A 45,691-nucleotide genomic window follows, 5' to 3' on the forward strand; every position below is an offset into this window, starting at 1 on the left:
AGTTCATTGGCAGTTTTTCCTGCTTCATACTCCTTGAGTATGGTCAGAATTTGTGTTTCGTTGAATCGTGTTTTGTTCATCGGTTTAAAATTAGACCCAAAAGTCTAATTTTAAACTGTACTAATTCAGGGGAAGCTTACAACAGACATCGGACATTCGATAATAAACTTGCTTACCAATCTGGCTAAAGCGAATCAATCCTTTGTCTCGGTAATTTTGTGCTGTTCTTTTTGAGATTTTCAGCATACCAACAAACTCTGTATTGCTAACCCATTTGTCGCTAAATGATTGATGCTCCACCTCTATTAATCGATCCTGTATTGCATCCAACTTTTGCATGAGTCTTTTGAAAACCTCAGATTCAATTGTTATAACATTCATTATTTCGAGTTGTATATTATATCTGTAATAATATTTCCATATAATACCACTATGCTCGAAATCAAACTTTGTTGCATAAAAAATTTTACTTTCGTTAAATTATTTTATGAAACAAAAGAGTAAATTTGTATATACTAAGGTTGGATTATCTGAGTTGAGATCGTAGAATGTGATAGGGAGAGGGTGTTTTGTACCCTTATTTGTACCAAAAACAAAAACGCCTCCATAATCTATTGATTATGAAAGCGTGATGTTTGTAGGACGTGATCCCGCTGGGATTTGAACCCAGGACCCCTACATTAAAAGTGTAATGCTCTACCAGCTGAGCTACGGGATCAATTTCGTTTTTAAAAAGGAGCGCAAAGATATAAGCATTTTGGAATTACGGAAAAACTAATTTTGCATTGAATGAAGATATTTCTTACAGGATACATGGGCAGCGGAAAATCAACCGTTGGAAAACGGCTTGCTGAAAAACTCAATCTTGATTTCATTGACTTTGACAGGCATATTGAGCAGGAAAAGGGAAAAACCATTGCAGAAATTTTTGATGCTGAAGGAGAAGAAAAGTTCCGCCTGCTGGAGCGCGAACACCTGATAAAGCTTCTTGCAAAAGACAATGCCGTGATTTCTCTTGGCGGAGGAAGTCCCTGCTTTCACAACAATATGGAGATCATCAACAAAAACGGAACTTCCGTTTATATTGAAATGGATGCGGAAGCGCTCGTGAAGCGTTTGGCTGATTCAAGAAACAAACGCCCGCTTATCCGCGGAATGAACGAAGTGGATTTAAAATTTTTCATTGAAACGAATCTGAAAAAGCGCCAGTCAATATACAGGCAAGCTCACCACACAATAAAAGTTGATAAGCAAAATAGTGATGATTTGGCTGCGCAAATCATAAAACTTATTTCATGAAAGAGATTTTCATTACATCTGACTTCTTTCTTACTTACTTGCCCATGCAACCTTCTTCTCTTCTTTTACGTCTGCATTATCAGCCATCTCTTTGAAACAAAGCAATTAACAATAGCATACTGACAACTAATCTTTGAGCTGATTTTCGTTATCTAAAACATACTGCTATCTTTGTTTCGCTTAATCTTAGTGTATTGACTCCTCATTACGCAAATAACTTATCGTCTGATTTTCTACTCAAAAAACTGGGGAGTTATTTTTTTTTACTTCTTACTTCTTACTTCTTACTTCTTACTTCTGCTTCGGCTCAAAACGCCAACTTTTCCGCTTCGCCTGTTACCGGCTGCGCCCCGTTGCAGGTGTACTTCACTGACCTTTCTACCGGTAATCCAACAGCATGGAACTGGAATTTCGGCAATAGCGTTACTTCTACTTTTCAAAATCCTACCGCCTTTTATTTTAATCCCGGAGTTTATACCGTAACACTGACTGTTACCGGAGCCAATACCGACACAGAAATTAAAACCAATTACATTGTTGTTTACGACAAGCCGCAAGCCAATTTCACGATGAGTACTGATACCGCTTGCGTAGGTCAAGTAGTAACGTTCACTGATGCAAGTGTGATTGCAACCAATCCCAATGGCGCTCCCATCGGAAGCTGGATATGGGATTTTGGCGATGGCAATACACAGGCAGCAACTTCTTCTCCTGTAACCCATGCTTATTCTCTTCCCGGAAACTATCAGGTGAATGTAATTGTTACCGATGTGAACGGATGCGGTGGCGGCTCTATGGTTCATAACATTGTGATTGTGCCATCTCCTACTCCCGCGTTCACTGCCGATACTTTATTTGCCTGCACTCCTCCGCTCACCGTTACATTCACAAACAATTCTATTTCCAGCGGGCAAACTACTTACACATGGAATTTTGGTGACGGAAATACATCAACAGTGCCAAACCTAAATCCTACAGTACACACTTACACCACCTCAGGGTCATTTAACGTAACGCTCATCATCAATCAGAGCGGGTGCATTGATTCTCTGCTGATACCAAGCTATATTATCATTCAAAACATTACGGCAAGTTTTGTGGCAACGCCTACTGTGGTTTGTTCCGGACAATCCATATCATTCAACAATACATCTGCTCCTGCTGCAACAAGTGCAAGCTGGACTTTTGGCGATGGAAACTCTTCCACAACCATCAGCCCCGCCAACACCTACAACACAGCCGGAACTTATACGGTCACTCTTATTGCTGGCGAGAATGGATGCTTTGACACTACCACCGGAACTGTTCTCGTTAATCAAACACCTGTTGCAAGTTTCACTGCCGACACCATGGTTGCCTGCAATGTTCCGTTCACTGTAACTTTTACCAGTACAGGATCGGGAGGAACAAATTATTCGTGGAACTTCGGAGACGGTGGAACTTCTGCTCTGCAAAATCCTGTTCACACCTATACGGCTTCGGGAGTTTATTCCGTTACGCTCACCGTTACAAACTCAAGCGGTCCTTGTGTAACTACCATCGTGATGCCGAACTATATTACTATTTCTCCCCCAATAGCATCCTTCGTTCACGCGCCCGACAGCGGATGCGTTCCGCTCACAGTAAATTTTCTGAGCACGAGTACAAGTTTAATTGATCCGATTGCCACTTACAGCTGGAGTTTTGGCGATGGAAGTAATTCCACTACCGCTGCTACGGGGATTTCTCATACATACACTGCCACCGGTATTTACACTGTAACGCTCATCATTCAAACCGCAAACGGATGCTCTGATACCATTGTTTGTCCAGGTTGCATACATGTAGGAACTCCTCCCTTTGCCAATTTTGGAATTGTAGAGGACACCGTTTGCTACGGATTGCCGGTAAATTTTCTTGATTCATCCACCGGAAATGTAACCGGCTGGTACTGGAGTTTTGGCGATGGGGGCTCAAGCACTCAGCAAAATCCGACCTACACATATGGCGATACCGGAACCTATCAGGTTTATCTCATCGCTTACAACAACGGATGCGCGGACACTTCGGTTATTAAAAACGTAGTGATACTTCCGCCCAAAGCAGTTTTCACTTATTCGCTTAGCTGCACCAATTATTATATTGTTCAGTTTTCCGATGCATCAGAAGGAGCTGATTCATTGTTCTGGGATTTCGGTGACGGCTCGCAGGATTCATCCAACATTCTCAATCCTGTTCATACGTATCCTGTTCGAGGTCCGTTCACGGTTACGCTCACCGCGTATAATTATTCCACTGGCTGTTTCAATTCAGCTTCTGCCTCATTCACCATTGCGGAACCGATAGCGAGTTACACGGTAAATCCGGATGGATGCTATCCGTTCACCGCCAACTTCACCAGCACATCGCAGGATGCAAATACCTATTGGTGGAACTTTGGCGACCCTTCAACAATTCTTGACACTTCGCTCATTTCAAATCCTTCTTACACGTATAACAATCCTGCCGCCTACACCGTCACCTTCATCATCACCGATGTGAACGGATGCAAAGACACGCTGCAGGATACCGTGAAATCACTGGGACCCCTGCCCTACTTTTTTGCCGACACGCTCACAGGTTGCCGCCCGCTTCCGGTCACTTTCATTGATACTTCTATTTCTGATTCCGTGCTCGTGCAATGGATATGGGATTTCGGTGACGGCACAATTGATACTACAAACAATGATTCCATCATTCACATTTATACTACTCCGGGCAATTATGCTGTAACCATGACAGTAAAAGACACAAACGGGTGCATGAAAATAATCACCATCAACAATTACATTCAGCCCACTTTCCCCTATCCTGCTTTCACAGTGGATACCTTTGCCTGCAAAGGCGATTTGCTCACCTATACTTATACAGGAACCGCTGTGGTACCCAATACTTATCTATGGGATTTTGGTGATGCCAATACTTCCACATTACAAAATCCCACGCACGCTTATACGAATGATGGCTTATACATTGTCTCGCTCACCGTAACTGACATTAACGGATGCGACAGCACTCTCACCGATACGGTTCGCATTCTCAAACCCACTGCCAACTTCAGCTGGGCGATTGATACCATGTTATGCAATAATCTGGTAATTGATTTCACAGATTTATCCACCGGGTTTGTAAATGCATGGTCATGGAATTTCGGCAACGGAGGAACATCCACCGGGCAGAATCCTTCTGCCATTTATTCTTCGGGAGGAATTTACAGCGTTACGCTGATCGTCACCAATGCAGGTGGCTGCATAGACACCATTGTGATGGACAGTATTATCAATGTGCCGTTTCCTACCGGAAGTTTTTCTCTTACACCTACATCAGGATGCAATCCGCTCACCGTATGTTTTAACTCCATCAGCATTAACACCATTAATTATTTCTGGGATTTTGGAGATGGGGGAACAGCCAGCATTCAGAATCCCTGCCACTTATATACGAATGCAGGACAATGGATTCCGCATCTTATACTTGAAGATACTTTGGCAGACGGCTCACCATGTCAAACGGTTGTGTACCCACCCGATACTGTATTAGTAACAAACATCATTAACGTTTCTCTCAGCGGTCCTTCTGTTATTACCGTTCCTGCCGACAGCATCATTGCTGTTACTGCCACCTACAGCGGAGGTGTTCCTCCTTATACATATTACTGGACACCGGCAACAGGATTAAACTGCGACACCTGCACCAGCGTTTTGATCATCGGAACCGGAGACACAATTGTGTACACTTTTATCATTTATGATTCATCGGGCTGCATTGGTAAGGATTCCATTTTTATTTTATCCGAGCCCTGCTTGCAGGAAAAATTAATTCCGAACGTGTTCACTCCTAATGGCGATGGATATAACGATATCTTTTACATTCCGGGAGTTTGTCCGGGCGATAAATATTCCCTTCAGATTTATGACCGGTGGGGCGTGCTCCTGTTCACAACCACCCTGCGCAACAACGGATGGGATGGCAGAACCAACGCGGGCATTCAGGCGAAAGACGGCACTTATTATTATGTGGTGAGCATGCATGTTAAACAGCCAACTGAAGAAGACAGAATTTACAAGGGATTTGTGGAGTTGATAAGGTAATTTTTTTGAATGTACCCTTTTTGAGATAAAGTGTGTCTTTGCATTAATTGGAATTACTGACTTCCTCGCGCATTAATAATTTAATTTTGTCTTGTCTTTTTGAAACCTTTCCAAACTTTCTCACGTTAGAAGCAACAATATCTTTCACCCATGAATCCGCTCCCAATCATCTGCCTTTCTTCCGCTCATTTATTTCTTTTGCATTCAACCACTAATCCATTATAAACAACTATCATGAAAAAATTAATTACACAAGTATCGGTTCTTCTGACGATTGGCTGCGCTTTTACATTTAATGCAAAGGCACAGCACAGCGATACATTATATCCGGCTGCCGATGCATATGCGGTAACATTCGGAGGAGGGCAAGGCAAGAACTCGTTTATGAAATTTGATATTTCATCCCTGCCTGCCAATAGCGTAGTAGGAAATGTTACGCTGCAGGTGAATGTTACCCAGGTAGGCATAAGCTGGGATGGCGATGTTAAGTTCATGAATGTAAATAATCAGGCATGGACAGAAAGTGATTTGCAAGCAACGCTGATGGGATTTACCCGCACGGATACCGTTCTGCAGTTGCTGGGTTTCGGAATGGCACCGGGGCTTGCTTCCTCAGCAGATATAAAGCAAATTCTTTTAAAGGATTATAATCTTTCCAACAATTTCTGCACGGTGATGCTGAAAGATTTCGATGACCCGACCTGCTGCACCGGAGGCGGAAATGCCGTGAACTCGCCCGATAGTTTAATGACCGGAAATATTTTTAATGATTACATCGTTTACACTCCGCGCGAAACACCGGCTTCAAAACCAAGGTTAGTGGTAACCTATACGGTTGCACCCACTATTACCACACAGCCGGTTAACGCAACAGCATGTGTTGGAACCTCTGCCACTTTCAGCGTTACCGCTTCAGGCGATGCGCCACTTTCTTACCAATGGCAAAAAAACGGTGTTGATATTGGCGGTGCTACTTCTGATATTTATTCTATTGGTTCTGTTGTAGTAACTGATGCCGGAAATTACAGATGCTACGTTACCAATGCAGTTGGTTCAGATACCAGCAATGCGGCTTCTTTAACTGTAAATACAAACCCTGTTGTTACTCTGAGCGGCAACCCTGACATTTGCACAGGAGGAAGCACTATCCTCACTGGCTCTTCTGGCGGAACACGTCAATGGTACAAGAACGGGCAAATTATTGTTGGAGAAGTCAACACTACTTATACAGCCACCACGGCAGGAATATACAATATGATAAAGACCAATGTCACTGGCTGCAGCGATTCCGCTTCAACAGGGATTACTGTTATTGTACATCCACTTCCGGTAGTTAACTTAGGCGCGGATGTAACTCAATGTGGCGGCACTGTTATTCTCAATGCAGGAAATCCGGGTTCCACTTATGCATGGACTCCTGCAGCTACAACACAAACGATTAGTGTTTCTTCTATAGGAAATTATTCTGTAATCGTTACGGATGCAAACGGATGTACGGGTTCTGATGCAGCTACCGTAACCATTAATCCTCTTCCTTCCATAACGCTTGACAGCACATTTGATGTAAACTGCAACGGAGGAGCGGATGGAGAAATTTATACTACCTCTTCTGGCGGAACTGCGCCTTACACGTATTTGTGGATGCCCGGTGCCGGATTGACCGGAGATTATATTGGAGTAAGTGCGGGAGCCTACACGCTCACCACTACCGATGCCAATGGATGCACCAAAACAAAGAATGCAACTGTTAATGAACCTACTGCTATTTCTGTTACGGTTGACAGCGTTTTTGATGCAACAAGTTGTAATTCTTCTAACGGAAAAATTTATACCACTTTATCAGGAGGAACAAGCGCCTTCACCTATGTGTGGGCGCCTTCAGGAGGAACAACGGGTGATGCCACCGGACTTGCCATCGGAACCTATACCCTCAATGTGATTGATGCCAACGGATGCGCCTCTTCTGCAACGTCAGCAATAATCAATGCAGGGCTCATTACGCTCGCTTTTGATTCCTCGTTCAACGTAACCTGCAACGGAGGCAGCGATGGAGAAATTTATACCACCGCAACAGGCGGTGCAGGCGCACTCACTTACAACTGGAATCCCGGAAACGGAAATGCAGATGACACTACGGGCATTCCTGCAGGAACTTATACGCTCCTTGTCACCGATGCAAGCGGATGCACTCAGTCAGTAACCGCCTCTTTAACCCAGCCGGCAGTTCTTTCATCCTCCGTAACCGGAACATTTCCTTCCTGCGCGGGAGATAACAACGCCACTGCCAACCTCACCGTTAATGGCGGCAGCGGAAATTTTTCTTACCTCTGGTCGAATGGAGCCACCACGCAGGATCTTACAGGGATTGTTGCCGGTCAATACATTGTTACGGTAGTGGATTTATCCTGTGCAGATACGGTGAAAGATACCATCCTGATTATTGACCCGGACCCGCTGGCAGCTTTCGGAAGCATTACAAATGTTTCCTGCAATGGAGGAAGCAATGGCTCAGTTAATCTTACTGCCATTGGCGGAAGCACGCAATATGTTTATTTATGGTCGCCTGGCGGAGCCACCACGCAGGATGTTTCCGGCTTAACAAGCGGAACGTATACGGTGCAGGTAATTGATACCGTTTGTATTGATACGGTAATTAAATTTTTTACCATTACCCAGCCAACTGCTCTCGCTGCCACCTTCAGCATCAACGCTCCTATATGCGGCAACAGTAACGGAACAGCACAAGTAAACCCAACGGGTGGAACTCCGCCATTAACTTATTTATGGAACACCGGCTCAACACAGTCGTTTGTTTTCGGACTGACAGGGCTGCCCACCAATACACTTATTGTAACCATCACTGATTCTAAAGGATGCACGTTCACAGATACTACCTATGTGAGTTGTATATCCGCTGTCAATGAAGCATTTCTTGAAATAACCGATGTTGCGGTCTACCCGAATCCGAGCAATGGCGATTTCAGCATCACCCTGAATGCCCCAGCAAAAGGAAATTATGTGATTGAAATAAATAATGAACTCGGGCAAAAAGTGTATGCGTATGAACTGAAAAACTTCTCAGGAAACTTCACAAAGAAATTTTCTGCCGCAGATTTCAGCAGCGGAATCTATATGCTCAGCATCAAAAATGAGAATAACAGGATTATAAGAAAGGTGATGGTGCAGTAATCCCTGTCATGAATTAGAGAATTTCTTTGTTACGATTGGAGGAAAAACTCATTTACCTGGAGGAAAAGAGCGCCTTCTTGTAACAAAAATATTTAACACAGGAGCAAAATGGTTCAACACAGGAGCAAAATGGTTCGACATAGGAGCAAAATGGTCTGACAAAGGAACAAAATGGTCTGACACAGGAACAAAATGGTCTGACAAAGGAACAAGATGGTCTGACAAAGGAACAAAATGGTCTGACACAGGAGCAAAATGGTCTGACAAAGGAGCAAAATGGTCTGACAAAGGAACAAAATGGTCTGACAAAGGAGCAAAATGGTCTGACAAAGGAGCAAAATGGTCTGACAAAGGAACAAAATGGTCTGACACAGAAGCAAAATGGTCTGACAAAGGAACAAAATGGTCTGACACAGGAGCTATGTCAGATGGATTTTTATCGAAATTATTAATGTAGGTTTAAAATCTGTCTGTTTTTATAAATCAAACAACTTTTTATTGGAGGAAAAACTCATTTACCTGAAGGAAAAGAGCGTAAATTCCCCTACAAACGACTGATGTAAGGAAACAAAGAGCGTAAATGCCCTTACATTTCTCTTGCGGGAACTCCTACCACTTTTGTATTTGCTTTTACGGTGCGGATGACAACACGCTGGCATTGCCAGTGATGAGAATATGTTGCATAATGTTGTATCTGTTTTATCAAAAAGGAGATTAAAAATGGTTAATTTTGCTTATGTGAAAATATCTTCCAATGTTTTATATAAAATTAAATTTTAAGATATTTTTTTTATTTGCAGTATTATTTCTTCTTCATCCTTATTCTATCATATTCTCTCAAGGTACTTGGACGCAGAAAGCAAGTTTACCAGCACAAGGAAGACGAGGCTCTTCCGGTTTCTCAATAGGAAATAAAGGATATATTGGTTGTGGACTAAATAACTCTGGCAGCGCAATGAGTGATTTTTGGGAGTGGTACCAGTCTTCCAACACTTGGACTCAAATGGCAAATATTCCAACTGCAAGAATTGATGGCATTGGTTTTTCTATAAGTACAAAAGGATATATTTCTACAGGTTATTTAAATGGCTCAACATATCATAATGATTTATGGGAATGGGATCAAAGTACAAATACATGGAGTCAAAAGGCAAATATGCCTGCGGGTGCAAATAGCAGAGCAACTGGAGTTGGGTTTGTGATTGGAACAAACATATATATTGTTACTGGTTATTACAATCCCTCCGTAAGTTATTATAGCGATATGTGGGAATGGAATCAAGCAACCAATACATGGACACAAAAAACGAATTTCAGTGGCACAATCAGAGCTTACGCAACTGGATTTTCAATAGGCACGAAAGGATATTTAGGAACTGGAGCATATCTTCCTTCTTCATCATTCTATAATGATTTTTGGGAATGGGATCAATCTACAAATACGTGGACGCAGAAAGCAAATTTTTCTGGCTCCCAAAGATTTGAAGCAGTTGGATTTTCAATTGGCAATAAAGGGTTCATAGGTACTGGTGGAACAATTGGGACATACACAAATGATTTTTGGCAATGGGACCAAACGACAAATACATGGAGCACAATACCAACTCTTCCATCCTCTGCACGTGCTGATGTAGACAGAGGAACATTTGTGATTTGTTCTAAAGGATATATCTGTGGAGGATGGGACGGTGGTACATACTTTAATGATTTATGGGAATATTCATCTAACAATGTTTCAATTAATATTAATGGACCCTCTACAATTTGTATCGGTTCTTCATCTACAATAAGCGCTTCAGGCGGGATAAATTATTCGTGGAGCACTGGCGCTACCACTTCTTCAATCAGTATTACTCCTTCAACTACTACTGCTTACAGTGTAACCGTTACAGAATCGGGCGGATGCACATCCATTTTATCTGCAACCGTTACTGTTAATGCATTACCGACTCCAACAATTTCTCCTTCAACTACTATTTGCAGCGGAGATGCCGTTACGCTTACCGTTACCGGAGGCAACTCTTATTCATGGAGCAACGGCTCTTCCGCTTCATCAATTGTTGTCAGCCCGACATCAACCTCTTCGTACAGCGTAACAGTGACTAATGCAAGCGGGTGCACGAAAACTGCCACCACGTTTGTTACTGTCAATAATTCTGTTTCAGCATTAATTACCGGAAACAATTTACTTTGTTCGGGAGATTCAACTGCTCTTATTGCTTCGGGTGGAAATTCTTTTTTATGGAGCACCGGAGCCACCACTTCCTCCATCATTGTTTCACCAGCGAATAACACCGGTTACGCTGTGCTGGTTTCTTCGGGCAGTTGCAGCGATACCGCATCTGTTTTAGTAACAGTTTCTCCTCCTCCGAACGCAATCATTTCACCGAACACCACCCTTTGTGCCGGAGAAAACAGTACGCTTACCGCATGGGGTGGCGGGAATTATTTGTGGAGCAACGGAACAACTACTGCTTCAATTATAATTGCACCTGCATCAACTGTTTCTTATTCGGTAATTGTATCCATCGGCTCTTGTTCCGATACCGCAAGCACAACTATTACTGTTGTTCCCCAAACAACTGTTAACGCATGTTGTAATACTACCATCACTTCGGGCAATACAACCACTCTTTCCGCATCAGGAAGCGGAACTTATTCATGGAGCAACGGGGCAACTGCGAGTATAATTACAGTAAGCCCTACCTCTACTACTGTTTACTATGTTATTACAACCAACTCATGGGGCTGCAGTGATGTTGACACCGTCATTGTATTTGTTGTTGAACCCGATTGCGGCAATCCGGAAAAGGATTTGTTTATCCCCAATGCATTCAGCCCGAACAATGACGGAGAGAATGATGTTCTTGTTATCTCTTATATAAAAGGAATCAGTTGCATAAAAAATTATTACCTGGCAATATTCAATCGCTGGGGAGAAAATATTTTTGAAACAGAAAAAATATCAGATGCCTGGGATGGAAAACTGAATGGAAAAGTTTTTGACCCTGCCGTATTTACTTATTATTGTAAAGCAACAACACTTGCAGGGCAGGAAGCGATTAAAAAAGGAAATATTACTTTGTTGCGGTAACTTTTTTATTCCTTATTCTCTTTAATAACCTTAGCAGGAATTCCAACAGCAGTAACATTAGCAGGAATATTTTTATTTACAACAGCGCCAGCTCCGATAATTGAATACTTTCCTATTGTTATTTTTTCGAGTATGGTTGCGTTTGTGCCAATCAAAACTCCTTCTTCTAATATTACGTCACCGGAAATATTTACTCCGGGATTAATGGTGCAGTAATCATGAACAACTGAATAGTGTCCGAGTGTACAAGCAAGGTTGAAAATTACATGGTCAAGTATGTTAATATTTGTTGTGAAAATATTTCCAGCAGTAACTACTGTTCCCTCCCCAATGGTTGTTGTCTCTGACATAATAACTGATGGATGAACTCCGGTTGCAAATTTGACATTAAAACTTTTCAAATGTTGAACTACTTTTGATTTTGCTTTAGGACTTCCGATACAACATACATAGTTATAATCGCTTTTGTGATTATCCTTCAGCCAATCCTTGCCTCCTAAAACGGGGACTCCATTTCTGATTTTACCTTTCATATCAGGATTGTCATCAAGAAAACCAGCAATATCCCATTGAGTGTCTTTGCCTGCTTTATTTATGTCTCTGAACAATTGGACAATTTCATCTCCAAAATTTGAAGCCCCGAATAAGATTAATTTATTTGCCATGAAAGATGGTATTAGAGTACAAGTTTATTATAAAAATTTAACAGACGCTTCGTATTATCCTTTAATGATAGTTTTTTCTGGGCTAAGATTACATTTTCAGCAAGTATTGTATAATCATCTTGAAAAAGAATTTTTCGCAAATCGAGCAAGTCTTGCTTGTCAATCAAAATACCTGATTTATATCGCTTTACTATCCACGACTGATAGACAATGTTCTCCGATATAATAACAGGTATTCCCGCTTCAATAAAATTAAAAAGCTTCAATGTTGTACAGTATTTGTATTTGTCATACGATTGTTTATGCAATTCTTTATTGACAAATCCAGTATGAAAACCAAAATGATACTTCGATAATTCCTCAGCCAGTTTATCCTGCGCCACAGGTTCATGAAAATGAAAAAAGGAATTCTGCTTTGCAATTTGCTCGTACTCTTCATAATCAGCCCGTATATTTGAGGGGCTGGGATAAATATGAAAATGGATTTCTTGCTTTGAGAGAATGTTTATGATTTCATGGAACTGTATGTTGCCGTATTGTTTTGGATTGCGGTGAGAGCCCGCCACGCCTCCGGCATAGACCAGAGACCCCTCTCCATCTCTCCCCCAAGGGGAGAGGGAAGAAACCCCTTCCCTTCGGGAAGGAAGGGATGGGCTCTTCTGAAACACATCGTCATCGCAGTAAAGCGGGAAGAAAATGGTCTTGGGTTTTTTCTTTATGCCGTATTTTCTGAACGCCACATTGGGCTCGAGCGAATGAGCAACAAGTCCATCGGCTTTCTCCAAACATTCTCTTTCATGCGGCAGTTCTTTTTTCAGCCAGCCGAGCGCGGGATTCAAGCCGTAATAAATGGAATAAACATCCTGCATATCTAAAACAAACGGAACTTTCAGCGTTTGCCTTGCGATGTTGGGATAATAACTCTTGGGAGCAAAAGCGTGCATGAGGGAAACTTGGGGAAGTTGTTTCAGAATCCGTTTCAGATGAAATGCGTTGCGGAAAAGAAACACGGCATCAAACTCATTGTTGCTGAACTTTTCAAAATAACCGCGCTGGCTGCATACAAGAATGGTTGAATATTCTCCGCTTCGCTTCACCCACTTGGCTATTCTCGGAATCCGTGCAGGCAGTTGTTCTCCGAGATAGACAATAACTTTCTTTTCGCTGCGTTTCAGCTTGCCGGTGCCTGTAACAGGAACATTCAGCGCGTATAAAATGAAATCAAATACTGAACTAAACTTTTCGTACAAAAACCATTTCAGTTTGACAAAAAATATTTTCGCTGATGCGTTCATTGCCTGCAAAGGTCAAAGTTTTTAAGATATGAGCGTTAAAAAAATAATCTGTAATCTGTAATCTGTAATCTGTAATCTCGTTTCTTCGTAACATGGGCATCGTTCAGCGCGACAGCATACGCATCATGGTCATCTCTTATCTGGGAGCTGCCATCGGTTATCTGAACAAGATCCTGCTCTTCACCAACTTTCTTACGGCAGAACAGGTAGGTCTCTCCAATATTATCATCAGTATTGCAGCCGTGTACGCTCAGTTTTCAGGATTAGGAATGACAGGTGTTACCATAAAATTCTTTCCATATTTCAAGGACAAGGAAAAACATCATCACGGATTTTTATTCTGGACATCCCTCCTTTCCTTATTCGGCTTCCTGCTGCTGACCATTATCTTTTTGCTGTTTAAATCTCCCATCATAAATTATTATTCTGAAAAATCCCCTTTGCTCGTTGAGTATTCGTTTTACGTGATTCCGCTTGCGCTTGCCACTGTTTATTACAACCTGCTGGAAGTTTTCCTGCGCTCGCTGATGAAAACGGTGGTATTCTCGCTCGTCAACGAAATTGTTTTACGCCTGATGATCTCCGCCAGCATTTTGCTTTTCGCATTTAAGCTTGTTTCTTTTCACGAATTTGTCATCATTTATGTAGGAGTGAATTGTTCCGCCACGCTCATCCTGCTGGTGTACATGGCTTACCTGAAACAGCTTTTATTCAAACCCGAATGGAGCAGCACCACCAAACGTTTTTTCAAAATTGTTCTCCATTACGGTTCGTTTGCCATCGTTGGCAACATGAGTTACATTCTGATGAATAACATTGACGCGCTGATGGTAGCTGCCATGATCGGGTTGAAGGATACGGGAGTTTACACCACCGTGTTTTTTATAGCAACGGTCATGCTAATTCCCTACCGCTCGCTGGCAAGAGTGGCGAGTCCGCTGGTGGCGCAGTTCTGGAAAAACCGCGAGATGAAAAAAATGCACGACCTCTACAAAAAAGTTACGCTGATGAGTTTGATTACCGGATGTTTTATTTTCCTTGGATTGTGGGTGAACATTGATAATATTTTTCATTTCATTCCGGATGAATACGCATCGGGCAAATATGTTTTTCTTTTTCTCGGCATCGGGCGGTTGTTCGACATGGCAACGGGCATCAACGGAATCATCCTTGTCACTTCAAAAAAATACAGATACGATCTGCTCTTCACCATTTTGCTGATTGGCGTAATGATTGCGCTGAACCTTGCCTTTATTCCAACATACGGCATTGAAGGCGCCTCGTTCGCTACCATGCTTTCCATTATCACGCTCAACACGCTTCGCATTATTTACATCTGGAGCGTGTTTGGCATGCAGCCCTTTGACTTTAAAAGTGTGTGGGTGATTCTTATCGGGGTTTTCACGCTCGGAGTGATTTATTTCATCCCTCCTATCCTGAATGTTTATGCCGACATGATTATCCGCTCGCTTATTTGCCTTGTGCTTTACGCTGCGCCTGTGTTATGGCTGAAACTTTCTGAAGAAGTGAATGAGAATGCAATAAAAATTCTGAAGGCAGCCCACCTTTATCCTCCCGAAGGGAGGAAATAAAAAACCTAATAACTCATGTTACGCAGAAAAGCAAATAACCGCAGAGAAAACAGAGAAAACAACACGCGGAGAGTCGCAGAGAAAATACAATACTGTATGTATTCTCAGCAGTTCTCTGCGTACAACCTCAGCGGACTCTGCGGTAAAAATGTATTTGCGTAACATGAGCTAATAATAAAAATAGGATTATACTCCTTCCCTTCGGGAAGGTTGGGATGGGCTTTCAATCTGTGAATTTATACCCCACTCCCCTCACCGAAAAAAAATGTTTCGGCTCTCGCGGGTTTTTTTCAAAGTACTTGCGGAAACTCACAATATAATTATCAATCGTTCGGGTGGAAGGATAGACATCATATTCCCATATGGTTCGTAAAATATCTTCGCGCGACACCACTTCATTCTTCCGTTCAATCAGCAGTTTCAGCAGTTGAATTTCCCGCTTGGAAATAGTCTGTTTTGTTCCGTCTCTTCCGATAATATCAAAAGTCAGGTAATTGATTTCGCATTTTCCGAATTTATAATTCTGATCGGAGATCCGGGATTCGGGATTTTGATTTTTTCTTTTCACAAGTTTGCTTACTCTCAGCAAAAGTTCTTCCAGGTTGAACGGCTTTGCCAGATAATCATCAGCTCCCAGTTTTAATCCGTGTATCCGCTCATCGCTTGCGCCTTTTGCAGTGAGAAAAATTACGGGCACTTCTGTATTCTCCAACCGGATTTTCTGACAAAGCGTATAGCCGTCCATTTCGGGAAGCATTACATCCAGCACAATCAGATCAAAATGAGCTGAACGAAATGTTTCATAAGCAACTTTTCCATCACGGGCATCGGTAACATTATATCCTTCCATCTCCAGATTCAAATGGATGGTGTTTCGTAGGTTTTCTTCGTCCTCAACTAATAATATTCTGTGTGCCATAATTATGCAATGGGATGAAAGGCATCTTCAATATGATTTATCCTGTGTTTTTTTCCTGTAAGAATCACGCCTATGATGTCAAACCTTGCTTCCAATTCAAGATTGTTTTTTTCAATGTATGCGTTTGCCGCTTTAATCAGATTCTTTTGCTTTTGCCGGTTCACAAATTCTTCGGGCTCGCCAAAAAAATTCCCGCTTCGGGTTTTAACTTCTGCAATTACAAGAATGTCGTTATGCCGGGCGATAATATCAATTTCTTCCCTTCCGAACCTCCAGTTTTTTTCAAGAATAGCATAGCCCTTTGCTTCAAGATAAACGGCAGCTAAGTCTTCTCCCTGAATGCCTGTATCGTTATGCTCAGCCATGGGGCAAAATTACGAGTTACGAATGACGAATGACGAATATTACAGCCCTTTTTTTCATAGCATATGTATTGCCATCTGCCATCTTCCCTTTTACATCTTACATGTTTTGGTATGATTGTTGAATTCTCCATGATATTGTTCTCAAAAAAACATTACTTTAGCAACCTCTCCCGAAGGGATTCCTTCGGAAAAAAACAAAATACTATGAAAAAATTATTTCTCACCGCATTATTCGGAATCTCAGGAATGCTGATGGTTTCCGCACAATCTTTTGAAGGCGTTATCGAATTCAAAAAGCAAACCGCCACCGATACGGTAAATTATATTTACTACGTTAAAGGAGATAAAATCCGCCTTGATGAAATTGGCAGCAAATCCAAAAAAGTGGAAGGCAGTTTTCTCATTGACCTGAAAACAAACAGCATGGTTTCGCTCAGCCACGAACGCAAACTTTATATTGAACAGGCATCGGGCACACCGGCAACTATTACCGGAAAACCAGAAGTGAAGAAAACGGGAGCTACAAAAACCATTCAGGGCATGAAGTGCACCGAATATGTTGTAAAGAATCCTGATGAAAAAGTGCAGGTAACGTACTGGATGGCGAACGGAAAATTTGATTTCTTTTTCAGACTTCTGAAAGTGCTTAACAGAAAAGATAAATCAGCCGTATATGTGCAGCAAATCACAGGCGCTGAAGGTTCGTTTCCATTCCTTTCCAGTCAGGTAAATCTTGAGACCAATAAAGAAGATGTAAAAATGGAAGTAACTAAAGTTGACAAGAAATCTGTTGATGCGAATTTGTTTGAGATTCCGAAAGATTATCAGAAGTTTCAGAAATAAAGAGATACTTTCTTACCCACACTAAGCTTAGCCCTTCTGCCAAACGGAAGGGCTAAATTTTTTGTCTGATGTCCGGCAGGAAATCCAAAGCATACAGGATAATCATATTCTTTTACAGCATCCAGAATAATTTCTTCAGCAGTTTTGCCGAATGGGATTGTGTTGTCCTTCATATCAGACATTCCGCCCACAATTAATCCTGCGAGATGAGAAAGTTTTCCTGCACGTTTTAATGAAACCATCATTCGGTCAATATGATAAAGGTATTCGTCCAGGTCCTCAATGAAAAGAATTTTCCCGGAAGTAGAAATTCCTGACTTGCTCCCCTTCAAAGCATAAAGCAAAGAAAGGTTTCCCCCCACTAAGCTTCCTTCTGTTTTTCCTTTTCGATTCAGGGGATGTGAGCTGATTTTGTAAGAAATTGTTTCTCCGAATAAAGCTTGTCTTAGCATTTCTACAGATTCTTCGTCCTTAGAAAAATTGATTGGCATTGTGCCATGAATTGTTTCTATCTCAAAATTCTGATGAATGTGCGAATGTAAAACCGTTATGTCGCTGTAACCAATGATCCACTTTGGGTTGTTCTGAAATTTCTTGAAATTAAGTTTATCAATGATTCTCAACGTGCCGTATCCTCCCCGCGCGCTGATGACAGCACGAATGGAAGTATCATCCAGCATCTCTTGTAAATCTTTTTCCCGTTGTTCATCACTTCCGGAATACTGATTCTCACATCCGAAAAGATTTTTTCCAGGAATAACTTTCAATCCCCATTTTTCAAAAGTATCAATGGCAAACTGAATTTCTTCCCTGGAAATTTTTCTCGCGGGAGCAGTGATTCCTATCTTGTCGCCTTTCTTTAAGTAAGGAGGTGCGGTCATTTATTTATCTTTGTCACGAAAATAAAACAGTTTACAGTTTACAGTTTACAGTTTACAGTTTTATTACCAACAAGTGAATTACAAACGCCATACAGTTACAGCTGCTTTGCCTTACGCGAATGGTCCCGTGCACATTGGCCATTTGGCAGGATGCTATTTGCCTGCTGATATATATGTACGCTATCTCCGTTCAAAAGGCGAGGATGTGAAATTTATCTGCGGTTCGGATGAACACGGAGTTCCTATTACTATTAAAGCAAAAAACGAAGGAATTACTCCTCAGCAAGTGGTGGATAAATACCACAAGATGATGGGCAATTCATTTAAGGAATTCGGAATTTCATTTGATATTTATTCGCGCACTTCTAACAAAGTTCATCATGAAACAGCTTCGGAGTTTTTTAAAACACTTTACGATAAAAAGATTTTCACGGAAGAAATAACGGAACAGTATTTTGATGAAAAGGCAAATCAGTTTCTTGCTGACAGATATATTATAGGAACTTGCCCTAAATGCGGAAGCGAAAATGCCTACGGAGACCAGTGCGAAAAATGCGGCACCTCGTTGAGTCCGACTGAATTGATAAATCCAAAATCAACTTTGTCTGGTGAAAAACCTGTGCTGCGAAAAACCAAGAATTGGTTTCTTCCTCTTGATAAAATGCAATCTCAGATTGAAAAATACATTGAATCGCATAAAGACTGGAAAGTAAATGTGTACGGACAATGCAAAAGCTGGCTTGACCAAAAATTACAGTCCAGAGCAATGACACGTGATCTGGATTGGGGAGTGAAAGTCCCATTGAAAGATGCAGAAGGAAAAGTTTTGTATGTATGGTTTGATGCGCCTATCGGGTATATTTCTGCCACAAAAGAACTTTTGGGTAACGACTGGAAAAAATACTGGCAAGACAAAGAAACAAGATTGGTTCACTTCATCGGCAAAGACAATATTGTTTTCCATTGCATAATTTTTCCTGCCATGCTGATGGCGCACGGAGAATATATTTTGCCTGACAATGTTCCGGCAAATGAATTTCTGAATCTGGAAGGAGATAAAATTTCCACTTCGCGTAACTGGGCGGTGTGGCTGCATGAGTATTTGAAAGACTTCCCGAACAAACAGGATGTTCTTCGCTACGTACTCACGGCAAATGCGCCCGAAACAAAAGACAATGATTTTACCTGGAAGGATTTTCAGCAGAAGAACAACAGCGAATTAGTTGCCATTCTCGGAAATTTTGTGAACCGCACGATGGTGCTCACGCAAAAATATTTTGAGAATAAAGTTCCACTTGCCGAAGAGTTTACAAAAGGTGATGTTTTATTGATGGAAGAGATAAGTAAGTTTCCTAAAAAGATTTCTGCCGCGCTGGATGCTTTTAAATTTCGAGAAGCACTAACTGAGATGATGAACCTAGCCCGGTCGGGAAATAAATATCTTGCAGAGAACGAGCCGTGGAAATTATCTGACCAAAAAAGAATCGGAAGTATTTTGAATATCTGTCTGCAGATTTGCGCGAACCTTGCTGTGGCAGTTGAACCGTTTTTGCCAAATACTTCTGTGAACTTATCTTCCCTTCTCAATATTGGAAAATTAAACTGGCGCGATGCGGGTAGAACAGATATTTTAAAATCAGGACATCAACTTGGACAGGCAAAACTTTTGTTTGATAAAATTGAAGATGAAACAATAGAAAAACAAATGGAGAAACTAAAAAAAAGCCCACCCCCAACCCCTCCCATTAGGAGGGGAGACAAATCTCAAGTCCTCCCTAATGGGGAGGATTTAGGAGGGGCTGTAACTATTGACGACTTTAAGAAACTCGATATAAGAGTTGGAAGAATTATTGAAGTGCTGGATTTTCCGGAAGCGAAAAAACCTGCCTACAAACTGAAAATAGATTTCGGAAAAGAGATTGGCACAAAAAACTCCAGTGCACAAATCACAAAGAACTATTCCAAAGAGCAGTTGAAAGGAAAATTAATTCTTGCTGTAGTGAACTTCCCTCCACGTAAAGTTGGGCCTTTTGTTTCAGAAGTACTCACTCTTGGTGTTCCTGACAAAAACAATGAAACGATTCTCGTTGAGCCGGGGAAAGATGTGGAGATTGGGGGAAAACTTTCCTGATTATTTTTTCAAGGAAGGATCCATCTGAAACGCCTTTTGAAAATTCTCATCTGCCTTTTGTTTGTCTCCTTTGCTCTGCCAGCTCAAAGCAAGATTCATAAATATCCGCGCATCTTCTTTTTTAAGTTCAGGTTTTAATTTAATAGCAGTCTCAAACTCATTGATTGAATTGTCATAATCCTTCTTCATCGCATAACAGATACCAAGATTTTCGTGATAGCCAGTATCATCGGGTTTGTTGGCGAGCGCTTCTTTCAGCAGGGGAATCGCCTTATCCACATCTCCTTTTAATTTTCCATAAACCAAACCCAGTGCGCCTTTCGCCATGTATTGCGCCATCGAATTATCTGGTTTGAGATCAATGGTTTTCTGCTGATATACAATGGCTGAATCCGGGTTTCCAAGTTTTTCCCAGATGAGACCGATGTTGTAATAGCAGTAATGGAAATATGGATTTATTTCCATCGCTCTTCTGAATTCCCTTTTCGCCTCTATGAAAAGTGAATCGCGCTTCGGACCTTGCTCATCGTTAATATGGTCAGTGAACATTGTATTGGCATTGTAATAATGCGCATTGGCACTTCCTGTGCTGGTCTTTACATCGGTGGTGAAAAGAGTTTTGTTGTCCTTCCAGGCAGGATTTCTTGTTAAGGTTTTATAAGAATACGGAACGAGAATCAGTAAAAGTGGAATTGATAGTTTGGCATTTTTGTAAAAGTCTGTTCGTAATTCGTAATTCGTTGTATTCGTAATTCGTAGGAGAGCAGCGGCAAGCGCAAGACAAAATCCCAATGAAGAAATATAAGCGAAGCGTTCTCCCATAGTTGTTCCGATAAGGAAGAAAAGATTTGATACGATTGAGATAGTGATTAGGAAATATAAAATTGAAAAAGAGAAAACCAAAGATTCTGAATTCTGAATTCTATATTCCGGATTCTTTCTCGCCTTTATTTCTTTCATTAATATTTTTCCCGCATAAAAAAATAATCCTCCATAAATTAAAAGTGAAGCTAGTGCCTTCGGATTAGCTAAGCTCATGGCAGGAATCTGGTTGAACCCATAATCACTTGTTAGCGGATGAGGAAAGATAAGAAGCAAAAGATATTTCAGAAGTATCCAGCAGATGGTGGCAAATTTCTCCACAAACGGCAGAGCAGTCGGGAGGGCGGGAAAATTCAACTGAAGAAATGGATTGTCTGTAATGTCATTGCTTTCCCTGTCGCCAATCATTCCGACCAAAGAAGTTCTGATGGCTAAATAAATTCCTGCCGTGATGAAAAAGGGAATCGTAAACATTAAACTATGCTTGATATTTTTTCCGGCAAAGCAAAATAGCGTAAGAGGAATAACAGCGATAAATGTTATTCCGTTTTCCTTAGATAAAAGGGCGAGAAAATAACAAACACAAGCCCCACCTATCCTCCGCCAAGGGGAGGGACTTTGCTTTAATGCTTTAAACAAAAGGATTAGTGCCAGACAAAGAAAAAGAAACGAAACTATTTCATCCATGCTTTTTATATTAGCGACAACTTCTGTATGAATCGGATGAGCGATGAAAAAAAGTGTGGCAATAAAAGCCAGTAAATGATTTCTTGGAAAAAATTCTTTGAGTGTCAGAAATAAAACTATTGCCGTGATTCCGTAAAGAAAAATGTTGATGAAGTGATAAGGATGCGCATTGTCACCAAAGAAATGATATTCCACAGCAAACATCACCAGCGTTAGTGGACGCCATCTCCCGCCTTCCAAATCAAGTGCGTTTCCGTAAATCCCATAGAATAAATCTTTAGTGGCGAGCGTTTTTATTCCATCAAAGCCCTGCTTGGTGTATTTATTTCCGGTGATGACCACTGAATCATCAAAAGCGAATTCGTGATTGAAGGTATTGATATATAGTCCGCAGGCGAAAAGAAAAAGAAAAATGTAAGCCCAGTGAAATGATGGTTGATGGTTAATGGTTAATGGTTGATGGCTCTTCTTAGATATATTTTTATTTTTCTTGCTCATTCGTGTCAATTCGTGTAATTAGTGGCTAAATATTTCTTCTGCATTTTTTGTTGTTATTTCCGCAACTTCTTCAATTGAAATTCCTTTTATCTCCGCAACCTTCTGCGCCACAAAAGTAATGTAAGAACTTTCATTGCGCTTTCCTCGGTGTGGAACAGGTGTTAAATAAGGAGAATCTGTTTCAAGGACGATGTGTTTCAAATCAATCTGCTTCAGCACTTCAGGAAGTTCTGATTTCGTGTAGGTAACCGCTCCACCTATTCCCATTTTAAATCCATCGAGAGAAATTACTTTATTCGCCTGCTCAATAGTTCCTGTAAAGCAATGAAAAATTCCTTTCAAGGAATTATCATGCTTTGATTTCACCATCTCAAATAAATCATCAAAACATTCTCGCTGGTGAATTATTATTGGCAAAGAATATTTTTTTGCTAAATCAATCTGCCTTGCGAAAGCATCTTTCTGCTGATTTATAAAAGTCTTATCCCAGTGATAATCCATTCCTATTTCTCCGATGGCTCTGAATTTTCTTTTGCTTAACCAATGTTCGACAACCGTTAACTCATCTGTATATTTTTCATTCACTGAGCAAGGATGCAAACCCATCATGGAAAAACAATTTTCAGGAAACTCTGCTTCAAGTTTCAGCATGGAGGAGATGTACGAACTGTCAATATTCGGCAGGAACATTTTTTTTACTCCTGCAGAAATTGCGCGCTTGACGACTTCTGTTCTGTCAGAATCAAATTCTTCTGCAAAGAGATGTGTGTGGGTATCTATTAAGTTCAAAAGTTGAAAGTTAAAAATCAAAAGTAAAGATATTAAAGGCATGCTATTTGTAGTTTGAATTCTCAAATGAAATTCTATCTTTGGACAATAAATCCATTTCATTATGAAAACAAATATTTCAATCGGTGTAATCGCTGTTCTCTTTATCGGTGTAATCACCGCAGCGTCAGCCCAAAAAGTAAAAATCAAAGTAGATGAATCTAATGAGCACATAGGCGGAAATAAAAACCCCGCACTTGTGGTAAGCATTTATGATGCAACTCCCGATGAAGTGGCGAACAAATGGAAGTCGCTGATGAAAGATTACAAAGGTAAAATGTCTACTAACGATGGAGTGTTTGCCGACAATGCGGTGATTCAATCCATTAATGGAAACAATACCATTGATGTGTATGCTAAAACGGAAAAAGTAAAAGACGGTGAAACAAAACTCATCGTGGCGTTTGATTTAGGAGGCGCTTTTCTGAGCTCTTCCAACAACAATGAGAAATTAAAGGAAGCAAAAAAAATAGTTAATGATTTTGCTATAAAAACCACCAAAGATGCTATTACGGGACAGCGCAAGGCGGCAGAAAAAGTGCTTGGCAGTATTGAGGATGACCAGCACAGTCTGGAGAAAAAACAGGAGAAGCTGAATTCAAACATTGAGGATTACAAAGCAAAGATTGAAGATTATAACAAGCGCATCAAAGAAGCACAGGATGATTTAGCAAAAAATAAAACTGATCAGGAAAAAAAGAAAGGTGAAGTGGATGCTCAGAAAAAAATTGTGGATGCGGTGACGGCTAAGGAGAATGCGGTGGAATAATTATTCTCCATAAACATCATCAGCAATTTTATTTTTCTTCTTCTTTTCTATCTTAGATTTTTTATTTTCAGGAGAAAAGACAGGAGGAGTTTGGGTTGAATCTTGTTTAGGAGATGTTTCCTGTTTAGTCCCCTCTCCTTCAGAAGAGGGTTGGAGTGAAGCAACTATGCTTGCATTCCAATCCCGATAATTTCGGACACGCACCGCATGGTCAAACGGGCAGGCTGCCCAATCAAATGCATAACCCAATCCGGCAACAAACGCTCCTGCAAGCCAAATCGTTCCGCCAATGGGCCAATAATAATAGCTATCGCTGTATGCGAAAAAATCCAGCCCACAATCAAAAACAGCTGTGCCGGCAATAATAAGCGCATCTCCAACAACATTGGCAACTTTACCGGCAACTACTTTCCCTCTTGTGCTTCCTGCAAGAATTGTTATTTGTGAAAGAGAAACCTGAGCTTGAAACATGATGTCATCAAACGCAAGTGAAGAGTCTTCAATATCCCGTATAAATCCTTCGTGAATGGATTTGTCCGTTTTCAGTTCAAACACAAGAAAGGAACCCATGCGGAAAACTTCCGTTTCCTGCGTTTTAGGATTTGTAAGCAGTAGAATATTTTCAGCAGATGCGCTGAATATAAAAACTGAAAAGAGGAATGAAAAAAGGAGTATTGTTTTTTTCATCTGATAAAGATTTTGGTTACTTAAACATTATCAGAAATTGTACCACCTGTCACTCTAAAGGGGTATAAGTGATTTTCAGGCGCATTCGGTTTGAATTTGCTTTATCTCCGCCCATGAGCTGAACCCGATTGGCTGTAGTAGGTCGGGAATTTGTGATAATATATAAGCCCTGGTTTTGCTTTGTTCCATTTAATACCTGCTGAACATATCGCGCAATATTGAATTTGTATACTTTATTGGTCGCATCATAATCACCGCCAAAATAAGTTGCTCCTTCAAAATAATCGGGCATGATGAGGGGACCAAGCGTGGGGTCTGCAATGGTTACTACTAATTTAGAATGCGCTGTAAATATTGAATCTACCGATGATGCTTCAACAGGCAAAATCAACTCTGCTTTATTAATAGCTACTTTTCGGTTTTTGAAAAAATCTTGAATGTATGGCAGAGTGATTTTTGTTCTCACTCCCGCCATCGGCTGCACAAAAACTTTGTCTTCCTGAATAGTAACAGCCGTGCTTAATTGATTGTTAATGTCGGCAGAAGAAGTATAATCATGCTCAAAGTGTGAAAACCGCGCGCAGTCATTTGCACTGATATTAAAATAATAGGATAGAGAATCGTCAGAATCATTTTTGTAATAAAGTGTCAGGCGGGTGTATGCATTGGTCAAGTTCATATATAATATGGCTCCTTCACCAGAAGGAGGAACAACGGAACTCTTAATATAAATTCCTTTGAATACACTTTGAAAATTTGAATTGCTGTTATAGGAAGAAGCGAAAGAAGAAGTGTCGAGAAAATTCTGAAACATTCCTTTACTGAGTTTTATTCTCAAATGGGGAGGAAACTTCAACGTATCTACCAGCAAAGAATCTGTGAGATCAGGAGTGATAGTTGCGCTTCCGATTTGCTGAGTAGTGTAAATTTTCACCGTATCATTAGAATAATAAGTAGTGGTTGTGCTCATCGGTTCTGATACTTCGTACACATCAAACTTCTGAGGATATAAAGTGCCGTAATGCTGTCCGCTATTGTAAACAAGAGAAAGCACCGCAGAATCCAAAATCGGGTTAGCTCCGAAGGATGGATTGGTTTTAGAAAGAGAAAGCTGCGTGAAGACGGACGATTTGGTAATTCCGAAAACCGGATCGTTTATGGTGCCGAGCAAAAGAGGTGAAATGCCGCAAACCGAGCAGTATGTTTTAAGCGAATCATCTTTAACCGTGTGGGTTATTAATGTGGCTGTATCTGTAAACTCAGCATTTAATAAATCCCCTTCAGGAAGAAAAGCAAGCCCGATATCCTCAGGAGTTTTCTTTTTGCAGGAAGAAATCAATCCGGCAATCAGCAGTAAAAAGAAAATGTGTTGTATGTATTTAGTCATAAAAAAATTGTCCCCCAAAACTTTCAGGGGACAACGTTACGAAAAACTATTTATTTGATGATGGCATTATGCCAATTCAGGTTCTTCTTCAAGAACTGCATCGTAAAAATCATTATACATGTCAATATAATCGTCTCCGGGATGATCAAGAACTGGTTTGCCGCATTTCTTCAGGTACTTTTCAATTTCAGAGTTGGTGTTCTTGCCAACTTTGATAACTGCATCAGAGAAATCAACCGCTGTCTTAATCAATCCTGAATAGGTTCCGCTCCTGAGGTGTTTGGTATCGTCTTTTGTGATTCCTTCAAACTGAACCTTGCTAACAAAATCCTTATTCAGCGTTTGTTTGAATTCATCGTCATAGATTGAAAAAACAATTCTGCTTTCGCCAAAGAGAGGATCATCTCCAAAAGAGCGCCTGAGATACATCGGCATAAGTGAACTCATCCAGCCCGCACAATGAATAATGTGCGGAGCCCATCCTAATTTTCTTACGGTTTCAATAACACCACGGCAGAAGAAAATAAGGCGTTCATCAGAATCGGCAAATATGTTTCCGTTCTTATCGGTTACCATTGCTTTGCGGCTGAAGTAATCATCATTGTCTATGAAATAAACCTGCATGCGTGCCGCGGGAATAGAAGCAACTTTTATGATAAGCGGATGGTCAAAATCATTAATGATAAGATTCATCCCCGAAAGGCGAATCACTTCGTGAAGCTGATGCCTGCGCTCATTGATGGTTCCGTAGCGGGGCATGAAGGTGCGTATTTCTTTTCCTGCCTCCAGGATTCCCTGCGGGAGCTGTCGGCTGATAATACTCATGTGCGACTCTTCCACATAGGGAGTAATTTCCTGCGAAACAAATAACATTCTGGCTTTTTTCATAGGAAGGAGTTGGATTAAGAGGTTCTTATTAAAGGAGTCCAAAGATACTAATAAAATTTCTATAACTGAACAAATATTTGAAGTAGTTTTGTTTTAATGTAATAGTATTTTTTCTGACTATTCCAAAATTTTACACAGATATTATTTGAAAATATTTACCACGATAACAGAAACAAAAGATTGGCTCATTAATGTCAGAAATGAAGCTGAATCCATTGGATTTGTGCCTACCATGGGCGCATTACACAGAGGACACATTTCGCTGTTAGAAAGAGCAAAAAGAGAGAATGATATAGCAGTTGCCAGCATCTTTGTAAACCCCCTTCAGTTCAACGATAAGAAAGACCTTCAAAAATACCCACGCACTCTTGAAGAGGATATTGAAAAACTTATACAATCCCGTTGTGATATGCTTTTTTCGCCAAGTGTGGAAGAGATGTATCCGCCCCCCCTCTCTAACTCTCCCCAAAGGGGAGAGGACATGGAGGTTATGTTAAATAAATTATTCCCCCCTTCGGGGGGATTCAGGGGGGGTGAAGTAATGGAAGGCGCTCATCGTCCCGGACATTTTCAGGGGGTTTGCCTGGTAGTGAAAAAACTGTTTGATATTATTGAACCAGCCAAAGCCTATTTTGGAGAAAAAGATTTTCAGCAGTTGGCAATAATCAAGCACATGGTGAAAATACTGCAGATGCCTGTAGTAATCATTCCCTGCCCCACCGTGCGTGAAGCAGAAGGGCTGGCGATGAGTTCGCGCAACGCTCTCCTGAACTCAGATGAAAGAAAAAACACTTCTCATATTTATAAAACTCTGCAAGGAGCAAGGGATAAGGAAAGAGGAACAATACAGGAACTCAAAAAATGGGTTTCATACAAAATCAACGAGAACCCTTTTCTTCAATTGGAATATTTTGAAATTGTAAATTCAGAAACGCTCATCCCTATTCAAGATTGGAAAGAAAGTAAAAACCTGCAAGCGTGTATTGCCGTAAAGGTTGGAACTGTGAGATTGATAGATAATATTGCTTTCTGAAAACTCTTATTCGATATAAACTTCAATGTTGTTACTTATTTTTTTCCTCTCAACACATCAATGACAAAACTCTGCTCCTGCATGGTTTTTTTCATCTCCTCCGCCTGCTTTTGGAGTTCATCAATCTGATTTTGCTTTTGGTCAATCACCTTCTGCATTTGCTGTTTGATGTTTTCGTTCTTCTGCAACGCATAGTGCTGGAAAAAATCATAGTTGAGCGCAACGCAAAACTTTCGAAGCATATCTACCTGAATGCTTTTGCGGTAGGTAATCATCGTCACGTTCTCGCGCGAAGTGCCAACACGCCTTGCCAGTTCCACTTTCTTGATTGATAATTCTTTTCTTTTTTTCTCAATCAGTTGACCAATGTGAATTTCATTTTCCATGATAAAGAGGTTTTACAAATTCCTTCTATTCTTATGAATTATTACTGTTTTTACTAAGACATCATAATAAACTTTTTCGTTTGCATTATATTGTACGAACCTGTGATAATAATCCTTTTCGTTTGCCCTAACCTGAATGAAAGGATGATAACAATACTTTTCGTTTGCCTCAACCTGAATGAAAGGATGATAACAAAGCTTTTCGTTTATGCCAATCCGTACGAAGGGATGATAACAAAGTATTTCGTTTACCTCAATCTGTTTCCCGGAAAACAAAAAACCCCGAACATTTTCCCGAAGGGATTCCTTCGGAACTTCCCGAAGGGATTCCTTCGGAACTGCTCAGGGTTTTCTTTATCTCTCTCCTTAAGGGAGGGGGAGGTCTTATTCAATCACAATCTTTCCCGTTCCAACTGTTCCTTCTGAATCGTTCACACGGTAGAAGTAAACACCAGCAGGGGTATTATTGCGGCTGAGATCAAAAGTGTTGGTTTCAATCTTCATTTTCTTTATCTCTCTTCCAAATAAATCAAAGAGCATGAAGTCAGCACCGTTATGAATATCTGCTCCTGCTACAACAACCGTTGCTGTTGAAGTGAACGGATTAGGATAAACATTCACGCCTCTTTCTAATGTAATAAGATTGTCTTGTGTGCCCACTGGACCAGAGCAATAGTGAATGATTCCGTTCCAGATGCGGGGCTGGAAGTTTGATCCGAAAGGATAAGCAACTCCTTTGCCTTCCTTAATCTGAATATTTGCATCCTGCACATAAATATTTCCAACCGCAGTGCCGTTGGTATAATTCTGGCTTATGCCGGCACTGGTGCAGGTTGCGTAAAGCGCATAAGTTTGTCCCGCAGGAACGTTTATGTTTAACGCGATAGGAATAGGCGTTGGGGTTGGCGATACCTGAGCCACTACACCGGTAACACTTCCTGCAAGTGTCCAAGCGCCAGCAGTAGTTTCAAAGCCAACATGGGTGCCGGTCTTATAATAAATCTCATAGTCGGTGTTTGCCTGCGGATGTCCGTCAATACCTGTAATAATAAGGTTGTTGATTGCAGTAACATCAAACATATTTCCGTTTTGCGCATTGCCAGCCGCAAAAGTGGTTTGCAAACTGCTGCTGCCAGAAGTAGTAACAGCAGCTTGAGAGCAGGACTGACACCCGCCTGCATCTGTTACACAAACGGTATAACTACCCGCGGCAAGTCCTGTTACTGTTTGAGTGGTTTGCCCACTTATCCACACATATACATAAGGAGGAGTTCCGCCCGAAGGATTTGCCGTTGCTGTTCCATCGTTTTGCCCGCAAGCAGAGGGGGTTGAAGAAGTTGTAACAACTGGTCCGTTGTTAACTGTAACCGCAACCACTGCTGTATTTGAACATCCGTTAGCATCGGTGCCTGTTACAGTATAAGAAGTTGTTGAAGGGGGAGAAACTACAATGCTTGCGGTAGTTTGTCCGCCCGGTACCCATGCATAGGTTATTCCGCCAGAACCTGTAAGTGTGGTTGAAGAGCCGCTGCAAATGGTAACGCTGCTTCCGGCAACAATAACAGGAAGAGCATTAATAGTAACAATCACGGTATCCGAACCCGTGCATCCATTAACATCGGTTACTAAAACAGAATAGGTTCCGGGAGCAGAAATGGTGAGTGTTTGATTGGTTGACGCATCTGACCATAAATAGGTAGAACCCGGATTTCCAGCATCCAGCATTGTGCTTCCGCAAACGGTTGCATCAGCTCCTAAGCTGACTACCGGAGGCGTGTTGATGGTAATTACCGCGCCATCGGAACCTGCACAACCCGTAGCAGGATTAGTAACAACTACTGAATAGTTTCCAGAAACAGAAACGGTAAGCGTTTGATCGGTTGAAGCATCTGACCAAAGATAAGTATCGCCCGGATTTCCTGCATCGAGCAGAACTGTTCCACCGCATTGAGTTACATCAGCAATACTTACGGTTGGAAGAGTATTGATAGTAACATCCACCGTGTCTGAAGAAGTGCCGCAACTATTTGTTACCACCACAGAATAAGTTCCTGAAGCAGAAACTGTGAGTGTTTGATCGGTGGATGCATCTGACCAAAGATAAGTATCGCCTGGATTTCCTGCATCCAATAGAACATTTCCCCCACATTGGGTAACATCGGCTCCAAGATTTACAACAGGAGACGTGTTGAATGTTGCCAGGATGGTATCTGAACCCATACATCCGTTTCCATCGGTAACATCCACATAATATGCTCCTGAAGCAGTAATAGAAATTGTTTGCGTGCTTTCGCCCGTTGACCACAAATAAGTGGGTCCGGCATTCATAGCATCAAGCACTACGCTTGCAGCACAAGTAATAGTATCAGGTCCGAGATTTATTACAACTCCCGGATTTATAGTTACCATCACTGTATCGGTATCAGCACCGCACATATTTGTTGCGATAACAGAATAAGTTCCTGAAGAAGATACGGTAAGGGTTTGACTGGTTGAAGCATCCGACCATAGATAGGTGGAACCCGGATTGCCTGCATCAAGTAAAGCACTTACGCATTGCGTTACATCGGCACCGAGATCAACTGAAGGAGGCACGTTAACAGTAAAAGTACCCGACATCATGGAACCATGAATACCGCATTCGTAGGTATAAGTTACGGCAGATGTAGGTGTAAAATCATATGTATCTCCTGCACCGGTTAAATTGTTTGATGTGCTGTCAATAGGAGTCAGAATATGTACGTTATGAGTTCCGCTCGCCCATACAAAACGAATGGTGTCACCTAAACATAAGGTCAGAGAATTGGGTGTAAAGGAAAAATTGGCTACCTGAACAGTATCAATGTTTGCCTTTGCATTAAATGTAAACGCACAGAAAGTTGAGATCAGGATTGCAGCTCTTGTAATTAATTTTTTCATTGTGTAAAAAAGGTTATGTAATTGTTAATTTTGATTTTTGGGAGCACGAAGGTAATATAAATATTCAGAACGAACACGCGAAATATATTTGTTTAACTTCGCCCGCTTAATAGATTATTATGGAAATACAAATTTTAAAATCAAAAATTCACCGTGCACGGGTTACCGAAGCCGATTTGAATTATGTGGGCAGCATTACCATTGACGAAAACCTGATGGATGCAGGCAATCTCATCGAGAACGAACAAGTGCATGTGTTGAATTATAGGAACGGTGAGCGCATAATTACTTACGTAATAAAAGGCGCGCGCGGTTCTGGAATCATCTGCATGAACGGACCTGCTGCACTCAAGTTTGCAGTGGGCGATGATGTGATTGTTCTTTCTTATGCCACTATGAATTTTGAAAAGGCAAAAACCTTTAAGCCAAAACTTGTATATCCTGACAGCAGCACGAACAAAATCAAGTAATCAGTAATCGGTGAACGGTAATCGGTGAATTACCAACTGATAACCGTTAACTGATAACCGTTAACCATTACTATCTTGAAGCAATATATTCTTCCCGCATTAAAGTTTCTTGTTTTCCTCGGACTTGGCATTCTTCTTATCTGGCTGGTAGTGAAAAACCTTTCTGAAAAAGATAAAACAGAAATTTTTAAATCGCTTTCAGAAGCAAATTATTTATGGATTATTCTTGCAATGGGTTTAGGAATTATTGCCCATCTCAGTCGCGCCATCCGATGGAAAATGCTTCTTGCCCCACTTGGTTTCAAACCTAAAACCACCAACACTTTTTACGCTGTGATGGTTGGCTATCTCGGCAATCTGGCACTTCCGCGTTTAGGGGAAGTGCTCAGATGCGGAATCCTTAAACGCTACGAAAAAATTCCGCTCACTCAATCCTTCGGAACGGTGATAGCTGAACGGGTGATTGACTTATTCACGCTCCTTGTGCTTTTCATCATCAGCGCATGGATTGAATATGCCAGAATGCATGAATACATTTCCGAAAACATAATTACTCCAATAAAAAACAAACTTCATGGGCTTACGGAAAATAAACTCTTACTGATTGCGCTGATTGGAATTATTCTCGGAGGGGTATTTCTTTTTTATTTTTTCCGAAAAAAGATTCTTCAGAATCCAATCGCTCAAAAGATAAAAGCATTACTGCTGGGTTTTCTTGACGGAATCAGAACAATAGCTAACGTAAAAAGTCCGTTGCTTTTTCTCTTTCATTCACTTTTCATCTGGGTAATGTATCTGATGACGGTTTATGTTTGTGTGTTCGCATTCAAAGAAACTGAATCGCTATCGTTTACCGACTGCCTTGCCATCATGTGCTTCGGAAGTTTAGGCGTGATTGCCACACCGGGTGGAATTGGCGCTTATCAATGGATTGTTTTGCAGATAATGCTTCTTTGGGGATTCACCACCGCTATGGGGGTTGCGTTCGGATGGGTAGTGTGGCTGGCGCAGACAGTGGTTGTATTACTTGGCGGACTATTATCTTTTGGATTGCTGGCGATAAATAATAAAGAGAAGTAATTACTTTACATTCTCCAGTAGCCACTTAACGTATTCCTTATTTCCATCTGCAATTGGTATTTGCAAAATGCAGGGAACAGAATAACTGTGAATTGATTTTACTTGAGCAGAAAGTTTTTGAAATAATTTTTTTGTTGTCTTGGCGATGAGAACGGTTTCATTTGCTTCTTCAATCTTTCCTTTCCACCAATACAAGGATTGCATGTGGTCAAAAATATTTACGCAAGCTGCTAATTTCTCCTCCAAAAGAACCCTGCCAATTTTTTTTGCTTCAGATTTGTTTTTACAAATGATATACGCGAAAATGATTCCCATGATCAAACTATTACAACATCTTTTTCTTCAATCGATTTTTCCCCTTTGAATTTAAGAAACACCTGCGCAACAGTTAAAACATCTTTCTGATTATACTTTACAATTCTATCCCAGTCTTTGTTTTCCCAATACACTTTATACATCATGCTTCCGTCCATGTCGCCTTTGGGAGAAGGAATGCCAAATAGTTCGGCAAGAAGATTTAAAGAAGTATAACTTTTATAATCGCCAAACTTCCAAAGTTCCATGGTATCCAAATGTTTTATTTCCCATGGCTTTTTGCCTGCGTTATCAAGTATGTGGGGGATTTTTATTCCGTTCACAAGAATTCTTCTGGCGAGAAAAGGGAAATCAAATTCTTTTCCGTTGTGCGCGCAAAGAAAATGATCTTCGGTGTTGTAATACTTATTTAAGAGAGCAGAAAATTCTTCCAGCATGAGTTTTTCGTCATCCCCGTAAAATGATTTCAGGCGGAAAGATTTTCCGCTGAACATTCCCACCGTAATACACACTACCTTTCCGTATTCTGCATAAATGCCAGCACGTTTGTATACATCAGCAGGTGTTTCATTATTTTCTTTTAATTCTTTAAAGTATTTCGCTTTGCCATCCCATAATTTTTTAAAATCATCGGACATACTGTTGTAATCAGGATACTGAGGCGCTGTTTCAATATCAAGAAAAAGAATTTTTTCTTTATCTATATTATTTAATACCTGCATGGATTGTATCTGATTGAGATGAACCAAGTTTCAAAAGCATCATTCCGCTTATCTGGGTTATTTTAATTTCCTGTTTTGATTTCGTTCCTGATATATTTGTCATGTACAATTTCATTTTTACAGAATCATTTTTGGCTTCAAAAAGCGTCATCTCATTTGGAATGTTCTGGTCGTACTGATGTTTTTTGTGTTCTTTATTATACGATGCAATCTTTTTTACATAAGCGTTTAAATCAAAACGTAAAATATCTTTTCCGTTCTTCACAAAAACAAAATCTGTTGACTCTTTGGAATATTTTATAATCCCGGAATCTTTTCCGAAATATATCTTGTAATAACTGTCATTATAATAAGAGTTATCTCCCTCATAAAAAGATCGGTTGAAATTGCACGAATAATCAAATCCCGCCACTGAAACTGCCTGCTGGCTTTCATTCCGTGCGTAGTAATAAAAATTCTTTATAGTGGCAGTGTCATCCTCATCACGTTCATCATCGCGGTAGCCGTAATAATAATTGTCTTCCAGCCCCATCAGCGCAAGAATTTTTCCTGTTTCATACACATAATCATTTGAATCTTTCGGAGCGAGAATGGAATCGAGATTTTCTTTAAACCACGACTTGATAGCATCGAAGTGATGATGTTCGTCCAGATAATGTACGATGGACACAATCTGCCTTCCCTTTTTATCTGAAATCGTATCGGTTGTCTTTTTTATTTTTCCATCCACAAGAATTTTTTCTTCGATGAGAAGTTTTTCCAATCTATTCACCTGGCTTTTCTCTGAAACGCTGAATGCTCCCCACGGACCGAAGGAGGAAAGAAAGGCAATAAAGAAAAGTGTAACAGGAATCACTTTGATATTTTTTGTTTTGCTCAGCAGAAAATAAGTGGCGATGCCGGCAAGCCACAAAGCGACAATCAAAACAAAATACCTGTTCTCGGTAATTCCATATTGCATGACTCGCTTGCCGATTGCAACTCCAAGTAAAACAATAAGCGGAAACAGCGCGCGGTAAAACCATCTTGAAAAAATCTTTATCCATGTGTTACCTTCATCATTTCTTACAGGATAAATCAGCAGAAGAGAAAGAATTCCGAAAACAGAAAACGCATTTACCAGCCACGAAACCCATCCTTTGGGAAGTTCCCATTGAATGATGATCTTAATTCCATATGCGTAAAGAATCAACAAGTAAACAGCAAGTAGTGGGAGCAAAATAAACTGCGTAAAAATTTTTAATCCTTTCGGGTAATCGGTAACAGATTCAAGTTCATTAAGGTTTTTCGGTACGCCAGCAAGAAAAAACCATGTATTGAAAACTCCGGAAAGAAAAAACCAAAGTTGTCCGTAACGTTCACCTTTTATATCAGCGTTAAAAAGTTGGTCAACGGCAAGCAAGGCAAGAGCAAGTCCAAGATAAAGCACTCCTGAATACAAAACAGAAAGCAAAAAACGCAGGAACAAAGTTTTGTTGAATTGCCAGAAACCGTTTATTTCTCCGCGCGCGATGAAAGGTGAAAATGCCACCAGCAGGTGCAATCCGGTGCTGAACAGTGAATAGCGCGCACCATCCGTAACCGTCATCCTCCTGAATTCCGGAAGAAGAAAATAATATCCGACAAGAAGAAGCAATCCGGCAAACTGCGCTAAATATTTCTGAACAGCGCCATGATTTCTTCTTTCAGAAATCAGCGACATGGATAAAAACAAATTCAGCCCGAGCCCGCAGCACATCACCATTTTCCATAGGTGTTCAAAATCTTTTTGCACGTCCCATTTCAGTTCAAGCATGTAAATGCAGATTCCGCTCCCGATTATCGCGGAAAGAAGCGGAAGAGGAAACCTTTTTAATGTGTCAAGAGTGCCTTTTATTACTGCGGAGACGGAGGGAAATCGGAAAGCCATGATTTACGGATTACGAATTAGTGCGAATGTACGAATGAAAACTTATTGATTCGTAAATAAGTATAAATTCGTATTTTATAAAATAAAAAATAATGTCAAAGATTTCCATCATCATAAAACGCGAATACTTTTCAAGGGTGAAAAAGAAATCGTTTATCATCATGACGATTCTTGGACCGTTTCTTTTTGCCGCCATCGGAATTATTCCCATCTGGTTTTCCATGCAGGATGAGGCAAAACACTTTATTGAAGTGATTGATGATTCAAAACTGGTGGATGGATTTCTGAAAGACAGCAAGAATGTAAAATATGATTACCCTCCCGTTACTCTTGAAGTTGCACAAAGAGATTTTTACAAAACTAATTACACCGCCATACTCTGGGTACCTGAAAATATTCTTATCTCAAAAAAATCCATCCTTTATTTCAAAACCAATCCTGGCATTATGGTGCAGGAGCGCATTCGTTCAGAAATAGAAGACATACTTTATGAAAATCAATTGGAAGGACAGGGCATTGATATGAAAAAAGTAGATGCAGCCCGCATTCCGATTAATGTTCTTACAGAAAAACAATCCGAGTCTGGGACTTCTGAAAGAACGAATACGGGCGTGAGCATGGTGATTGGTTTCGGTGCGGGCTTCCTGATTTATATTTTTATTTTTCTGTACGGAATTCAAGTCATGCAAGGTGTGATTGAAGAAAAAACTAACCGAATTGTAGAGGTAATTATTTCTTCCGTACGTCCGTTTCAACTCATGATGGGAAAAATCATTGGTGTTGCAATGGTTGGATTGACGCAATTTATTTTGTGGGTCGTACTCACCATGATTCTCTTTGGAGTCGGGCAAGTAACTTTCCTGAAAGATTTTTCTCAACTGAAAAATTCTGCCGTTCAACAAAATGTAATTCCCAGCATGCCGAACCAACTTCCTAATCAGAACAACATAAGTTATTCCGAAGCAGCTGATTTGATAAGAGGATTTGAGCATATAAACTTTGCACAGATATTATTTTGCTTTTTGTTTTATTTCCTCGGAGGTTATTTGCTTTACAGCGCCATGTTTGCCGCTATTGGGTCTGCGATTGACAGTGAAGCCGACAAGCAGCAGTTCATGATGCCCGCTACTATTCCGCTCATCATCGCTTTCATTGCCGCACAGTTCATCATGCAAAATCCTGAAAGTCCGCTTGCATTCTGGTTTTCTGTCATTCCCTTTACATCGCCCATCGTGATGATGGTGCGTTTACCTTTTGGCGTTCCGATGTGGGAACTCGCTTTGTCAATGACCTTGCTTGTTGTGGGTTTTATTTTTATGACCTGGCTCGCAGGAAAAATTTACCGTACAGGAATATTAATGTATGGCAAAAAAGTTTCTTACAAAGAATTGTGGAAGTGGCTTCGTTACTCAGGCTAACTGTTTTTCTTTTCAATGAAGATTGCGATTATAGATTTAGGTACCAACACTTTCAATATTTTTATTGCTGAACTTTTCCCTGATAAAACTTACCGGAAACTTTACAAAAGCAAAATTTCCGTCAAACTTGGCGAAGGCGGAATCAATAAAAATTTTATAAAGAAAAAACCTTTTAAACGCGGGATCAAAGCCCTGAAGAAACACAAAAGAACCATTGAAGAATTTGGCGCTGAAAAAATTATTGCCTTCGCAACTTCCGCCATCCGTGGGGCAAGCAACAGGGAAGATTTCATCCGTGCGGCAAAAGAAAAAACAGGGATAGATATACAAATTATCTCAGGCGACAAAGAAGCCGAACTGATTTATTATGGTGTGCGTTCTGCTGTGAAGATGAACGACAAGTCCTCTTTAATACTGGATATTGGAGGAGGCAGCACCGAATTCATCATCGCGAACAAAAAAGAAATTCTATGGAAACAAAGTTTTCTGCTTGGTGCCGCTCGCCTGCTGGAAAAATTCAAACCCTCCGATCCGATAAAAAAAGAAGAAATAAAACAAATTGAAAATTATCTTGAAGAAAATCTTCAGCCGCTGTTTGACATGATGAAAAAAAATCCAGCAGTTGAACTAATTGGCTCATCGGGCTCTTTTGATTCACTGGCAGAAATGATAGCTTACCGCTTTTATGACATCAGCATCCTGAAAGGAAAAACAGAATATGATTTTAATTTTGATGATTGCGAAAAAATGTATGAAGTCATCCGGAAGTCAACTGCTAAAGACCGGTCACACATGAAAGGACTTTCTAAAATGCGAGTGGACATGATGGTGGTCTCTGCTATTTTTGTTGACTTCATCATCCTCCGACTCAGATTAAAGAAAATGCGCCTCTCCAAATATTCGCTGAAGGAAGGAGTGTTGTGGGAGTTGTTGAATTCTTCTTCTGAATCTTTGAATATTGTTCGCAGTTAAAACAAAAAGCCCAATATAACCTGTCGCAAAATAATGGTAATGTGATAAGTCAATAAGAAAACCAAAAGTGCCGACAAGAAGCAGAATATTTGCAATTATCATCCATTCGAATGCCGAATAAATTTTCCATAACCAAGGAAGAGTGATTATTACCAGCAATCCGCTGATGAGAAAAAAATAATATAAAAACAAGCTGGCAATTTTCAAAGCCATATACAACAAAGGTGGTTTGCCAAACAAAGGAGCCCTCCAATCCTGAGTTACATTTTTTATTAAAAAGTTTTTTATTCTCAATAAAGGAGAAAAAAAGTAGTAGTGAATTTTATTTTCGCTTATGTATGTTCTTCTGAATCTTTCCGACCTGCTGATAATTGCTTCTTCAAGCGAGTCCTTCCGTTCTCTTGAAAAATTATTATTAAATGACAATTGCAGATTTTCTTTTAAAAGACTAATTGAATCTTTTGTAAATCCATTGCAAAAAACATAATTCTTAAATTCAAATTTGTTTGATTTTATTTTATCGTTTTCAAAAAACCATCCCATTTCACTTCCCTGAAAATACCAGGCGCAATCACCACCCCAGGCAGAAACGAGTTTCCGGATTACTGTTACCGAATATTTACTTGTGCTTCCATAAGAATAATCCGACCCGGATTGTGCGAACGGAACAAGGGATGTTTGCAGAGGAATGAACTGCTTAAAGGCAAAATAATTTCTCACTGCCCATGCCGATTCAATAATTACTAATGGTAAAAGGAATAAAAATATTCTGAATGCTATATTCTTCATTTTTGCTTTTTTCACCAATGAAACAATAACAATTAAAATCAAAACGCTGATAAAATATATTCCAAGGAAGGGTCTCAGAAAAAAAATCCATGCCATGCAAAATCCTGCAAACAAAACATACGCATATCTGCCATCCGGAATAAATTTTTTCTTGATTATGTAGAGAAGCAAAACATAGAGCATTACTGATAGAGAAGCAGGATGATAATAAAAATCCCACTGCCAGAAATAGGGAAGAAACAAAGAAACAAGAAAAACAAATAAGAAGAATCTGATATTATTGTTTGCTGATTCACCGGCTAACCGCGCAAGCAAATAGGCAGTAACAGCAGAGGAAAAAATCTGAAACAATCCCAATAACAATAAACTTATTTTCTCAGTGAATAATATCCGAAAAAGAATATAAGGGAAGATATATCCGGGAAGCCGTCCAGCGTAGGGTCCGCTTCCTTCAAAGAGAGAATAACTTCCTTTTTCTACTAAGTTATTGGTTGGATTAAAAAATTCATAATGGTCTCCAGAGATTAGAAAAAAATAATTAGAAGGTTCTCTTCCGTTATCAAAAAGAAACACATTGTAATGAAGATAGACTCCGAATAATAATTTCAGAATAATTCCGAAAATTATCCATGACAAATATTTATCGATTCTGCAAAGTGCTATAAAATTGCCTCTCATATTTATACTTACATGTTACTCTGCCAAAAGTAGAGATTTAACGTCAATTCAGAATCCTTTGTAAATTCGTGGACACAAATTGAAAATCACCGATGCCAAAAATTTTAATCATTGACGATGAAAAATCCATCCGCAAAACCTTGCGTGAAATTTTAGAATACGAAAATTTTAAAGTGGATGAAGCCGCTGATGGCGCGGAAGGTTCTTCCATGGCGGAGAAGGAAGATTACGATATTGTTTTATGCGACATAAAAATGCCAAAAGTGGACGGCATGGAAGCACTCGACAGAATTCAAAAATCAAATCCAGATACTCCCATTGTAATGATTTCGGGGCACGGCACTATTGAAACCGCTGTGGAAGCCGTGAAGAAAGGAGCGTTTGATTTCATAGCCAAACCGCTTGATCTCAACCGCCTGCTCGTTACCATCCGCAACGCGATGGATAAGACAAGTTTGGTTTCGGATGTAAAAGTTCTTAAGAAAAAAATCTCCAAGACCTACGAAATGATTGGCGAATCGAAAGCCATTCAGGAGATTCAGGAAATGATTGAAAAAGTTGCGCCAACAGATGCGCGTGTTTTGATTACGGGCGCGAATGGAACAGGAAAAGAATTAGTGGCAAGATGGGTTCACGAAAAAAGCAACCGCGCGAACAACGCTTTCATTGAAGTAAACTGCGCTGCCATTCCGAGCGAACTGATTGAAAGCGAACTTTTCGGACATGAAAAAGGAGCATTCACATCGGCAGTTGCTCAGCGAAAAGGGAAATTTGAACTGGCAGAAGGCGGAACAATTTTTCTGGATGAGATTGGCGACATGAGTTTATCGGCACAGGCAAAAGTGTTGCGCGCATTACAGGAAAATAAAATCACACGTGTAGGAAGCGAGAAAGAAGTGAAAGTGAATGTTCGCGTGCTTGCCGCTACCAACAAAGAACTGCAAAAAGAAATTTCTAAAGGAAATTTTCGGGAAGACTTATATCACCGTCTCAGCGTAATTATAATCAAAGTTCCTTCCCTGAATGAACGAAAAGATGACATTCCGCTTTTGATAGAACATTTTGGAAAAATGATTTGCGAAGAGCAGGGCATTCCGCAAAAAACTTTTTCCAAAGACGCGCTGAAAGAACTTCAGAAAGTAAGCTGGACAGGAAATATCCGCGAACTAAGAAACGTAGTGGAGCGCCTCATCATTCTCGGAGATAAAACTATTTCCGCAAAAGATGTGCAGACCTTTGCGCAACCGCTGAAGAGTTAATACATGCATCCTCAAACAATTCGCAAGATAGACTATTGGTTCGGTCAGCCGATTTGTTTTTTGCTTTCACTTTTCAGTTCTGCATCAAATAAAGTTGAGAAGCCAAAAAAAATTATTTTCCTGAAATTTATTGAACAGGGCGCAACGGTTCTTGCATACAGCGCGATTAAACGTGCAGCAGAATTAGTTGGAAGAGAAAATGTTTACTTCTGCGTTTTTTCAAATAACCGCCCGATACTGGATATTTTTGATGTGATTCCGGAAAAAAATATTATCACGCTCAGCGACAAATCATTTTTCAGTTTTATTTTTGATTCGGTGTCTGCGCTGAGGAAAATACGCAGAGAAAAAATTGATACAGTGATTGATATGGAATTTTTCTCCCGCGCTTCGGCTATTTTTTCTTTTATGACCGGAGCAAATACCCGCGTTGGCTTACATCGTTTTTCCAGCGAACTCCCCTACAGGGGAAATTTAATGACGCACCGCATACAGTATAATCCATATCTGCATACTTCGATTTTTTACCATTCACTTGTTGAAGCGACTCTGCAAAATCCTGCTGAAGTGCCGATGATGAAGATTCCGAAGAACAATCTCACTTCCGCTCTTTCTGTTTTTTCTCCGAGTGAAAGAGAAAAAAAAGAAATGAATGAAAAGATAAAAGAGGCATTTGGTTCTGAACCGAAAAAAATTATCGTTCTCAATCCAAACGCAAGTGATTTGCTTCCTCTGAGAAAATGGGATAAGCAGAACTTTATTGAACTTGGAAAAAATATCATTGCTGAAAATCCAAACACATGCATTGCAATCTCTGGCGCTCCTTCCGAACAAAAAGAAGCAGAAGAAATTTGCAAGCAGATTGGTTCTTCAAAAGCGGTTTCCTTTGCCGGAAAAACTACGCTAAGAGAATTGCTTACCCTTTATTTTCTGTCTGCTATTCTTGTAACTAACGACAGCGGACCAGGTCATTTTTCTTCGCTCACAACTATTCGCACGATAATTTTATTCGGACCTGAAACACCAAAATTATTTGGACCTATTTCTCCTAATGCGCATGTCATCTGGAAAGAACTCACGTGTAGTCCCTGTGTGAATGTTTTCAATCATCGCTTTTCACCCTGCAATAATAATGTGTGCATGACATCAATTTCTGTAGATGAAGTTTATTCTGCGGTAAAAAACTATCTGAACTAAAAACATTTTTGTAAGTTAGATTTAGAATTTGAAAGCATGTTAAGAATAGTATCGCTTATAGTAAGTTTATTTTTCTGCTCATCATTTGTTGAGATACCACAACTAAGTCCTCAATCCGTGAAAACAATTACTTTCCCCGCTTCCGATGCCTTACTTGTCACAGCTGATTTATATTTCGTAAATGATTCTCTGCCGTACATGGTTCTTTGCCATCAGGCGGGTTACAGCAGAGCTGAATACGCAGAAACAGCAGGAAAATTTTGCCATCTCGGTTATAACTGTCTTGCTGTTGATGCGCGATCCGGCAACGAAGTGAATGGAGTAAAGAATGAAACTGCCGCACTCGCGGTTCAAAAAAAGAAACCCACTACTTATCTTGATGCTGAAAAAGATATCCTTGCCGCAATTGACTATGCCTATACAAAAAGCGGAAAAAAGGTTTTTCTGGTGGGAAGTTCCTATTCCGCATCACTTGTTTTGAAAATTGCCACAACAAATAAAAAAGTGAGCGCGGTAATGGCGTTCAGCCCCGGGGAATATTTCGGAACCAAACTAAAACTGAAGGATGCGATAAAAAATCTAACCCTTCCTGTTTTCGTCACTTCAGCTAAAGAAGAAGCAAATGATGTCTCTACGCTCATGAGCGATGTGAAATCTAAAATCAAAAATCAATTTGTGCCGACTTCAAAAGGGAAACATGGTTCTTCCTGCCTGTGGAAAGATAATCCCGGCTACCACGAATATTGGTTTGCGATAATGCTGTTTGTGAAGCAGATGAAGTGAAGCCCATCCTAAATCCTTCCCAAAGGGAAGGACTTCATACACCATAAGATTTTTCTCCCTTCCCTTGGGGAAGGGACGGGGATGGGCTTTTATTCTCTTTGTTTGGAATCAATAATTATAGTCACCGGTCCATCGTTCAGCAGTTCCACTTTCATGTCGGCACCAAAAGTACCCGCCTGAACATTCTTGCCTAAATCTTTTTCCATTTGCTGAATGAATTTTTCATAGATAGGAATGGCGATTTCAGGTTTTGCTGAACGGATATAAGAAGGGCGATTCCCTTTTTTCGTAGAAGCATGTAATGTGAATTGTGAAACAATTAAAACTTCACCACTCACTTCTTTTACACAAAGATTCATCACTCCATTTGCATCACCAAAGATTCTCAGATTAGAAATTTTTGCGGAAAGCCATTCAATATCTTCATTCTCATCTGCGTCTTCAATGCCCAACAGAACAAGCAAACCACCTTTGATAGATGATTTTATTTTTTCATCTATTATTACACTTGCGTGCTTTACTCTTTGGATAACTGCTCTCATTAATTCACAAGGGATTTACTTGTGACTTGTGAATTTTCTCTCTTAAGAATTTAGTCATTGTATTCTTTTATGACTTCTTCTCCACTCATGATGCTGAGATAAGAATGATAGCGTGAAAGTGCAATCTCTCCTTTCTCTACTGCTTCGATCACCGCACACTTTGGTTCGCTTATATGAAGACAGGTGTTGAACTTGCATTCACTTCCTTTTTTGAAAATTTCCGGGAAGAAATGATACACTTCGTACTTATCCATATTTATCACACTGAACTCTTTGATGCCGGGCGTATCTATGATGAACCCACCGAAGCTTAACGGATGCATTTCCGTGAAAGTGGTCGTATGCATTCCTTTCGTATGAGTTTCGGAAAGATTCTGAGTTTTCAAATCAAGCAACGGCTCAATAGCGTTTACAAAAGTTGATTTGCCGACTCCTGAATGTCCAGAAAGTAAAGTTGTTTTGTCTTTCAGCAGTGCAACCATTTTTTGTTTTGTTTCAGTTTTCATTTTTGTGGAACAGACGCTGAAACATTGATAACCGATTTTTTCATAAAGGCTCATCGTATTTTTCAAATCTTCATACAGCACTTCGTCATCTTCAAAAATATCTGCCTTATTGAAAATAATTATTGCCGGAATCTGATACGCTTCGGCAGTTGCTAAGAATCGGTCAATGAACCCAAACGAAGTTTTCGGAACTGCAAGCGTAACTACCAGCATTGCCTGATCAACATTGGTAGCGAGGATATGAGATTGCTTGCTGAGATTTTTCGATTTACGGATAATGCAGTTTTTTCTTTTTCCTACATCACTGATAATTCCGTTTCCATCTCCTTCAAGAGAAATAGAAACACTATCTCCAACCGCAATGGGGTTTGTACTTTTATATCCGTCAATACGCAAACGCCCTTTGATGCGGCAGTTTATTTTCTCCCCTCCTTCAGCGAGAACAAGATACCAGTTGCCTGTAGATTTTATAATCGTTCCTTTCACAAGACAAAAATAGTAAAAGCCCCTCCTTACCTCCCCCAAGGGGAGGAAAAGAAAATATCTTTGTTGCCAATCATTTTTACCTTTGAAAAAAGTTCCCTCTCCTTGCGAGAGGGTTAGTGAGAAAAAATATGTCCATCAAAGTTCAGAACATAACAAAGATTTACGGCAAGCAAAAAGCGCTGAACGATGTTTCATTTGAAGTAAAGTCAGGCGAAGTAATTGGCTTTCTCGGACCGAACGGTGCCGGAAAATCCACGATGATGAAAATCCTTACGGGGTTTATTCCGCAGACATCCGGCACCGCAAGCGTTTGCGGATTTGATGTGAGCGAGCAGAGTTTGGATGTGAGGAAAAATGTGGGCTATCTCGCTGAAAGCAATCCATTGTATTACGACATGTTCGTGAAAGAATATCTTTCATTTGTTGCCGAACTTCACCAGTTGAAAAACACGAGCAAGCGGGTAAAAGAAATCATCGCCATCACCGGACTTGAAATCGAACAAAGAAAAAAAATTGGCGCACTGTCGAAGGGATACAAACAACGGGTTGGATTGGCACAAGCACTCATCCACGATCCGAAAGTTCTCATCCTTGACGAGCCCACTTCAGGTCTTGACCCGATTCAGTTAGTGGAAATCAGAAATGTGATAAAAGAAATCGGCAAAGAAAAAACAGTAATGCTCTCTACACACATCATGCAGGAAGTGGAAGCCATGTGCGATAGAGTAATTATCATTAGTAAAGGAAGTATTGTTGCAGACAAGCCAACACAGGAGTTGAAAAAATCTTCTTCAAATAAAACAATTATCACCGTTGAATTTGACAAGCCGGCATCACACAACCCGCTTTTAACTATTTCCGGAGTACACAGCGCGAAAAATATTTCCGGAAATGTATGGCAGATTACCGCTTCATCAGGTAAAGATATACGCGCTGATATTTTTCAGTTTGCGGTTCAGCATCAACTGGCTGTGCTCACTCTTCAAAAGGAAGAACAGAATCTGGAAGATGTTTTCAGGGAACTGGCAGGGTGAGACAGTTAATAGTTATTAGACATTATTCAGAATAAGGGTTTACCCCGTTGGATAAAATCCAATATCCTACGGGGTTTATGTGCTTGATTTCAGATATAGTGCGAATGAAAAAAATATTTAACACAGAGAACACCGAGCAGACAGATTCTGTGTTATCTCCAAATTTTTTTTGAAGATTTTTATATACTATTTCACTATTTAAAACTTTTCTATTTTTGCCCTTGCAAGACCAATTTAATTTCTTG

Annotated in this window: 38 protein-coding genes and 1 tRNA gene; 18 read left to right on the forward strand and 21 right to left on the reverse strand. The window is 40.3% G+C overall.

What is annotated here, in order from left to right; genetic code table 11:
- Window positions 1-120 precede the first annotated feature (120 nt).
- Window positions 121-381: a helix-turn-helix domain-containing protein gene (locus HY841_01415; protein ID MBI4929391.1), complete on the reverse strand. Its 261-nt coding sequence runs from the start codon at window positions 379-381 to the stop codon at window positions 121-123.
- 264 nt (window positions 382-645) lie between these two features.
- Window positions 646-718, reverse strand: a tRNA-Lys gene (locus tag HY841_01420).
- A gap of 71 nt (window positions 719-789) precedes the next feature.
- Here HY841_01420 and HY841_01425 point away from each other — a divergent pair.
- The 3 genes from HY841_01425 to HY841_01435 all read left to right on the forward strand — a co-directional run bounded on the left by HY841_01425 (window position 790) and on the right by HY841_01435 (window position 8,597).
- Window positions 790-1,299 (forward strand): shikimate kinase, encoded by a 510-nt coding sequence (locus HY841_01425; protein MBI4929392.1) that lies wholly within the window; start codon window positions 790-792, stop codon window positions 1,297-1,299.
- 194 nt (window positions 1,300-1,493) lie between these two features.
- Window positions 1,494-5,408: a PKD domain-containing protein gene (locus HY841_01430; protein MBI4929393.1), complete on the forward strand. Its 3,915-nt coding sequence runs from the start codon at window positions 1,494-1,496 to the stop codon at window positions 5,406-5,408.
- Between the two features lie 234 nt (window positions 5,409-5,642).
- Window positions 5,643-8,597, forward strand: coding sequence for a T9SS type A sorting domain-containing protein (locus tag HY841_01435; protein MBI4929394.1), 2,955 nt, complete (start codon window positions 5,643-5,645; stop codon window positions 8,595-8,597).
- A gap of 48 nt (window positions 8,598-8,645) precedes the next feature.
- Here HY841_01435 and HY841_01440 read toward each other — a convergent pair whose 3' ends face one another.
- A complete protein-coding gene (locus HY841_01440; GenBank protein MBI4929395.1) occupies window positions 8,646-9,011 on the reverse strand; it encodes a hypothetical protein in 366 nt (121 codons plus the stop codon).
- 340 nt (window positions 9,012-9,351) lie between these two features.
- On the opposite strand from HY841_01440, the gene HY841_01445 reads away from it, so the two are divergent.
- The gene (locus HY841_01445) at window positions 9,352-11,691 is read left to right on the forward strand and encodes a gliding motility-associated C-terminal domain-containing protein (protein ID MBI4929396.1); all 2,340 of its coding nucleotides are present in this window, start codon (window positions 9,352-9,354) and stop codon (window positions 11,689-11,691) included.
- Window positions 11,692-11,696: 5 nt separating this feature from the next.
- Here HY841_01445 and HY841_01450 read toward each other — a convergent pair whose 3' ends face one another.
- Together HY841_01450 and HY841_01455 are read right to left on the reverse strand one after the other, a co-directional pair.
- Window positions 11,697-12,356, reverse strand: coding sequence for an acetyltransferase (locus tag HY841_01450; GenBank protein MBI4929397.1), 660 nt, complete (start codon window positions 12,354-12,356; stop codon window positions 11,697-11,699).
- 11 nt (window positions 12,357-12,367) lie between these two features.
- Window positions 12,368-13,651: a hypothetical protein gene (locus HY841_01455; protein MBI4929398.1), complete on the reverse strand. Its 1,284-nt coding sequence runs from the start codon at window positions 13,649-13,651 to the stop codon at window positions 12,368-12,370.
- Window positions 13,652-13,743: 92 nt separating this feature from the next.
- Here HY841_01455 and HY841_01460 point away from each other — a divergent pair, with 92 nt between their 5' ends.
- Window positions 13,744-15,243: a polysaccharide biosynthesis C-terminal domain-containing protein gene (locus HY841_01460; protein MBI4929399.1), complete on the forward strand. Its 1,500-nt coding sequence runs from the start codon at window positions 13,744-13,746 to the stop codon at window positions 15,241-15,243.
- A 15-nt stretch (window positions 15,244-15,258) separates the two neighbouring features.
- Window positions 15,259-15,405 (forward strand): hypothetical protein, encoded by a 147-nt coding sequence (locus tag HY841_01465; GenBank protein ID MBI4929400.1) that lies wholly within the window; start codon window positions 15,259-15,261, stop codon window positions 15,403-15,405.
- A gap of 61 nt (window positions 15,406-15,466) precedes the next feature.
- Here the strand turns inward: HY841_01465 and HY841_01470 are convergent, their stop codons facing one another.
- Together HY841_01470 and HY841_01475 are read right to left on the reverse strand one after the other, a co-directional pair.
- A complete protein-coding gene (locus HY841_01470; protein ID MBI4929401.1) occupies window positions 15,467-16,162 on the reverse strand; it encodes a response regulator transcription factor in 696 nt (231 codons plus the stop codon).
- Window positions 16,163-16,164: 2 nt separating this feature from the next.
- Window positions 16,165-16,527 carry a YraN family protein gene (locus HY841_01475; protein MBI4929402.1) on the reverse strand — a complete coding sequence of 121 codons (363 nt, stop codon included), beginning with the start codon at window positions 16,525-16,527 and terminating at the stop codon, window positions 16,165-16,167.
- Window positions 16,528-16,731: 204 nt separating this feature from the next.
- Here HY841_01475 and HY841_01480 point away from each other — a divergent pair, with 204 nt between their 5' ends.
- Window positions 16,732-17,370 carry a DUF4412 domain-containing protein gene (locus HY841_01480; GenBank protein MBI4929403.1) on the forward strand — a complete coding sequence of 213 codons (639 nt, stop codon included), beginning with the start codon at window positions 16,732-16,734 and terminating at the stop codon, window positions 17,368-17,370.
- On the opposite strand, the gene HY841_01485 is transcribed toward HY841_01480, so the two are convergent.
- Window positions 17,361-18,251 (reverse strand): LD-carboxypeptidase, encoded by an 891-nt coding sequence (locus HY841_01485; GenBank protein MBI4929404.1) that lies wholly within the window; start codon window positions 18,249-18,251, stop codon window positions 17,361-17,363. The two genes, HY841_01480 and HY841_01485, sit on opposite strands and share 10 nt — an antisense overlap.
- A gap of 73 nt (window positions 18,252-18,324) precedes the next feature.
- On the opposite strand from HY841_01485, the gene metG reads away from it, so the two are divergent.
- Window positions 18,325-20,382 (forward strand): methionine--tRNA ligase, encoded by a 2,058-nt coding sequence (metG, locus tag HY841_01490; GenBank protein ID MBI4929405.1) that lies wholly within the window; start codon window positions 18,325-18,327, stop codon window positions 20,380-20,382.
- On the opposite strand, the gene HY841_01495 is transcribed toward metG, so the two are convergent.
- On the reverse strand, window positions 20,383-22,389 hold the full coding sequence (locus tag HY841_01495) for a DUF1736 domain-containing protein (GenBank protein ID MBI4929406.1): 2,007 nt from the start codon (window positions 22,387-22,389) through the stop codon (window positions 20,383-20,385). It lies immediately after the preceding gene.
- An 18-nt stretch (window positions 22,390-22,407) separates the two neighbouring features.
- Window positions 22,408-23,178 (reverse strand): TatD family hydrolase, encoded by a 771-nt coding sequence (locus HY841_01500; protein ID MBI4929407.1) that lies wholly within the window; start codon window positions 23,176-23,178, stop codon window positions 22,408-22,410.
- A 103-nt stretch (window positions 23,179-23,281) separates the two neighbouring features.
- Between HY841_01500 and HY841_01505 the strand changes: the two genes are divergently transcribed.
- The gene (locus HY841_01505) at window positions 23,282-23,986 is read left to right on the forward strand and encodes a hypothetical protein (protein MBI4929408.1); all 705 of its coding nucleotides are present in this window, start codon (window positions 23,282-23,284) and stop codon (window positions 23,984-23,986) included.
- On the opposite strand, the gene HY841_01510 is transcribed toward HY841_01505, so the two are convergent.
- The 3 genes from HY841_01510 to HY841_01520 form a co-directional block, all read right to left on the reverse strand.
- A complete protein-coding gene (locus HY841_01510; GenBank protein ID MBI4929409.1) occupies window positions 23,987-24,673 on the reverse strand; it encodes a hypothetical protein in 687 nt (228 codons plus the stop codon).
- Window positions 24,674-24,722: 49 nt separating this feature from the next.
- Window positions 24,723-26,060 carry a DUF4270 domain-containing protein gene (locus HY841_01515; protein ID MBI4929410.1) on the reverse strand — a complete coding sequence of 446 codons (1,338 nt, stop codon included), beginning with the start codon at window positions 26,058-26,060 and terminating at the stop codon, window positions 24,723-24,725.
- Window positions 26,061-26,126: 66 nt separating this feature from the next.
- A complete protein-coding gene (locus tag HY841_01520; GenBank protein ID MBI4929411.1) occupies window positions 26,127-26,948 on the reverse strand; it encodes a glycogen/starch synthase in 822 nt (273 codons plus the stop codon).
- Window positions 26,949-27,093: 145 nt separating this feature from the next.
- Here HY841_01520 and HY841_01525 point away from each other — a divergent pair, with 145 nt between their 5' ends.
- The gene (locus HY841_01525; GenBank protein ID MBI4929412.1) at window positions 27,094-27,981 is read left to right on the forward strand and encodes a pantoate--beta-alanine ligase; all 888 of its coding nucleotides are present in this window, start codon (window positions 27,094-27,096) and stop codon (window positions 27,979-27,981) included.
- Window positions 27,982-28,016: 35 nt separating this feature from the next.
- Here the strand turns inward: HY841_01525 and HY841_01530 are convergent, their stop codons facing one another.
- Both HY841_01530 and HY841_01535 read right to left on the reverse strand, forming a co-directional pair.
- The gene (locus HY841_01530; GenBank protein MBI4929413.1) at window positions 28,017-28,367 is read right to left on the reverse strand and encodes a helix-turn-helix transcriptional regulator; all 351 of its coding nucleotides are present in this window, start codon (window positions 28,365-28,367) and stop codon (window positions 28,017-28,019) included.
- 384 nt (window positions 28,368-28,751) lie between these two features.
- A complete protein-coding gene (locus tag HY841_01535; protein ID MBI4929414.1) occupies window positions 28,752-31,286 on the reverse strand; it encodes a T9SS type A sorting domain-containing protein in 2,535 nt (844 codons plus the stop codon).
- Window positions 31,287-31,405: 119 nt separating this feature from the next.
- Between HY841_01535 and HY841_01540 the strand changes: the two genes are divergently transcribed.
- Both HY841_01540 and HY841_01545 read left to right on the forward strand, forming a co-directional pair.
- The gene (locus tag HY841_01540; GenBank protein MBI4929415.1) at window positions 31,406-31,756 is read left to right on the forward strand and encodes an aspartate 1-decarboxylase; all 351 of its coding nucleotides are present in this window, start codon (window positions 31,406-31,408) and stop codon (window positions 31,754-31,756) included.
- Between the two features lie 75 nt (window positions 31,757-31,831).
- Entirely contained in the window at window positions 31,832-32,836 is a 1,005-nt protein-coding gene (locus HY841_01545; protein MBI4929416.1) for a flippase-like domain-containing protein, read from the forward strand.
- Here the strand turns inward: HY841_01545 and HY841_01550 are convergent, their stop codons facing one another.
- From HY841_01550 to HY841_01560, 3 genes are read right to left on the reverse strand one after another with little or no spacing between them, the layout of a single operon-like run.
- Window positions 32,837-33,151, reverse strand: a complete 315-nt coding sequence (locus tag HY841_01550) for a divalent-cation tolerance protein CutA (GenBank protein MBI4929417.1) — start codon at window positions 33,149-33,151, stop codon at window positions 32,837-32,839. It abuts the gene before it with no gap.
- A 2-nt stretch (window positions 33,152-33,153) separates the two neighbouring features.
- Window positions 33,154-33,873 carry a 3'-5' exonuclease gene (locus HY841_01555; protein MBI4929418.1) on the reverse strand — a complete coding sequence of 240 codons (720 nt, stop codon included), beginning with the start codon at window positions 33,871-33,873 and terminating at the stop codon, window positions 33,154-33,156.
- The gene (locus tag HY841_01560) at window positions 33,857-35,782 is read right to left on the reverse strand and encodes a DUF4153 domain-containing protein (GenBank protein MBI4929419.1); all 1,926 of its coding nucleotides are present in this window, start codon (window positions 35,780-35,782) and stop codon (window positions 33,857-33,859) included. Before HY841_01560 ends, HY841_01555 begins: the two co-directional genes overlap by 17 nt.
- A 92-nt stretch (window positions 35,783-35,874) precedes the next feature.
- Here HY841_01560 and HY841_01565 point away from each other — a divergent pair, with 92 nt between their 5' ends.
- Entirely contained in the window at window positions 35,875-37,200 is a 1,326-nt protein-coding gene (locus tag HY841_01565; GenBank protein ID MBI4929420.1) for an ABC transporter permease, read from the forward strand.
- Between the two features lie 15 nt (window positions 37,201-37,215).
- A complete protein-coding gene (locus tag HY841_01570; protein MBI4929421.1) occupies window positions 37,216-38,172 on the forward strand; it encodes a Ppx/GppA family phosphatase in 957 nt (318 codons plus the stop codon).
- On the opposite strand, the gene HY841_01575 is transcribed toward HY841_01570, so the two are convergent.
- Complete coding sequence (locus HY841_01575) at window positions 38,074-39,639, reverse strand: hypothetical protein (GenBank protein ID MBI4929422.1); 1,566 nt, start codon at window positions 39,637-39,639, stop codon at window positions 38,074-38,076. The two genes, HY841_01570 and HY841_01575, sit on opposite strands and share 99 nt — an antisense overlap.
- A gap of 92 nt (window positions 39,640-39,731) precedes the next feature.
- Here HY841_01575 and HY841_01580 point away from each other — a divergent pair, with 92 nt between their 5' ends.
- From HY841_01580 to HY841_01590, 3 genes are read left to right on the forward strand one after another with little or no spacing between them, the layout of a single operon-like run.
- Window positions 39,732-40,898, forward strand: coding sequence for a sigma-54-dependent Fis family transcriptional regulator (locus HY841_01580; protein ID MBI4929423.1), 1,167 nt, complete (start codon window positions 39,732-39,734; stop codon window positions 40,896-40,898).
- 3 nt (window positions 40,899-40,901) lie between these two features.
- Window positions 40,902-42,095, forward strand: a complete 1,194-nt coding sequence (locus HY841_01585; GenBank protein ID MBI4929424.1) for a glycosyltransferase family 9 protein — start codon at window positions 40,902-40,904, stop codon at window positions 42,093-42,095.
- A gap of 36 nt (window positions 42,096-42,131) precedes the next feature.
- Entirely contained in the window at window positions 42,132-42,878 is a 747-nt protein-coding gene (locus HY841_01590; protein MBI4929425.1) for a dienelactone hydrolase family protein, read from the forward strand.
- Window positions 42,879-42,967: 89 nt separating this feature from the next.
- On the opposite strand, the gene HY841_01595 is transcribed toward HY841_01590, so the two are convergent.
- Entirely contained in the window at window positions 42,968-43,420 is a 453-nt protein-coding gene (locus tag HY841_01595; GenBank protein ID MBI4929426.1) for a D-tyrosyl-tRNA(Tyr) deacylase, read from the reverse strand.
- A 50-nt stretch (window positions 43,421-43,470) separates the two neighbouring features.
- Window positions 43,471-44,412 carry a ribosome small subunit-dependent GTPase A gene (rsgA, locus tag HY841_01600; GenBank protein MBI4929427.1) on the reverse strand — a complete coding sequence of 314 codons (942 nt, stop codon included), beginning with the start codon at window positions 44,410-44,412 and terminating at the stop codon, window positions 43,471-43,473.
- Between the two features lie 128 nt (window positions 44,413-44,540).
- Here rsgA and gldA point away from each other — a divergent pair, with 128 nt between their 5' ends.
- Complete coding sequence (gene gldA, locus HY841_01605) at window positions 44,541-45,446, forward strand: gliding motility-associated ABC transporter ATP-binding subunit GldA (GenBank protein MBI4929428.1); 906 nt, start codon at window positions 44,541-44,543, stop codon at window positions 45,444-45,446.
- The last annotated feature ends 245 nt before the right edge of the window (window positions 45,447-45,691 follow it).

The organism is Bacteroidota bacterium, from assembly GCA_016213405.1.
Classification (GTDB): Bacteria; Bacteroidota; Bacteroidia; order Palsa-948; family Palsa-948; genus Palsa-948.

Bases quoted from the DNA above. Each gene is read 5' to 3' on its own strand.
- gldA (MBI4929428.1), top strand. From the start codon at position 44,541: ATGTCCATCAAAGTTCAGAACATAACAAAGATTTACGGCAAGCAAAAA.
- HY841_01480 (MBI4929403.1), top strand. From the start codon at position 16,732: ATGAAAAAATTATTTCTCACCGCATTATTCGGAATCTCAGGAATGCTG.
- HY841_01570 (MBI4929421.1), top strand. From the start codon at position 37,216: ATGAAGATTGCGATTATAGATTTAGGTACCAACACTTTCAATATTTTT.
- HY841_01470 (MBI4929401.1), bottom strand. From the start codon at position 16,162: ATGGCACACAGAATATTATTAGTTGAGGACGAAGAAAACCTACGAAAC.
- HY841_01560 (MBI4929419.1), bottom strand. From the start codon at position 35,782: ATGGCTTTCCGATTTCCCTCCGTCTCCGCAGTAATAAAAGGCACTCTT.
- HY841_01530 (MBI4929413.1), bottom strand. From the start codon at position 28,367: ATGGAAAATGAAATTCACATTGGTCAACTGATTGAGAAAAAAAGAAAA.
- HY841_01565 (MBI4929420.1), top strand. From the start codon at position 35,875: ATGTCAAAGATTTCCATCATCATAAAACGCGAATACTTTTCAAGGGTG.
- HY841_01425 (MBI4929392.1), top strand. From the start codon at position 790: ATGAAGATATTTCTTACAGGATACATGGGCAGCGGAAAATCAACCGTT.
- HY841_01580 (MBI4929423.1), top strand. From the start codon at position 39,732: ATGCCAAAAATTTTAATCATTGACGATGAAAAATCCATCCGCAAAACC.
- HY841_01575 (MBI4929422.1), bottom strand. From the start codon at position 39,639: ATGAGAGGCAATTTTATAGCACTTTGCAGAATCGATAAATATTTGTCA.
- HY841_01550 (MBI4929417.1), bottom strand. From the start codon at position 33,151: ATGGGAATCATTTTCGCGTATATCATTTGTAAAAACAAATCTGAAGCA.
- HY841_01435 (MBI4929394.1), top strand. From the start codon at position 5,643: ATGAAAAAATTAATTACACAAGTATCGGTTCTTCTGACGATTGGCTGC.
- HY841_01520 (MBI4929411.1), bottom strand. From the start codon at position 26,948: ATGAAAAAAGCCAGAATGTTATTTGTTTCGCAGGAAATTACTCCCTAT.
- HY841_01540 (MBI4929415.1), top strand. From the start codon at position 31,406: ATGGAAATACAAATTTTAAAATCAAAAATTCACCGTGCACGGGTTACC.
- HY841_01495 (MBI4929406.1), bottom strand. From the start codon at position 22,389: ATGAGCAAGAAAAATAAAAATATATCTAAGAAGAGCCATCAACCATTA.
- HY841_01590 (MBI4929425.1), top strand. From the start codon at position 42,132: ATGTTAAGAATAGTATCGCTTATAGTAAGTTTATTTTTCTGCTCATCA.
- HY841_01585 (MBI4929424.1), top strand. From the start codon at position 40,902: ATGCATCCTCAAACAATTCGCAAGATAGACTATTGGTTCGGTCAGCCG.
- HY841_01450 (MBI4929397.1), bottom strand. From the start codon at position 12,356: ATGGCAAATAAATTAATCTTATTCGGGGCTTCAAATTTTGGAGATGAA.
- HY841_01505 (MBI4929408.1), top strand. From the start codon at position 23,282: ATGAAAACAAATATTTCAATCGGTGTAATCGCTGTTCTCTTTATCGGT.
- HY841_01515 (MBI4929410.1), bottom strand. From the start codon at position 26,060: ATGACTAAATACATACAACACATTTTCTTTTTACTGCTGATTGCCGGA.
- HY841_01465 (MBI4929400.1), top strand. From the start codon at position 15,259: ATGTTACGCAGAAAAGCAAATAACCGCAGAGAAAACAGAGAAAACAAC.
- HY841_01510 (MBI4929409.1), bottom strand. From the start codon at position 24,673: ATGAAAAAAACAATACTCCTTTTTTCATTCCTCTTTTCAGTTTTTATA.
- HY841_01555 (MBI4929418.1), bottom strand. From the start codon at position 33,873: ATGCAGGTATTAAATAATATAGATAAAGAAAAAATTCTTTTTCTTGAT.
- HY841_01595 (MBI4929426.1), bottom strand. From the start codon at position 43,420: ATGAGAGCAGTTATCCAAAGAGTAAAGCACGCAAGTGTAATAATAGAT.
- HY841_01485 (MBI4929404.1), bottom strand. From the start codon at position 18,251: ATGACCGCACCTCCTTACTTAAAGAAAGGCGACAAGATAGGAATCACT.
- HY841_01460 (MBI4929399.1), top strand. From the start codon at position 13,744: ATGGGCATCGTTCAGCGCGACAGCATACGCATCATGGTCATCTCTTAT.
- HY841_01455 (MBI4929398.1), bottom strand. From the start codon at position 13,651: ATGAACGCATCAGCGAAAATATTTTTTGTCAAACTGAAATGGTTTTTG.
- HY841_01415 (MBI4929391.1), bottom strand. From the start codon at position 381: ATGAATGTTATAACAATTGAATCTGAGGTTTTCAAAAGACTCATGCAA.
- HY841_01535 (MBI4929414.1), bottom strand. From the start codon at position 31,286: ATGAAAAAATTAATTACAAGAGCTGCAATCCTGATCTCAACTTTCTGT.
- HY841_01445 (MBI4929396.1), top strand. From the start codon at position 9,352: ATGTTTTATATAAAATTAAATTTTAAGATATTTTTTTTATTTGCAGTA.
- HY841_01475 (MBI4929402.1), bottom strand. From the start codon at position 16,527: ATGGCTGAGCATAACGATACAGGCATTCAGGGAGAAGACTTAGCTGCC.